The following is a 55,983-nucleotide window of genomic DNA, read 5'->3' as shown; positions in this document are numbered from 1 at the left end:
GGCCATCTGGCGTCCGGTGCGTGGCTTGCTGGCGGTGATCCGATCTATCCCGCTTATCCTTGTTGCCATGCTGATGGTTGGTGCGGTGGGGCTTGGGCCCCTGCCCGGCATTCTGGCCATCACCTTTCACGCCACAGGCATGTTGGCCAAGTTCTATTCCGAAGCCATCGATAACGTCGCCGCCGCGCCGGTGGCCGCGCTGGAAAGCGCGGGTGCCAGCCGAACGCAGCAACTACGTTGGGCGATCTGGCCGCAAATGGCACCGGTGATCCTGCGTGACACCGTGTTCCGGTTCGAGCTGAACCTGCGTGAAAGCCTGATCCTCGGCATCGTCGGTGCGGGTGGCATCGGCCTCTATGTCCAGACTTACGTGCGTTCGTTTCAATATGACAAAGCTGCAACCGTCACGTTGGCCATCGTTGGACTGGTGCTGCTATCCGAGGCCCTGAACACCGCCTTGCAAAAGCGGTTTAGCTAACGTTCCTGACCTAAGCGACGGTTCAGTTTTCTCTGATGTCCAGTTAACTTGCACAAATTCAACCTGACGGCACCAGTCACAAGGCAGTTCAAACACACTGAAAATACGCGAAAAACACGGAGAACGGTAACCCGGAAACAAGATTTGCAGCATGATTCCGCTCCCATTAAGCCGATCTAAAGAACAAGCCTGATTATTTTAGAGACTGGTGCTACTGATACTCAGAGAACTAGGGACCTTCTTCCAAACGAGCGGGGTATACGATGGTCAATTGTATCGCGAAGCGGGCTTTTTGTTGTGCCGGTCAGTTCGTATTAAGTATTGTGACCATTGCTGGAATTGCGATTGCCGTTCCGTCGTCGACTTTTGCAAATACCCTTCTACACGAAATCAAAGCGATCCCCGCCCCGACAGGGGCCAGGGAGCTTTGCCAAAGCTATCCGTGGGCCTGCGACCGATCCACCACTACCAGTGTCCTGGACACCGCCACCCAACTCAGGTTAGCGGCTGAAGTTAATCGCGAGATAAATCGGAAAGTACGCGCGGTTTCAGATCAAAACCAATACGGTCGCAAAGAAGTCTGGACGTTACCAACGGCTCGCGGCGGTGATTGCGAGGATTTCGCACTTCTGAAGAAAAAGGAACTAATTCGCATTGGTCTTGCCCCATCCAGACTGTCAATCGCAACCGCACTAGATAGGCGGCGGAACTCGCACGCCGTTTTGATCGTCCGAACAAAGAGTGGGGACTATGTGCTCGACAATCTGACAAATCAGATGAAACCATGGCAAGACACCGGATATTCGTTTCTTCGTATGCAAGATCCCAACACGCCGTCTGGTTGGACAAGGGTCATGAGGGGCGGCGTCTTTCCACCTTAGATCCTCTCACAGAAACATCTTTGCCTATTGCTGTTACGTCCACAATTTCGGAGTTGGCGCGACGGTCAAAAACCGTTGACCCACACTGCGACTGGAATCTGTTGGTCTCCGCTTTCAGGGGGGCAGGTAGGCATGGCTATGATCGTGGCGATCATGTGGCATCGTGTTTTTCTCCGTGCGAATGCGTTGCCGCAATTCGGGCTATCATTTTCCCGGACCGGAGGGCGCGAACGCGCGCATTCATCCAATGTCGGATAACAAAACGGTATAGCCAGCCTTGCACACGACCGAATTCCTGCGCGTGATCGGTATAAAAGGCGTCGGGCGTAGCAAAGACGCCGAAATCCTGCACGATGCCAGCTTTTTGAATGTAGGTGTCGTCACCTTTCCAATTGACCTGAGGCGCACTCAGGCACTCGGTGCCCACCCCATAGCCACACAAGCTTTCGGTCTTGGCAAAGGTCTGCTGCAGTACGCGCAGAAATATCTCGTCCAGAATGAACCCTTCGAGGTTCAACCATGACTCGTCGGCCTCAACTTCGACCCAGGAATGGACGATTTCTTGTGGAACCAATGGGTAGACAAGCTCAGGCACTACACCACGCTGCAATTGCTTGTGGATTGTAAAGCCGTGCAAGCGGCATCGAATACCCACCCCGCGTAAAAGCGCCATCAAAAGCGTACCCTTGGTGTTGCATTGCCCATACCCATCGGCCAGTACATCCGAAGCGGGGATATCATCGGCGCGGTTGTAGCCGAAGGCGATCTCATTTCGCACGAAGTCATAAATCGCGCCGATGCGATCTGTTTGCGGTAGGTCGCGCCAGCGACGATTGGCGATGAGCGCGGCAATGGGCCCAGCTTCAAAATCCAGTAGCGGCGTGGCCGTAAGAAGCGGATCGTTGGCAGCCATAATATCTCTCCACGAATCGTTTGAGAGATGTTTAATTGCTCCAGTCACTGTAGGTTCAAGAAGTCTTTCATACGGTCTCGAGTTCGTCTTTCGACGTCAGGCGCCGATTTCTTCGTGGTTGGTCAGGCATTCGGAATGATCGCGTAATACTTCGAGAACACGGCATTCAGATGTGTTGCCGCCGCTGCATTCGTGCACCATGCGTTGAAGTTCGGTACGCAGTGCTTCGAGGCGGGCCATTCTTTGCTCGACCTGTTTGAGTTGCCGACGCGCGATGGAGTCTGCCTCTGCGCAAGAGCAATCCGGATTGTCACTCAGATCAAGGAGCTCACGGATCGCTTCCAGTGGAAAGCCTAACTGACGCGCATGTCGAATAAAGGACAGACGATCGAGTTCGGCATCGCCATAGCGCCGCTGCCCCCCTTCTGTTCGGCCAGGCTCCGGCATCAACCCGATCTGCTCGTAGTAGCGAACCGTCTGAACCTTTGTTCCAGTCTTTTTCCCAAGGGCACCAATCGTAAGCACATGAGTCTCCATAAAAAGGTACAGTGACTGTAGATTTAAACGCGGCGGCCGACAAGTGAAACGGCATAAATTCGCCGACCCCGTGACACCCCGCCGCAGACACCAAAACCGTATTGAACCTCTAGCTGCTAGAGCATGTACATGCGCATTCAGATACAAGAATCAAAGCAGGCAGTTCACGTTGAAACTGACTAAGTTCCAGAAACTCCTATGGGCTGTAGCAGGAGTCGCCACGGCGGCGTTTGTCTATCTGATGCTGTGGTCTGACTACAGCGCCAGCCAAAACCAAACGAGCGCCGCGGCTTTTAGCGCCAAGTTCGAATTGACCGATCATTCGGGCGTCACACGATCTGAAAAAGACTATGCCGGACGTTGGATGCTGGTGTTTTTTGGCTTCACAAACTGCCCGGATGTCTGCCCAACGACCCTGTCCGAGGTCGCGGCCGTCATGGACAGTCTGGGAAATAGGGCGAAAGAGGTCCAACCTATCTTCATCTCCATCGACCCCGAGCGGGATACACCTTCGGTCCTGGCCGAATATGTGCCGCTCTTTGATGTAGGCATTGTCGGCCTGACCGGCACGCCTGAGCAAATCGCGCAAACCTCCGAGTCTTTCCCGATCTTTTACGAACGGATCGAGGAAGCCTCGGCACCCGATGGGTACACAATGGGGCACACGTCGCATTTGTTCCTGTTCGACACACAGGCAGATTTTGCCGAATCCTGGCCTTACGGCACACCCGCCGAAGACATTCTGGCGGATCTGAAACAGAGAATCTGACAACAATGACCCGATTGACCAAAGAAACCGCTCTCGGACTGGCCTGGATGCTGGCGCTGCTTTCATCGCTTGCCGTTTTGTTCATCGGCGAGGTGCTGGGACAAACGCCTTGCCTGCTCTGCTGGTTCCAGCGCGCCTTTATGTTCCCATTGGCCATCATTCTTGGGCTCGGCCTGTGGTGGCAAGACTGGCGCGTCGGTCGATACGGGGTCGCGCTGGCGATTGGCGGCGCGGGAGTGGCCTTGTGGCACATGGGCCTTTACGTCGGTCTGATCCCTGAAAAAATACAGCCCTGCACCGCAACGGGACCGTCCTGTACGGATGCGAACCAATTGGTCTTTGGCATCCCGATCCCGCTGATGGCACTAGGTGCGTTTGCGCTCATCGGCGTGCTGTCCGCCCTTTCACTCAAGGAGATACAAGAATGAACAGACGTGGTCTGATCCTGTCCGTTCTCGCGCTCGGCGCCGTCGGTTTCGGCGGCGGTGCGTGGTACGTGACCCAGTCTAAGTCCGCAGGCGCTGCCGATTCAGTCGCGCCTGAAATTGCTGAAACACTCATCCGGCCGTATTCCCCGATACTTGGCCCGGAAGACGCCCCCGTGACCATAGTCGAGTTTTTCGATCCGGCCTGCGAAGCCTGTCGCGCATTTCATCCGGTCGTGAAAGACATCGTGGCACAACACGGCGACGCAGTGCGCGTCGTTATCCGTTACACCCCTTTCCATGGCGAAGCGTCAGAAGAAGCGATCCGCGTGCTGGAAACCGCGCGGATGCAGGACGTTTTCGAGCCGGTGATGGAAGCAGTTCTGAGAGAACAACCCAGATGGGCCGCGCATGGCGCACCCGAACCGGGTTTGATCCTGCAGATTGCAGCATCGGCGGGTCTGGATGTCGAGGCGGCAAAGACGCAGATGCGCGCGCCTCAGACAACGGGGCTACTTAATCAGGAACGTGCGGACGTTGCGGCTGTTGGCATACAGCAAACCCCCACTTTCTTCGTCAATGGCAAGCCACTCGATCCATTTGGTGAAGCCGAGTTGAGACGTCTGGTCGCGGCAGAAGTCGCAGCGGCGCAAAGCTAATCACGCGTGTGAGCAAAATCATGAAACTCCAACGGAAGAAGACCGCACTGGCAAGCGCCTTTGCCCTGAGCCTCGGTCTTTCAGCGCCCGTTCTGGCTGGGGCCGACGAAATTGTTGTTGAAGACGCCTGGTCTCGCGCATCGATCGGAACCAACCGCCCGGGCGCGGCCTATATGACGATCCGCAACACCGGCAACGAGGCAGTCACAGTGACCGGCATCCGCACAGACCTAGCAGAGATGCCGGAAATTCATCAGACCTCGACCAATGAACAAGGGGTCAGCTCCATGGGGCCAGCCGGGAATATCGAGATTGCCCCAGGTGCCTCGGTGGCACTGGAGCCCGGCGGATTGCACGCCATGCTGATGCGGCTCCAACGACCGATGACCAAAGGCGAGAGCTTTGCATTGACTCTGATCTTTGCCGATGGCGAAGAGATGTCGGTCGAGGTGCCGATTTATGGGATAGCGGCGCGAGGGCCAGAAAACTGATGCAGCGCAGACGTCTGTTTCAGATGGGTGCGGCTGGTATCGGCGTGCTGGGTCTTACGCTTGTTGCGGGCTGGTGGCAGGTGGACGGCCCCGGTGCACCCGACCCTGATCCGCTGCGGCCGCTTTCCCTGTCGGCGATGGACTTCCGTATGACCGACCACGAAGGCAACGCGGTAAACCCGCGAACGCTTACCGGTCGCGCAAGCATGGTGTTTTTCGGCTTTACCTATTGCCCTGACGTCTGCCCGACCACGCTGTCTGATATCTCGGACTGGCTTGACGGGATGGGGGATGATGCTGAGCAACTGAACGTCGTGTTCATCACCGTCGATCCCGCACGCGACACCGTCGACGCCATGGCCGACTACGTCAGCTATTTCCACCCGGCCATCCGCGGATGGGTCGGTCAGCCCGAACAAATCGCCAGAGCCGCTAAAGACTTCCGAGCAGCATACGAGAAGGTCCTGACAAATGATGGTGATTACACGATGAACCACACCGCCAGCGTTTTCCTTTTCGGCACTGACGGCCAGTTCGTCAGCACCATCGACTACCACGAGAAAAGGGAATTCGCGGTCCCCAAAATTCGCCGCGCAATGAAAAGAGGAGCGAAAGAAACGTCATGAAAACAAAACATTTGGCAGCGGCTGCCGGTGGTGTTTCGATGGCAGTCGCTGCGGTCTTCGCTCTTACTCCAAAAGAACCTGCAACGCGGGCTCCTGTAGCAGCAAGTTTTCAGCCCCCGGAATACCCCGAGCTACCGCAAATTGACGCGACGCCTACAATGGACGTGGCGGCCAGCCGTCTCGAGTCCTGGCCAGATATGAAACCACCTGTTGTCCCCGCATTGGCAACGGTTGACGACCCCTTGCCAGCCATTGATCCACCTTTGAAAACCTGGTCACGCGAGATTGAGTCCGGTGAAACCCTTGATGCAGTTCTTGCCGAGGCCGGACTCGATGCGGCTGACCGCGCCGAGATCGCACTGGCGCTGGGAGCAGAATTCGACTTGCGTCGTCTGCGCCCGGGCCATTCGATCGCGCTTACCCGAACGCCCGATGGCCGCCCGCTGCGCATAACACTTGCGGTTGATGACGGTGTCCGCGTCGAGGCAGTCTTTGGCCAATCTCTGGCCACGCGGGTTGTGACCCCTGAGCCTGACACCGTAACGATCGCCGGAAAGACGATCATCGAAAGTTCGATTGCAGCAGCACTGGATGATGCAAACCTGCCTGCGCGATTTGCGGTGGATCTGGCCCAGATGCTGAGCGGTACGGTCGATTTCAGGCGCGAGCTCAGCGGCGGCGAAACGCTGCGCCTGCTCTGGCGCGAAAAACGTTTGGATGACCAAAGGATCGGCCAGCCGGACCTTGCCTTTGCGGCGCTGGAGATGGGTGAAACGCTCTACGAAGTGGTCTGGCCGGATGACAGCAGCGGACGCGCCACAATCTATGTTGATGGCGAGTTGCTTCGTGTGTTTGCACAACCTGTCGAAGGTGCACGTCTGAGCTCGGTGTTTGGCCGGCGCAAACATCCGATCTACGGCAACGTGCGGATGCATACCGGTGTCGATTTCGCCGCCGCGCGGGGCACTCCTGTGCATGCTACAGCGCCTGGTCGGATATCCTATGTCGGGTGGCGCGGGGGATATGGCCGCGTGGTGGAAATCACGCACGGGTCGGATACGGTCACACGCTACACTCATCTCAGCTCGGTCACCGATGACCTGTCAACAGGTCAACGCATAAAGGCTGGCGAAGTGATCGGACGCGTGGGGTCGTCTGGAACTGCGACCGGGCCCAACATGCATTATGAGGTGCTGGTCGACGGACGACCAACCGATCCGCTTGCAGATGACCGCCTCGCTGAAATCACAGGTGACAAATCTGCGGACACTGCCGCGCAGGAACGGCTGACAGTCGCACGAGCCCAGCTTGAGGAGCATCTTTCGGAACGGGTTACGGACAGGCTCTGATCCATTCGACGTCCCGCTCGGCAACACACCTCAAGTAACTTACCTTGCTATGTGTTGATGACGGCCCCGATCTTAATTCAGAACACGAAAACCGAGGAAACGAGGATAGATATGATGGCAATTGCGGGCGCCTTGGGTGGTGCAATTTGGGGCGGCTTACTGGCCAAACGGAGAAACGGAAACCTTGTTGACATACTTCAATACGCAACAGGATACGGTATCGCATTTGGCCTGCTTGCCTTTTTCGCTTCGCTTGCCATTTTGCGTCTGGTTTCCTAGCGCAGCTCTTGCTGCTGCGGCGGGATGGAACGCCCCTTCAAGAAACCGCTTCGAAGTGTAGTGGCCTTTGCGGTTCACATCGTTGCCAGTATCTGGTGAAGCTCTTTTTCGCTGAATTCTTTTGAGAGTTCACGCCTCTGTCAGGCAAGAATGTAGATGGGCGTTCCGTCGGGTACCATTGCGTAGACCTCTTCGATCTGGCGGTCTGTGATTGAGATGCACCCGGCGGTCCAGTCTCGCTTACCCATCGGATCAATACCTCGTCGCGGGCCACCATGAATGAAGATGTCACCTCCCGGCGACTTACCCAGCGCCTCAGCAAAAGCGCGGTCTGCTTCATTCGGGTATGAGATACCAATGGACAAATGGAACAGACTGTCCGGATTTCGCCGGTCGATGACATAAGCGCCTTCGGGTGTTCGCCCGTCGCCCTCGAACTGCTTGTGTCCACTTGGCGTGAAGCCAAGGTCGACCGGATAGGTGCGCAACACCCCTTCTGCTCCATCCAGAACCAGTAATCTCTCCGACTTGTACAGGCGAAGCCGTGTGACTTCTGGCCCTGTGTAGGAGCGGAACTTATTCGCGCATCCCGACAGGAAGGCGGTCACACCGCCCAAAAGGAAAAATCGTCTTGGAAGTTTGCCAACCATCACTGCTCTATGCCTCTTTTTAGAGGTCTCCTATGTGGATTTGATACCACGAGGTCAGAACCCGATCAATGTCCATGCGCCACAGCGCGCTCCACCAGAGGTTCGCTGACCCTTTGTCCTCCACGCGGCCCAGCCTTGTCTTCTTCTGCCCTCAGCAGGCGTAATGCATTGGCCACAACCAGCAGTGACACCCCGACATCTGCCGCGATTGCACCCCACATTGAAGCCATGCCTACACTCGTGAGGCCCACGAACACTGCCTTCGTCGCAAGCGAGAAACCGATGTTCTGACGGATGATCGACATGGTCCGGCGCGAATGTCCGATGAGCCACGGCACCTTGCCGATATCATCCGTCATCAGCGCAATATCCGCCGTTTCGATCGCAGCGTCCGAGCCGACGGCCCCCATGGCGATGGCATAATGCGACCGCGCCATGGCCGGCGCGTCGTTCACGCCGTCGCCGATCATGGCAACCATCTCGTGATGCTCGGCTAATTCCTCGATTGCCGTCACCTTGTCGTCGGGCAACAGTTCGGCGCGCACCTCGTCGATGCCAACCTCGGCGGCCACAGCCCGAGCTGTGCGCTCGTTGTCGCCTGTCAGCATGACAATCGTTTTCACGCCCTGCGCGTGCAGCTTTGCCACAACATGTTTGGCGTCAGGCCGAATACGGTCGCGCACTTCTAGAACACCCGTGACCCCGGTCTCGTCACCGACAACCACAAGCGTACTGCCCGCGCCTTCGATCTGGTTACGCAGACCGGTCGGGATGGCATCACCAAATCCCTTCTCGGTGGCAAAACGATCCGAGCCCAGCCAGACCGAGCGGCCCCCGGCACGGCCTTCCAGACCCCGGCCCGGTATTGTGCGAGTATCTTCTGCGGCAGAAGCCGTAATGTCCTCGGCCTCGGCCCGTGTCAGGATGGCACGCGCCAGCGGGTGCGAGGATCGCACTTCAAGGCTGGCGGCACTTGCCAGCAACTCGTGCTTGGACGCGCCACCTAAAGGGTGGACAAGCGCCACCTCTGGTTCGCCCATGGTAATGGTCCCGGTCTTGTCCATGGCCAGCGCCGTTGTCCTGCTGGGGGCCTCGATGTAGGCACCGCCTTTGATCAGCACCCCGGCCCGCGCCGATGCGGTCAGTGCCGCGACGATGGAAACCGGCGTCGAGATTACCAGCGCGCAGGGGCAGGCGATAACCAGCAGGACCAGCGCGTTATAGATCCAGAATCCCCACGATGCCCCAAAGGCAAGCGGCGGAATAAGAGCGATGGCAACCGCGACGATCATCACGATTGGCGTATAGATACGGGCGAATTTGGTCACCCATTGTTCAACCGGCGCACGCCGGGCATGGGCATCACCGACCATGCGGATGATCTTGGCCAGTACCGTGTCCCACGCGGCCTTTGAAGCGCGCACCGTAAGGGTGCCTTCGCCGTTGATAGTACCGGCATAGACCTCGTCGCCCTGTTCCTTGGGCATCAACGCACTTTCACCGGTGATCGGTGCCTGATCGACGGCGCCAGCACCGTCTATGACCTCTCCGTCCAGCGGAATGCGATCGCCCCCTCGCACAATGAAACTGTCGCCGACAACCACTTCGGCCGCCGGAACCACCTCTTCCCGACCGTCCGGTCGCAGCACCAGCGCCGTCGGTGGTGCAAGATCAAGCAGCGCCGAGACAGCATTACGCGCGCGCCCGACACTCCAGCTTTCCAGATAAAGAGAGAGCGAAAAGAAGAAGGCAACGGTTGCGGCCTCGAAAAACTCGCCCAAACCGATTGCGCCGCAGACGGCAACAACCATCAGCAGGTTCATGTCAGGCGAAAGCCGCCGCGCCGAGGACCAGGCCTTGGGTGCCACCAGCCAGACGCCAAACAGGATTGCAACGGCGAACAACGCCGCCTCAGGCAAGGGCATCTGCACGTCGCCATGTCCTGTAAACAACCCGAGCGCACCACCCATTCCGGTTTCGACCAGATGCCACAGGAAACCAGCCACCCAGAACCCACCACTGAGCATGGTGAAACGTCGCTGCCGCGCGATATGCGCCGCCTGATCTTCGGCGGCATTCTCATCGTCCCAGGGCTTGGCACTCATCCCGGTGCTGGCGACCAACTGCTCGATCTCGTCATCAGAGATTCTTGCTGCAGTTTCAAGTAACGTCATCCGTCCGTTGATCACATCGAACGCGATATGGTCTGTTCCACCGACCTTCGGTCCGACGACTCGGTTCAGGATCGCCACCTCTTCGGCGCAGTCAAGACCGGAGACCTGAAAGCTTCGGCCATTGACGGGAGCTGGCACGGACGGCGCCGCATCTGCGCTGGCTCCGCCACCACAGCAATGTTGGCCTTGTTTGGCATCATGATCACGATTGTGATCGTGGCTATGGCTGTCGGACGGCATGAAAATACCTCAAGATTCTCCGTGGTCAGAAACAGATAGTCCCTACAGCAACTAGAGCTTCAAGGCCAAAATCTCGGTAATTTCCAAAATGTCTGCTGTCTCGTAGAACATGCCGACGCCATTGCAGCTTGCGGGCCATCAACACCGGTGCGACCTTTCCGGCAACGAATCGAAATATTGGTCGGAAAAAGCTACATGCAGAACAAAAATATTCTAGCTGTCGTTGCAGCGCTGTCCGTCACCGCCGGGTGTTCCTCACAGTTTGATGCGGAAAACCAGATTGGAAACCTGCCGGATTCCATTGTGGCCCTTGCTGCTCCGGGGCAGAACTTGGCGACGGCACGCCTCGTTCCTCAAGACAATTGTTATTGGTATGCGCATAGCGGGCCGGTCGAGACTACCCTGGTACCGTTGCGCGCCACAAATGGCGGCCCGATTTGTGTCGCACGCAAAGCGTGACAATCGGGCGGTCGCCAATTCGCTTTCGGTGGCCATTACGTTTGTGCGGTAACGCTGTCCTCGGCTGAGTATAGATATGCGGTCGAGCCGACTTTGACGTTCGGATAAAGATCGTTGATATGCGCCATGATCATGCGGACGCAGCCAGAGCTTGCACGTCCGCCAATGCTTCTGGGTTGCGGCGTGCCATGGATCCTTAAATAAGTATCACGGTCGCCAACGAACAAGTAAAACGCCCGGGATCCCAATGCATTGGACGGCCCGGGTTCCATCCCATTCCTGAATTCCGCGTATTCCGGATTGCGCTCGATCATGGACGCTGTTGGTGTCCAGTGCGGCCATTCAACCTTGCGCCGGATCGTATACGTTCCCGGCTCGTACAGATTGCCACGCGCGATAGCGACGCCATAACGCATCGCCGTGCCGCCCTCTTCGATATGATAGAGGTAGCGCGCCACCGCATCGACATGAATATCACCAGGCACCAGGCCATCATTCGCAGTGACCCGCCGCGGCAGAAAACGTTCGTGTACACCCCAAGGATTTGTAGTGGCGGCATTATATCCAGGCGGTGTGACCCGGGCGTCCCAAGCGGACTTTTGCGAACCCGTTGGCCAAGTCTTAGCCAACAGCGGGCTAGATACCGACGCTGAAAACAGCGCAATGGTTGTTTGTATGAAATGGCGTCTCGTCAGCATGGCCTCGGTCCAAATCTTCAATCATGTTCTACTGGCTCAACAGTCCAGCAATCAAAGGATGACCATAATGCCTCTAGCAGCTAGAGCTTCAAGTGGTTTCTAAGTTTATCCGGGATAACCTTTGTACTCAGTGCCTGGTGTCTCACCGGCATTGGTCGTTTAGATTTGCTGCGCGAAGCATGAACGGCTGCTATTCTTATTGCTAGGCAGCATGAAGTTTTACGCCTTTGCAGAGAATTCTGTGCTACGAGCGCTCGCAGCGAAAATTCGACACTTCTGCAATGGGCTCCTTGCGGCCATTCTCCGCAGGTTGCTTGAACGTCAGCTCGGCCTTACGAGCGATCTGCGCGACCAGAAAACCTACTTCGACCACTTCCCCATCGGGCTTTCAAAAACCTATTCTGCTTTCTCCCTGAGCACCCTGACAGCAACCGGCCGCCTCTGGTCCCCGGTTTTCCGAAACTGGATAATGACGTCAATCATCGAGCGGCAGTATTCAAGGATCTCGGAATAGGTTAGGCCGGTATCCGCCTGCAGAACCATCAGAGCCAGGCGTGATAGGGCGGATTCCGGTGATGCTGCGTGCAGCGTGGAAATCCCGCCTGGATGGCCCGAGTTGATGGCGGACAGGAAATCATAGGCTTCCGCACCGCGCAGCTCCCCCATGATGATCCGTTCCGGCCGGAACCGCATACAGGCTTTCAGAAGATCGCTGCTCGATGCGTTCTTGTTGACCACCAAAGACACCGCGTTGGGCTGGCTGGGTCGGATCTCCAGCACGTCTTCAATGGTCATGATCCGCTCTGAAGGATCGACTTCGCCAAGACAGGCGCGCAACCAGGTCGTTTTGCCGGAGGATGTCCCGCCCGATAACAGGATGTTCCATTTGGCCTTGACGGCCGTTCGCAGAAAATCACCAAAACCCTTGTTCTCGTAGGCGTGGAAAACAGCCTCATCGGCGGGATCAACGCCGGATTTCAGATCGGCCATGTTGGCGTCCAGGTCAGGCAAGCCCTGCATCAGATCATCGAGCGAAAGTTGCTTTGCCACGGCCCGGCGCAAGGCAAATGCTACGCCAGCCTCAACGGCGGGTTTGACCGCGACCTGCGCCCGCCACAATGACCCGTCGATTTCAAACTGCGACCCGGCCAGCGGTGTTTTTTCTGAAATAGGATTACCGCCAGCCAGGTCATGTGCAAGCGCCTCTGCATCATCCTCACCCATGGGCTGGTCCAGCTGGCGCATGGCAGGCTCACCGCTGCGCTCGATCCAGATTCTGCCGTCTGGATTCAGGACGATTTCAGACAGGAGGGGATCGGAGAGCAATTGCCCTCCGAACACCCGATTCAACGTGCTTTTCAAATGACGGCTCATCGGCTTACGCTCCGGTCGCCCTTGGCGCGTTCTTCCCGCTCCCTGCGCCGCTGCTCCTGCACCGCAGGATCACGGTCAATCTGTCGATCGACGTGTCTAACATCCCAGGCCGTGCGGGTGACATTGACGCGTTCCGGCTCGTCGGTCTCCGGGTTCCGGCGTGAACGTGTGACTTCTTCTTTGCCCGCTTTGACGAACGTGGCTTTGTCACCGATAGAGATATTGTTCCGCGTCATCTGGTCCTGCAGAGCGGTGCCCCAGATCCGTTCCGGCTCGTCTTTGCCCTCGATCTTCATATCCACATAGAACGACTTGCTATTCGGATCGTCGGGGCGCGCCAGAGCTTCTTTGGCATCGACGATGACGCCGGTAACGCCGGTTTCAACAGAGACCTCCTGCCGAACAGTACGGTCCTGCTGGCCTTTTTCTGCAGGCCGGTCGGCGGAGGCATCCCTTTTGATACGCGCAGCCTCTTGCAGTGGTTCAAGCCCGCGTTGTGCCTCACGCGGTGCGCGCTCGATGTCGGTGGCTTTCCAGGCACGACGGTTTGCCTCGATGTTCTTCTCTTCGCCGGTCTTTGGATCGACCTTGCTGACCGTCACTCTCTTGTACCCGTCATGGGCAAGCGTAGCCGTGTCACCGATGTTGAGATTTTCACGCTGCATCAGGTCGGGCAGATCGATGCCCCAGACGCGGAAAGGCTTGTCGCGCCCATCCACCTTCAGATCGACATATGGCGAGAGGCTGTCTTTCTCGTCGTCTTTGTAGAGCGTAGACCCCGCCTTGACGATCTGCCCGCGCACGCCCGCGTCCAGGTCGGGACGTTGCGGTGCAGTGCCGGCGGCGCGGGCATCTGGGGCCTGCCCTTGCTGTTCACGGCCCGGGCGCGCATCGCCTTCAACACGATCCGGTGCGCGGCCTGCCACACGCTCCTGCACCCGGTCCTCAATCTCAAGCAAACGTCCACCAATCGCGGCCCGATCAAAACCCTGCCCCTTCATGGCCTGGATTTCATCCTGAACGCCGGTCTTGATCTTCTCCTGCAGGAAGTCTTCTCCCCTGCCCTCGGCAAAGGCGCGGTTGATTTCGCGGATCTCGCCACGGGCATCACGGTAGATCTCAGAAGCATCCTTATACGCGGTCTTCATGTCGACCCGCGCCTGGTTCTCGCTGAGAGAATGCGCGTTCGCCAAGGTCCGCACGTCCCGTTCGAACCAGTTCTCGCGAGTCTGGCGGTCCACATCGGCGCCATTTCGGATACGCGACAAGACTAGATCGCCATTGATGCCCATTGCTTCGAACCGCTCGGCCACTCGCCGGTCGGCATCCTTTAGCACCGCATTGGTGGCCGCGCTGCGTGGATCGTTTGCATCAGCGCGTGGGTCTCCCCGCTCTTGTCCGATAGGCTGGGTGCGTGTGGGATCGGCTGCGTCCCGTTCTGCTGCACGACGCTGGCGTGTCGGATCAACGTCATCGCGGCCCACCTCAACCTCATCGTCGCGTTCCAGGCGCTTGCCAAAGAATGTCCTGGTCTCTTCATCCATAAGCGGCTCATAGTCCCGCAGGACACGAGAAATCGCGGCCTCTGTCTGGCTGCGCTTATCCTCGTCCTCCATGGCTTCGGCCTTGTCCGTCATTCCTTTGATAAAGGTGCGGATGTCGCTGCCGATGGCTTTCATCTCACTGTCGATGGCCGGGGCTTGTGCCGGGTCCATCTGGTTGGCGACTTGCGTATTCATGTCGATGTCCTCTCTCTCAAGAACCCCGCCCCGCAACAGGATTTTGGCTGCGCCGAGTACAGCCGTTGAAAAAGTGCCCAAGGTCTCGGCTCGCCCTGGGTATTGGGTTGTGAAGATGCCCTGACCCATCCCGGCCTGATGCGACCGGAGGGTTTTGCCAAGGGCGGCGTAATCCGCGTTCCGCTGATCTTTCATCGTCTGCAGTTGGTCCGGCGTGATCGGCCGTTGTCGACCGACACCAAAGAAGGGAAACCCGCTGCGCTGCTCTGGGGCTGGACGCTCGCGCAGATCGCGACCTTCGCGGCGCGCATGAATGCGCGCGCTGCTGTCCCGCTCGGGGCGTAGATTGCGGCTGAACCTGCTGGTCGCAGTCAGGACAATGCCAACGTCCCGCGCTGTCTCGACCTGAAGGTTGCGCAGATCCTGCATGGTGATCCCATAGCGGCCAAGGTGCAGAGCTTTACGCGATGCCCCTGCCCGGCTTATGATCAGATGCGTATGCGGATGGCCCGTATCGTCATGATGGGCCATCACGTATTTGTAGCGATCGCCATACGCACCGTTGGTCAGCCGCTCCCCAAAACTGCGCGCGGCCTGCTTGGCCGCTTCCCGGTCCGTATCCTTCGGGTAAGACAGGATCATGTGATAGGTGTAGTTTGTTGTGCGCGTATCCATTCGGGCCCAATCCTTGGCCCATTCGCCCTGGACATCGCGCAGCGCTTCCATCCCATGCGTCAGCTCGCCGGTGTCGCCCCGCTCCATCTCAACTGTGCCTTTGCGGTTGATGTAAGATAGCTGGCCTCCCAGCCGGCCGGACGCGGTGACACCGCCACTGCGGACAATCTTGACCACCGCCTGATTGGTCAGAAGCGCATTGGCAATCATACCGACCGGCCCGTCCGATGTGCTCTGCCGCTGTGCCCGCTGGCGGCGCGACCGCGCGGGGTTCTGACCAGGCCGCGATTTCAGGCTCGGAATAAGCTGAAACTCACCAAACAGCGCATCCCAGGCCGGGTCATATGCCATAGTAAGGCTGGTCATGTTTTGATCTTCGCCTTCGGTGACACACGCGCCGCGCGTTGCTTCTCGGCCAACCGCTCGATCTCAAGGGCGCGGGTAAAAGATCGCTCGTGGGCCGTGTCGGAATAATCCTCAAACAGCCGGCGCAACTCGCGGATCTCGACCTTCATCGCCGCTATCTGATCTTCGGTGCGCTTGTTGAGCCGGAACTTGCCGGCATTGGCTGCGCGGGTCATCTGGTTGAGGTTGTTCGCCATACCGACCAGTTGCACCAGGTGCGCATTGAACGCTTTGGCTACGAACTCTTCTTTTGTTGGAATGCCAAAAGCCACACGCAGGCACATACGCACCAAACCGGTAACGCTGCGCAGCTGCAAAACCTTCCTACGCTGTTCGAGGAACGCCCATTCGTCCTCGTCAAAGCGCATGGATTTTACGACGGATTTTGAAATGCCAGACGGCATCGGGGCGGCTCTCCTCGATCAGAAATCGGGCGAGGCCCCCGCAGGCCGCGCATATGTAGGTTCAAGTGTAGGTAGAAAAGGTGGTCGACTGCAAGTCCAGAAGAATGTGGGTACTACATTCTTCATAATCCCGCAAAGTAAGCGTATAGTGTGGTCGATCTGGTGCGGGAGACTCGACTATTTGCCCCATGCCGCTCACCATCTTCCGCTTGGCAACGGGTCGGTGACAATAGTCTTTGTGTTGCCGCCTTTTGGCAGGTTGTGATTGCCAGACGGCAACTGGCACCATGCAGAATACAAGCGGCAATTGCCAGTCCATCGCAAACCACTGGGCACGTGGCAAATGCCTGCTGACAATAGCAAATTGGCGTTCTAGGTGGTTGGTGCTTGATGATTGCTTAGAAAAGCAATAGCGTTGAGATCAGCGCGGGTGCGGGATCGCGCGATAACTTGAAATCGCGAGCCCGGTTGTGGCACGCCGCTGCGCGGCGTGGCTTTCGGGCGCAGACCCGGAGACCAAATTGAAAATCTACGCAGCCGTAAACTCCAAGGGCGGAGCGGGTAAATCTTCCATGCTCGTCGCCTTTGCCTCTGCTTTGCATCATCAGGGCAAACGTGTCCGTATCCTCGATCTGGATTCACAGGGCACACTATCGGAATGGTTGAATCCGAAGAACGGGCTGAACCCGCTCCCGGCCGACGAACTTCTGATCGAGGCCGGGCAGTTTTCCAAGGATGATGCCGAGAATGCCCGACTGGCCTATGCCCACATCCTTGAAGCTGAAAAGGCCGCGGGCTTTGACTATCTGCTGATCGACACCAAGGGCGAACCCAGCATGACCGCCGCTATGGCGATGGCTGTCGCAGACATGGTGTTGTGCCCGTCTGATGGCTCGTCGGCGGAATACAATCCAATCATGGTCACATACAGATCGTGTGAAGCTGCATTGAAACAGATCGGCAGCACGGCTGATCCGCAGGACAAGTTCCGGATCGTCTTCACCCGGCAATCCATCGCGCAGTCAGCCGGTATTCAGAAAGGCAAGCAGGCGCTGGAAAAGCGGTTCCGCTGTGTCGGCGGTATTGCCGACACAGCCGCCTTGGATGACGCGCTTCGGAGCGGGACAACGATCGGGCGGTTGATGGGCTTTGCTGAAGAAGCCAAGGAACAGGCTGAGACGCAAACGGCCAGGTCGAATGCGCGCCGCATGGCGGATCGCTGCAACAAAGCGTTGAGCAATGCAGATTTTGTGCTGAATGCCCTCAAGGAAAGCGAGGTCCAGCATGTCGCGGCCTAAGAGCATAGACAGCCTGCTTGCAGGGTCCGCATCTGATATCGCGCCGACGGTGACGGATCTGAACAAGCGGGAACAAACCACACAGGCGGCTGAACCGAAGCCCGAACCTGCCGAAGAGCAGGCGACGAAACCCAAAAATCCTAAGCCAGTCGAAACAACGCCGCAGAAAAAGGCCCCTGCCCGTTCCAGTGAGCTTAGCGCCGAAGGTCAGCCGATCAGGGTTCAAATATCGACTTCTGACGGGAGTGAGATAGCGGCAGCACTGGAAGAGGTCCGCAGCAACATACCTGCAGCATTCCAGAAGAACTTTAACCTTGGCGCCTTTTTTAAAGAGGTCCTGCAGGACAATGATGCAGAAATCGCCGTGATGATCCGCAACAACTTGAATGGGGGCGCACAATGAGCAAACACAAAAGCACTACCAAGGAACAAAAAATTGAACGTAGCCCGATCCGGTTTCAGATTTCGGCACCGGAAGGCGGTCATGTCGAAAGGGAGTTGATGGACTTGCTGGCTGGCGTGCCGCAACCGCTAAGAGCGAGTGTGAACGTTGGACGTCTGTTCCGGCAAGTCATGTTGGAAAACGATAAGGAAATTGCCAAGATGATCCGAACAACGATGCAGCGCGAACAAGTACACTGATCCAGATTTGTTCGGTCTGTGCGACGCTCAAACGTCACGCTGGCGGTCAAGGCACCGCTGACCAAGGGTTACCCACAGGCTGACGCTGAGATATTTGGTGTCTCTGCTTACAGCCTGCTCCGGTCAGGCCAATTTCGCCCAAGGTTGAAATTGACCTCACTGGATAACCCTCGACTTTGCTGGCGAGTAGGCAGGAGCAAAAGATAGGGCGGCTTGCGCCGCCCTGCCCTCGTGTCATTCGGTGACGTCGTCATCGTTGTTCCGTTTTGGGAAGGCCACCATTTCGACGCCGGGGAACATGTCGTGCTTGACGGAGATCGAGGTGATGTTGCCTTGCTCATCGGTGTGTACAAAGGCGACCCCGCAGCGGTTCCAGAAGGTCTTGCCTTCTTTTTCGCCGGTTTTGACATTCAGTTTCAGAGTTTGAGTTGCCATGATTTGATCCTCGCTATGACGTGTTTCGATGAACATGGCTGAAGCGGTCATAAAGGGGACGTCAGCAGGTAATTTGTTCCGCGCGGAATGCGCTGCAGGCGCAGGGGAAATTACCAGTTGAAGCAAAGTGCCCGGCACGGGCGCTGCGCGGCCTCCCCGACTGCCCGCTTATGTTCATCAGAGAAGAAACACGGGCGGCGAGGATCTTCACTGGCAACGGGTTTGAGGCTGTCAGGCCGATCGACACGGCAAGACCTTCCGGGGCCGATGCGTGCGGGTCGATTGAACAACGGGATTCAGACAGGTGTGGCACCATCACTTCGATCTGACCCAAACTCATCGCTCAGATCCGCTAGCGGGTGGCCGTTCTGAGGTGGAATGAACTGCGGACCAGAGATCAGAAAACCTTGGCGGCACAAACCGTATTTTCGTGTCAGCGGAGGTGAAGGGACCGACGGTCCGGCCCTGTCCCGTGCTTGCGCGGACCAGGTTAATAGCCGGACACAATCTGCGCGGATACAGCTAGGCGCAACAAGTCGATGATGTGCCGGGCGCCTTTGCGACCGTCCGAGCGAAGCGTCAGTCGCGTAGCCTCTCGGGGACGCAGACCCCGAGAGGCAAGGGACACCAGAGTGTCTCAACAAGCAATCTGACCCAACGTCAATGCGTAATTTTTAGGAAAAACAACAACCTACATTTAACATCTTTACACTCGCGCGGATTTCGATCTCGGGACCACCGCGAGGAGGGCGAAGTCAGCGTAGTGAGTGGCGTTTTAAGGGGGTGGCTTCGCCCGAACCAAAAGCCCACAAAAAATGGCCCGTCGAAGCGCGCCAGTTGTTCTCACCACGAGAAAAATCAGAAATTATTGTCTGAGGCTATCGCTTGCGCGCGCGATCAACAACACCGTCAGCGGTGATCGTTGCAATGCGATCCTCGGTCCGGCGGGTCATTTCAACGCCATCGCCCGTCATGTGGGACTCGGCATGTGCGGTGAGTTTGAAAATGCTGCCATCAGCGTCAACGTGAGTTTCATCATCCGCAGACCGGCGTTTTACTGAGCCGTCATATCCAATGACGATAGTCGTGCCATCCGCCATGCGAACGTGGACAGTATCGTCATCCACGGCCACACCCTGCCACCACATGTCAGCATCGCGCCGCACCACAATCCGGTTCGGATGCATTTTGATCTCAACGTCCTGAGTGGTCTTTGGATCGGCGGCTTTCACAACCACGATGGCTTCCTGCGTGCCGGGATCGTCATGAATACCCGCACTACCGTTCTTGGGCGGCCAGAGCTTAGCCTGATCGCGCTGCTTTCCGTTCTGGTCCTTGTGAAACCCGACATACATCTGCGCAGATTTCCACACGCGGCGGGCGGCGTTCTCAACCTTCGTTATGGCGGTTGTATTTGTCATGGCTACCAGTCCTCGTAGTTCCGATTTGTAACCCGGCTTATTGACGATTCTCGCACCGTCTGGAACAGGGCGCAATGCGCCCTGCCCTGTTTGTTTCAGAGGCAATCAGGGACCCAAACTTCGATGCGAGCTTGCTGTTCGGCGGTGATACGCAAAGCCTTTTGATGCTCTGGATCGTTGAACAGCTTGTGCAGCGCCTCAACCTTCTCGCCCTTCTTGGATTTGCTGAAAGCGCGGTAGTCGTCGGTATCCAGATGCAAATTCAGAAGGTCTTTATAGAGGTCGTCAAGCTGCCAACCTTTCAACCGCTTGAAACAGTTGGTTGCCGATGGCGTCCAGATCGCGCGCATGTCAGCGCCGATTTCTTCCATGATGTCCGCCATAAACTCGGGCCGTTGGGTCATGAAACGCCGCGCGAGAAATGCTGTGATTTCACCATTGCGGACCTTCTTGCCCAGATTGCGGAACGCTTTGAAGGCTTCAACGCTGCCTTGACCTGCCATTTCCTGAAACTGGTTATAGGCTTCCTCTGCTGCTTCGTCGCGCTCACCGCCAAGGCGCGGATCAAGATTGTACAGGTGGTCAATCTCCGGTGCGTTCCGCTCTGCGCCGCCATAACCGAAGCCAAACAAGCTGTTGTAGTGACCGGATGCTGGTGTCGCATAGAAGGCAAACAGGCTCAGAACAAATTCCGGCTTATCGAGCATCGCCGTTTGAATGGCACCCAGCCGGATCGCAACCATGTCGTCAATGAACTTCTGAGAGAATGCGGGCTTGTCCGCATCAGACGTTGTTGATTTAGATGGTTTAGAAGGTTCCGCAATGAGGTCTTGTTCAATCGCGGCATTCTGATCCTCGGGCTTGATAAGGCCACGCAATGCCGAGATTTCACCATTGTGACGGACAAAGACCATGATCCCGCCCAACGCCTTCTGCTCGGGCTGATATTCACCATCCAGAATCTTTTGCATCGCATCCAGTTCGGCTTTTCCGGTCTCGTCCAGCGCGTTCCCATCTTCAAGCTCGGCCAGTTCGTCAAAGCGTTCAACCTGTTCCTCGGTCAAAATCCCTTCAACTTCGGGGGTCTGTGCAAAACCGTGGGCGTCCCGAACCTCATAGAAATATGGGTTGCTGTCGTCCGTTGTCATGGCCCATGCCCAGCCTTCCGCCTCGCGCAGCTTTTCGGCTTCCTCGGCCAGTTTCTCGGCAAACAGGTGTTCCAGCAGTTCAGGGTCATTGAACAGGGTTTCGTTCTGGAACAAATCACTGGTGACGGTTCCGCCTGCTTCTTCAAAGGCATCCTGTCCAACAAACTTGGCTGTGCGGTCTGTGTTGCGCACTGAATCCGGTGTCAGGGCTTGGCGCACATAGTATTCATTGTACAAGCGCCCGGTTTTTGCACCTTCCAGTGCTTCAAGGATTTTGGCCTCGTCGTCACAGATGGTCATGGCCTTAGCGATGCCTTGGCTGATTTCCCCGGCTTTAACGGCATCCAAGACGGGATCAGGCAGACCGGCCAGCGCGAGGCGGCGGCGCACGTGCGCCTCGGTTACGCCGAATGCGTTGCTGATCTTTCCAACAGACAGGGATTTCGCGGCCATTTTTCCATAGGCGCGAACCTCGTCAATCGGGTCCAGTTCTTCGCGGGCTGTGTTCTCGGCATTGGCCCATTGCTCGGCCACAAAGGGGTTATCGGTGATTTTGACCGGCACCTGTGCCAGATCGGCGCGTTCCGTGACAGCGATGTTGAGGGCGCGCAAACGGCGGCCACCTGCAACGATGGCAATCTTACCGTCTGCATCGCGCAAACCGTTGAGGTTCTGGATCAGGCCGCATGTGACGAGGCTGTCCGCCAGAAGGGCAATACCTTCCTCAGCTACGTCCTGACGCGGGTTGATGTCTGACAGGTACAGATCGGACAGGGAAACGGTTTCGATGGTTTCCGGTGCGGTGAATGTTTCGAGTTTGCTCATTGGGCAAGTCCTTGTCTCAAAGCTAAGTTTTTGTTATTGGTGCCCTACCCCTTGCGGGGTAGAGCGTGGCCGCTTAGGCGGCTGCTTGAGTTTTCAAAAAGGCGAGGCCGATCTTGGCGGAGAGACCTCCCTTTTTGATCAGCGCATAGGCTTCACGCTTACGCTGTTCGATCATTTCAATGCTCATGGTGTTCACCTCCTTTCGTGCGCAGGTCGCGCGTTGGCCGTTTTAGAACCGGACTATTCGTCCACGCTGAAAACGACCGTTTTATCCTCGACCGTGTAAGGCACGGCCTTGGACAAAAGCTGTTCGATGGCGGTGTTGGGAACTGTGGGGAAGCTCTGGCACATGCTGTTCAGCAGAACCGGACGATCATCTGCGAAGTGATAACCATTGATGGCCCAAGCAACTAGGCCGGGTGTGTGTACCAATTCGGACGATCCGAGACGATATTCAGTCATAACAACTCTTTCTTTCGTGGCGATGCGGTTGCCGGTGTTTCCCAGCTTTCCGCCAATGGGCGCGGCCTCTCTGTTCTGTTAGCTGATAGATGGACCACATCTATCGGCTGGCAGAACAGGGTGGGCAAAGCCCAGCCTGTGGCCTGGGGCGGGACTGTCATGGGGTCGGAGCGGCAAAAAAATGGGAGGGAACCGCGCGCTTGCGCGTGGGAGGAACCGGGTTTTTTGACGTGGAGACGACGCGCACMGCGCGGCGCTTGCCTCTTGACCGGCCCGACGCAGGATGCGGGCGGATTAGAGCGTATTCAGGACATATAAATGAAAAATGTTCGAACTCCGCGTTCGAGCCGAAGGCGAGAGACAGCGGAGTTCGATGCAATAAAACTGAATGTGATCGGGATGATGGGACCGGCCTGCCGGTCACAGCAGCCCCACTATTGGACAATGCCAGGGTCGGGGTGAGCGCGCTTTAGCGCGTCGATCCCCTGCCCTGTCCAATAATCAATGTGAGCCGCGCGCCGCGCGCGGATCTCCCAGACCAATTGCAAAAGCGGGCGTTACCCTATGGGCCGAAACAAGTATGTCCTGGCGACCATTTGGCCGCGGTTAAGCTGGCTCGGGACGAGACAGATTCATCGCTACCTGGGCCGAAGGGAGAAAGGATGTGATTGGTTCGGATCGGAGGCCGGTGTGCCGGCGTCCGACTAGCACGCGGTCTCGCGCCAAAAGGCGCGGGATTTGCCCGTCTCCACAAATTTATTCAGCCGCCTCTTGAAGTGTGTACACAAAATAGGTACATATACTTCATAAGCGGCACGTAGAAGGTCGTCCTGAGCAGAACGAAAATATGAAACCCGATCAAGGAAGTAGACAGTCAAAATGCCCAAACCTCGCCAGTACCAAACAACAGAAGGCTTTGACCATGCTCCTCGAATGGGACGAAGACAAACGTCAACAAAACATCACCAAACATGGCGTGGATTTTCTCTATGCCGCTTTGATCTTTGAGGGTCCGACCCTCACCAAAACAGATGACCGACACGACTATGGGGAAGAACGGTTTATCTCTCTGGGCTTGGTTGATGGTGATCCTTTCACCGTTGTCTACACCATGCGCGGCGAGAACATCCGTCTAATCTCTGCCTGGAAAGGAGGTCGGAAGGACTATGAAAAATACAAAGACAGCTTCCCTTGAGGAAATTAGGGCGATGCAACGTCGCGGCAAAGTTAAAGCGCCGAGCGATGACGCAGAAGCCTTGGATATGCCTGATGGTTTTTGGGATGACGCCGACATTGTTGAGCGCCAGCCAAAACAGTCTGTGCATCTGCGTGTTGACGCAGAAGTTCTTGAATACTTCAAGTCTGGCGGCAAAGGCCACCTAACTCGAATGAATGCAGTGCTGCGCACCTATGTTGAGGCGCAAAGAAGCCGGGGCTAAAGCTCCCGGCGTTTGGCTGTAGAATTGATTTTGATGACAACTAAATTGACCTCGATGCTGAGGCTCAAGTCGATTTTCTGAAGCTGTTTTCTCACGGCTCTTAGGCGGCGAGCTGCTAGTTTGCGAAGCTGTTTTGATTTTTTGCGAATGTATTTCATGTCTGTCTCCTGTTGAAAATTCGCGGCTCCCGAACACGCCGGGAAAGCAGACCAGTCAACACGCGCGGCACGCGCCCTGTAGGGCTTGGTGTTTACGGGTCTGCGCGGCGTGTATCTTGGCCGCTCATTTTCATCGGGACAGATCTAAGGCAGGCGCGCGAAAAACAGAGGTTCGCAACGGAACCGGCGACCTGGGGCGTTGTGTGCAGAATTCAGAGTTTGGAGAGAAAGGCAGTCGGCCCAGACTCGCGGCAACGATCGGGCCGACTGGCTCAAAAGAGCGTTTTTGCCGATTGCCATCGGCTTAGTGAGATTAGCACGGCATCAGCAGACGTTACGGCCGATCCGTTCCGGCCGCCACGCGGCCCCGTGCGCGGGAAGCGCACAGTCCTGGCTAATCGGGGCGGTGGCCCCGGTTCGCCGGGACGCCACAACCGATGGCGGCTGGTTAGCCCGGATAGGGGTTTGCCGGTCCGTAACGTATGCCAGCCTCGACAAAGCAGCCGTTGCGGCCACTCAGCCAAGCGCGATGAAATGACGACCGCGCAAGGATGCGGCGGAGTGGCCGGGGCATTGTCCACCCGCCATAGCCGGACAAATAAATGCGGTGAAGAATTTGATTCATGGGCGTCCTCTGGGCTGAAATTGTGAAAATGGTGGGCGTGCTGGCCGACCTGAAACAACCGCGCGCCACACATGGCGGCGCGCAAACGATGGTCAAACCTCCTTTCCGTTGCTGTCAAACCGGCGCACTAACTGAAAATCTATGAACCCAGACGAAACCAGATCGACAAAATGTGCGCGGGCTTCGTCTGAATCGGTGTAGGTTTCTGGGTCGGCTCCATCCGGCAAGTCGATTTCGAAAAACTGCATTGCATCGCAAGCGATCCTGACAATTGGCTTTGTAGACATTGGCTTTCCCTCAGCGGCGGATTCTGATGATTTTCGTGTGAACGCTGGCCGCCGCAAAGGTGTCTGGCGGCAAGGTTTCGAGTTCCTCGTCCTCGTCGTGTTGGAAGGTGACGGGGACCAGGGCAACAAGGGTTGCCGGTTCATCATGCCCACCCCGCCCCAGCAGGGACAAAGCCGCCTCGATGTGGGCGCGTACCTGCTTAAATGGCGGGTTCATGATGATGCGGGGAAACTGCGCGCGGCCTTTGACTTCCTCCGCGTACTCAAGAAAACAACGGTTGATCGTTGGGCCGATGGCGCGCAGTTTTGCCGCAAGAGTGTTGTGGCGCTCGATCATGGTCAATTCGCAAGTGCTGTGACCTGATGCAATCAGCGCTCTTGCGAGCTGGCCGGTTCCGGCGCTTGGCTCCAATGTCAGATAGTCTCCTTGCGCGCCGAGATAACCGACCATCCGCGCGGCTACAGGATCGGGCGTCACGTGGCATTCGGTGAACTTATCAACGGCGATAACCTCGGGGGCCTTCAGCTCGTCCAGCTGGGGCGGGTCCTGTCGCGGCCTAACCGGAATGGTTAGGGGCTTGTTCGGGCGGTAGTAGATGCTTGGTCGTTTCTGAGTCATCGTCCGAGCCTTTCAGCTTCAAGGGCGTTTGTGGCTTGATTGACGATCCGTTGCGCCGTGTTGGCCTCGATTCCGGTCTCCATCAAGCGGCGCATTGTGACCGCCTTGCCCAGAACGGACAGGCGCGAAAATCCCGCTTGAACGTATTCCATCGGGTCAGCTTCAACGATCTGGCATTCGCCCTCTGTGTGACCGTGTTTGATGGCCTTTTGCCGCATCCCCTGCAAATTCTCGGGCAGGATTGCCGCGCCCTGAGTGAGCGCGACAGCGTAGGTGTAAAGGTGGGTTTCCCAATGACGGGTCATTGCGCAATTTCCTCATCAAAATCGGCGGGGGCGTCATGCTGTTTTTGATCGGTGATCAGGATAGCAGCCCACCCAGCCGAGAAACGCGGCCCTTCGTGGATGGGGTTCGGTGCGATCCGCACCCGGAAAGCGCCACAAGCTGAAAGCCGCGTTCCCCTGTAGTCGGTGCCAATTTTGGCAAATTCCGCTTTGGTCATTTCCACCTGTGGAACAAACTCGACTGTTCTATCCCACGGGTTACGAACCAAAAATTTGCCGCTCTGCGCTTTGAAATTCAGAATAGGCGGTTTTGCCGGTTTCTTTTCGGGCGGGACGTATCCGCAAGACTGCATCAAGTCGCGCCACTCGTCGGCGGATAGCTCGACGGTGCTGCCATCGGCCACATGAGCGGGCAACGGGGCGTCACATTCCACAGAAAACAGATCGTCATCGACCTTATTCCCCTTCGGTTTGTCTGCGCCGTGTTCGCGGACAAACATTTGCAACAGGGTCGGCGTAATCTCACCTTCAAAGCGTGGTACATCGCCCAGCATTTCGCGTTCATATGAAAGGCGGTTCAAGGTGTGAGTGATCCAGCGGGACAGGTTGTCATTCTCGATAGTGCGTTTTGCAGCCTCGATGCACTGCGCGCGGGCCTCTGCCGGTGTGGTCTTGCCGTCTGCGACTGCCGAATAGAGACCATAAGGCACCGAAGGGCTGCGGCCCAGAATGAAGCTGATTTGCTTGTCAGTGGTCGCGCTCTCCCACATTGCCAAGGCTTTATGCGCAGCGTTCAACCGGCGCTGAAGGTCGCGCAGCTCGGCCAGTAGTTTCTTGATCCGGCGCGCGCGCACCTTGGGGTCATTCTTCCGGTTTGCATGACGCTCGACACCTGCCGCGCGATATTGCCAATAACCGATAGCGCCATGAGCTTTAACGGCTTTGTCCATTGCGTTGTGCATCCGCTCTTGAGTCTTGCGGGCTTTGCGCTCGGAGTGATGCCCGACAAGGATAGGCTGACCAAATTCGAATGCGCGGGACAGTTCGTCAGCGGCCCGGTGAAATGCGTTTGCCTGTTCTGCGCGCTTCTCTGCGATCCCGTCCAGGCGTTCCGCTTTAATCTGCGCCCGTTCGGCAAGTGTGGTTTCTTCGGGTTCAATCTCGCCTGCCAATTCAAGTGCAAGGTTTTCGCGGGCGACGGTCCACATAGGGGCAACAAACAATTCCTGTTTAGGTGCCCACTTGAAGCCTGCGGCTTTGACCTGCTGGAAGGTTTCGGCGTCCAATCGCTCCGCTGCATACAAACGGATTTTGTTGTCCTCGGGTGAATAGGTTGCAGTGATATCAATATCAAAATCAGCCATTCGTGGCGTCTCCTTATCGTGGCGATGCGGTTGCCGGTGTTTCCCAGCTTTCCGCCAATGGGCGCGGCCTCTCTGTTCTGTTAGCTGATAGATGGACCACATCTATCGGCTGGCAGAACAGGGTGGGCAAAGCCCAGCCTGTGGCCTGGGGCGGGACTGTCATGGGGTCGGAGCGGCAAAAAAATGGGAGGGAACCGCGCGCTTGCGCGTGGGAGGAACCGGGTTTTTTGACGTGGAGACGACGCGCACMGCGCGGCGCTTGCCTCTTGACCGGCCCGACGCAGGATGCGGGCGGATTAGAGCGTATTCAGGACATATAAATGAAAAATGTTCGAACTCCRCGTTCGAGCCGAAGGCGAGAGACAGCGGAGTTCGATGCAATAAAACTGAATGCGATCGGGATGATGGGACCGGCCTGCCGGTCACAGCAGCCCCACTATTGGACAATGCCAGGGCCGGGGTGAGCGCGCTTTAGCGCGTCAATCCCCTGCCCTGTCCAATAATCAATGCGTGCCGCGCGCCTCGCGCGGATCTCCCAGACCTATTGCAAAAGGCGAAGCGAACGGGCGTTACCCGAAGGGCCGAAACAACCATGGGCAGGCGACTTGTGGCCGCGGTTAAAGCTGGCTCGGATGAGACAGATTCACCGCTACCCGGGCCGAAGGGAGAAAGGACGTGATTGGTTCGGGTCGGAGGCCAGCGTGCCGGCGTCCGACTAGCACGCGGTCACGAGCTGAAGTCGCGGGATTTGCCCAGAACATCACAACGGAGTTTCAGATGGGTAAAGGCGCCAAACTGTAAGAACGCGAACGCCTATGCGGCAAGCTCGCTCCCGTCAGCGCCCCGCGCACCGCTATCGCAGGTTGCATGATCAGCGCGACAATGCTTCCATGAGGCCATGGAACAAACACAGAATTTTATCTCCATATTATTTGTAGTCTTACTAATTTTGTTGGCGCTTTCGTCACCAGTTTTTTACATTCGCTTACGTCGAGCCAAAAAGTCCGCGCTGGCAACATCCGAAAAGGCAGAGAAAGACTTAGATGAGCTAAATGAAAACTGCCTCGCTGAATTGAAAAAAGCTCAAGATGAAGCCAATCAAAGGGCAGAAACCACTCTAGCTGAGCACAACAAAACGCTGGAACGCTACGCCGCAATAGTTGATATGGAAGCCGAAGTAGAGCGGCTCAAAGCTCTTGGTCAAAACCAAGTTGATGAAGCTCAATCAAAGGTCTCCAAGCTAAACGGTGAGGCCCGCGCAACACAAGATAACATCCGCGAACTGCAAGAAAGCTATAAAGAAAAGCGGGTCATCTACGACAGGCTAAAAAGTGAACTTGCGATCTTCGACGAAAAACTGGCACTGGCAGAACTTGGGGTCTACGAACCTCATTTTGATTTTGGTGATAGTGAAACATTCAAAGCGGCGACTAAAGATACCCGCGATGATCAAAAGGACATGGTTAAACGTAAAACGGCTGTCTTTGGCACCAAGGAATGGACCGTTGATGGTAGTGTGAAGAAGGGCGAAATAATGATAAATCGCGCAGTTCGTATCACGTTGCGGGCCTTTAATAATGAATGCGAGGCGGCGATAGCAAATACCCGTTGGAACAACGTACAAGCGATGGAAAAGCGGATTGTTCGAGCGCGTGACGCTATTGACAAGCTGAATGCGTCTAACAATGTCATCATTTCCGAGGACTACTTACGAGCCAAGTTGCGAGAACTACGCCTTACGCACGAATATCGGGAGAAATTGAAGCTGGAACGTGATGAACGCGCAGAGGCATCACGCCTAGAGCGAGAAGAGAAGCGTCTCTTGCAAGAAGCCAATGCCGCACAAAAAGAAGAGGTTCGTTACCAGCAGCTTTTGGAAAAAGCGCGGGCGGAACTTGGCGTTGTGACCTCTGACGCACATCGCGCAAAAATCCAAGAGCTGGAGAATCTCTTGGCTGAGGCCCACGCAAAAACTGAACGAGCGCAAGCAATGGCTGAAAAAACCAAGAGTGGGTTCGTCTACGTCATTTCAAATATCGGTTCGTTCGGCGATGATGTTGTGAAGATTGGCCTAACAAGACGGCTTGATCCCACTGACCGTGTTCGCGAGTTGGGCGATGCTTCAGTGCCCTTTTTGTTCGATACACATGCTATGATATTTTCAGAAGAAGCCCCAGCACTTGAAGCAGCTTTGCACACTGAATTCGCCGCACAACGGATAAATGCGGCAAATATGCGCAAGGAGTTCTTCCGGGTGACGCTATCGGAGGTCGAAGAGGCTGTGCAGCGTTTGGCGCCTGACGCAGATTTTCATACCGACATTGAGGCGCAAGAATTTTACGAGACTTTGGCGAAGAGAAAGGAACTTGCGGACCGCCTCGCTGAAAACGATGCTAGAGAACTGCCCGTCGAGATTTAGTTCGCCGCTTCAGTCGCAGCAGGCATACGGCCCATAGCTGCATTCTACCTATATGCTGTACGCTGCGTTAGCAGCACGCATTCCGGACATTCGCCACGACCGCAAAACCTGACAAATGTTGAACTTTACGGAGCATAGGACCAAGCAGATTTTGCAAATCGCTCAAGGATTATTGGGGAGGTTGGGAAAAGCAGGCCTTATCGAGTTCAGCTTGCGGACCTTAGTATTAAATCCCCCAAGCCCAGTTTTGATAATCCTCATAGGTTTTCGCCAAGTCGTACATGGCCATGTGACTCTTGATTGAGTTTGCATAAGGATAAGAAGTTGTTGGAACCCCAGAAAAGCTACCTGTTGCACTGTAAGGATCTGCAACAGGCGTGCCACCGTAAATGGCATTGTAGTTGCTGTTGATGGTTTTTAGCCAAGCTAATCCAATCATTTTAGCACCTGCCGCTTGGAAATAGGCTCTTGCTCCCTCAAATGAATTCCCAGACGTACAAAAATCATCCACGACGAGGATGGTTTTCCCTCGTAGCGACACCGGGTTCTTATATGGCTCCTTGCCGATACCTTTTCGCGGTTTTCGGTTCAGTTTGATAGTATTCAATTGGTTAGCAACATCCACGGCAACATTTGCCGTGCGGGCAGTTTGAGATTTGGTCGCGGTTGTATGCCGTTGGATCAGATCGGGCAGAAACTTTTTTCGAACAGTGCCTGCGAGAATGCTCAATGCACTTTCAACTTGTGGCGGCCCTGAAGTTATTGAATGTCCGGGGTAACATGTAACGTAGTCAATTTCATCGACTAGACCTGACAAATATACTCGAGCCGCAAGCAAGCGTCCCCAAAACTCGTCATCATCGATGCCAAATTTTGCTGTATCTTTTGCTCCTTGGCTGTAGTCAAATGCCGCCTTGTAACGTGCTGACAACGTTGAATACGGACCTAAGGCATACGCGCGAAGATCATTGTCCTCGATGGCCCAAAACCAATCCGTGAGCCGCAAGCATAAACAGTCTAAAAAGCGCCCCACATCCTCCGGTGACGCAAATTGAAAGCCATATGGGTTTTCTTCTCCGTGCCAAAGTGCATTTAGGAACAGAACCCTTCCGTTGTTCGCAGTCTTCATGTCGTCGGTAGTGTTTCCAACGTAGACTACTTCGTTGTGCTGCCAACCTTCGGCAGCCAAGATGTCTTGGATCGCTTTAGCTCTCGGCTTGTAGTCCATGTTTTGGCCACCATAGTAGAACGTTTGTTCCCCAAGGCGTTCGTTAATCAACTCCTCAAATGGTTTCTCGCTCGGCTGTAAGACCCAATGACTATTCGAAGCAAATACGGTCTTGATTCCTCTGGAGTGCAAAAACGAAATTAATTGCACAGTCCGCTCAAACAATGGCGTGTTGAACTGCCTTTGAACAAGCACTCCTCTCAGCGAGAAGATTACACCCTTTAGTCCTGCCATTATTCCTCAAAAAGCTCCATCTGAGGTTTTTGAGATTCGGGCACGTAATATTCGGCTTCTAGGCATTGAGCGACAAAATCCTTGAAAGCTTCGCCTTCATCGGGAAGCGTGAAAATATGGCCTTCTTGATCGGGAAAACGAACTTTTGTTTTGTCCCAGCTTGGTAAAGTCAATCCTGCAATTGGGCGCCTTAGATCGCGTGCGAAACGAACTGTATGTGCGGTCCCACTACGCGGTGCCCATTCTACCGGCACCAGAACTTTACCCAAGGCTGCTTGCAATCTGTTTCTTTGCACAAAACTTGATTTACTATAGCTTTCGCTCGGCAAATATTCCGAGACGACGGCTCCTCCGGCTTCGATTATTTGTTTGCGGAGGAACTCTGAACCACGCGGATAGTCATTCAAAATACCCGTTCCAAGAAACGCGATTGTTGGTACGCCTTCTCGCAGCGATGCCTCGTGGATAGTCTGGTCAATGCCATCGGCTAAGCCACTCACAGTGGGCACACCCCAAGCCTTTAGACAGTACCCTACGTATTGGCACAACCACATGCCACCATCTGAAGGCTCTCTGGTCCCAACGACGGTCATAGATGGCCGGGAAAGGACGTCCACCGAACCTTGTACAAACAGCCAAGGAGGTGGACTAGATAAACAAAAAAGCGACCGAGGAAACTGATCATCATCCGAGAACAAAACGGTAATGTCATCCCGAGAAAACGTGTCTAACAAGGACCTGGCTCGGGTTAACGCCTTATCACGGACTTCCTGCCAGCTAGAACCAGATTGGCCAGAAAGTCGCGCGCCATGATGTCGAAGATAGCCCAAGGCTTCGTCGGTATTATCTGTCTCTAAGACCTCGTGAAAAGTACGTCCGTTGTTTTTTATCGAATTCAGGGTTTTAGAACCAACACCTTTTATCGCACCAAGCGCCAAGAACGCGTACAAACGATCTTTGGTCGAACGGGATGTTTTTTCCGCGTTATGCAAAGCGCTGTTTTGCGACTGATCGCTCCATTTGTGCATCGAATAAGTTATGTCTGCGCGGACGCTCATTATTGCCCTCGCGAGGCTCTCAAATGTTGCTATGAAGTTCGCACATTTCCACCCCATGTTGCAAGTGAGTCGCGGGCGCAAATAGGCATATATTGCGCGTAGCCATTTGGTTCCGCCGATATGTTGGATTTGACTGATTAGGCCTGAGCGAGCCACACAGCGTCTGAACGGACGCCGGGGTTGGGCCCCAACCGGCGCGGGCTAAAGCAAGCATTAGCGGGCGGTTGAACGGGCTGGACAATCCGTTGACACGCGCGGGTTAAAGCGGCCCGCGCGTTTATGTTGTGACTGATTAGCAGTAATCATCCATGCAATCGTTGTAATCGTCGCCAGTAAGTTCGCAGAAGTGTTTGAGCGCGCCCTGCAATGTGAAGAACTGGTATTCGCTGCGATGGTAGAAAAGCTCCCCGTGAATGGTTACGTGGGCCACCGCCCAGTGCTTAATTGCATCCGAACCGGGGTTATGGGTCAAGACAACCAAGGCATCGTCCGTGAGTGAACGTTGGACAACCAAGCTCTGGTAGATGTCATTTCTGGCGAACACCTTACCAAAATCTAGGTTGATAGCGTATTGCGTGAGAGCGTCCTCTAACACCGCTTCGGGGCATTCCGGAAACTCCGTCGGAACTCGCCATTTGACCTGCACAACCGATGGCGTCAGAGACTCGTATTCCTCCGGCTCTGGTTCGAAATCGGCTCGTTCGCGTGTGCCATACAGCCATTCGCCAACAGCACCGCCACTTGGGACCGATCCGCTCTGAGCCCATTCCTGGAAGCGCGACTTTGTTCGTTCGGCTTCTTCCTTCGTTACGGTTCGCATCCAAGACACATCCGGGAACACCTTATCGCTCTGAATCGCCCCCGGGTCGGTGAGAAAGGCTTCGATTGACCCATAGACCAGCTCTATTCTTCTGGCGGTTATCTCGTTTAGCAGGGCATTCTCCAACCGTGTGAGCCACCGCAAATTCTCAGGCCGGTTATTGGCACGGTTCGTGTCGATATGATCGACTACATGCTGATCTGTCGGCGGCCGACCATGAAAGGCCGAACAGACAATTCGATGGACCTGCACCCCAGCGATAAGGTGGTAACCGGTGGTTTGATTCTGTCGGCCAAATGTCCACTTTTTATCTAAAGGTCGAGCACGCTGACGATATTGGTTTAAGCGGTACACTGCACCGTTATCTCGGACTCTATATCGTTCGTCGCGATATTCGACTTCGACTTCCTTTTCGTAGACTTCTAACAAATGATCTTGATCGCCCGCAGGCGTGCTTTTCGGATTAAAGTCTGGCATTACACTCTCCGGCGTAAAGTTGCCTCGGCCTTCCCCGGGCTGCTCGACCCAGTGCCGGTTATATATGGCAGACGTGAAACAAGACGCCAGGCGCTGCCTTATGCTCTGAAACGCGGATACAAGATGTCGTACGAGCCGGGCTGGAGTCAACCACAATATGTCTCAATGAACTAAGCGAACAGTGTGCCTTGTTGCGAACGCGGCATGGTGCGCATCGTGTGGGCGATAGCTTGACAATCGCGGATCAATCATTTATCTCACTGACATCAGTGAGAAGGATGAGTCGTGAAGTTAGGAATGCAACAATATGCCGTAGACGGTGTGCTTGCAGGAGCGACCTTGGGTCAACAGGTGTTCATGAAACTCCTCGATGACTGCAAGGTGGCTCCGCCAACTCCGTCAGTCTTGCTGGTGGATTTCGTAGAAGTTGAATTGGCTACCGCAAGCTTTCTTCGCGAAAGCGTCTTCGCTTTGAAGGATCACATGCGTGCTCGGAGTTCCAATTGGTATCCGGTTTTTGCAAATGTCATGCCGGAAGTTGAAGAGGAGTTCGCCGTCTTAACTGAAGCAAGGCGCGACGCTGTCATTCTTTGCAACTGTAATGCCGCCGAAACCATTTCATGCCCTCGTTTGTTTGGCGACCTTGATCCGAAGCATGCTCGTACTTTCGAGTTTGTTGCAAAGGAAGGTGAGGCCGACGCGGGAAGCTTAGCCGTCACATATGGCGCGCAAGAAGAATTAGAAAAACCTACTGCCTGGAACAATCGACTTAAGTCGTTGGTAGAGCGCGGCGTACTTATGGAAATTACAAAGGGGAGGGCGAAAACATATCGTCCTGCATGGTGATAAATGGGCACGAACCTTCAAAAAAGAGCACAAAAGACCTTCACGAAACACGTCGACAACGCGATGAAAGAAGTTTCGACAGCCGACCTTTTTGATGAAACACCTGAGGCTTGCCCGAGGCAGTTCGTCGCCGAACCAAAGCAAAACGCGGATCTCTGTGCTGGCGACACGGTCAATATTGAAATGGATGGTACGACGTTACTCGGAACCCAAGGATCTGACACTGTTTTTCGCGTTGAAACCCCGCCGCCCGACGTGGTGTCGCACATAGTGAGTAACAGTGGCATCGCCGAGGCGAACATATCAAAGGTGAATCCGCTTTCGGGGACTGTCGAGGTGAATCTGTGTTGATGAACGGATTTGGTGCCAAAAAGCTAGAACTTCCTTCGATCAAAAAGCTAACACACGACCCGGACAGGTGGGAGATAAGTATCTTCTGTAACGATTGTGCGGACTTCGAAAGATGCGGTGGTATTGCGACGCAACTTGGCGGGCATTGTTACATGCATTGTTGCGGCGGAAAGGAGGGTTGCCAGACCGTCTGTCGAAACAATCCTGAGTTTGTTGCCCAGACGCGAGAGATCGCGGGTTTTGACCTGGCAAACGTACCAAGAACGAAACCCCTTAAACAGCAATCACTGGCTGGAACCGCACCACTTCTTGCCCACAGAAAAATTCGAAGATCGAATGTCTCGTCTGAAATCGTCGCTGTCAAACTTCGAGAAATAGTCCAGCTCAAATCAGGACAGCTGCGCTACCATAGCTATGCGGAACTCGCAGAGGCAATGAGGTTCTATCCAGGAACAAAGGTTATTGTGACCGGAATTGAACAGGACAAGTGGGTGGAACCGTGGTGGAGTTTGGGTCGCGAAAAGCGCCGAGAGCTACTCCGTGAGCTTGCTTGCCTCGGAATTTCTCTTGTCACGCCTCCCAATTTCAGCCTGTTCTGTGATCAACCAAGGCCAAGTGATTTTAGCGCCATGAAGCGCATTGCTCTCGTGCAGTCAGAATTCTTAGAGGCAGGGATCCCGTGTGCACTGCATCCCCATATAGTTACTGCCACTGATTCTGAACGCTGGGTTGAGTTCGTATCAAAGAGGCCTGAGATACAAACAATCGCTTACGAGTTCACAACCGGCGCAGGACGAAGTTCGGTTAGACGTCGACATATTGATCATCTAATCAGTCTAGCTAAATCGATTGACAGACCACTCGATCTAGTCTTGCGTGGCGATCAAAAGCTTTTACCAGAGCTTGCAGCTCATTACCGAAACACCGTCTATATCGATACTAATGCGTTCATGAAAACTATGCACCGGAAGTTCGCGATCCGCACGTCGAATCTCGGCCTGGGTTGGAAATCGGTCAAGACGCCGGACGAAATTAGTATCGATTCCCTTCTTCAGCACAACATACTAGAAGTGGCAGCGCGTTCACGAATACTCACCAACAGCACCTTTTGAGTTAGCAATAGATGCGTCCAAATGAGCTTTCACTGGATTTCGCGCTGCTAGACGACCTAGCCCTAGGCGTTGAGCGCTCTCGAATAAAGGTCTCTGACATAGGCCAAGTCAGGGTACACCGCATGGGTGCCTTTATTGAAACAGCCTTTACTGCGCTGAGCTGGAAAGATCCAATATGGGCAAGCTTAGATTGGTTGGTTGCCGACAAATTTGACGAGGTTCTGGCTGACCTGAAGTCTCAAAGAACACAGGAACAGAGAACGGGAATCACGACAGGTTGGATCTGCGGAGACCAACTTGACGACGAAACTCAATGGACTGGTTTTCTGATACGGGTTTCTTCTGTGTGCAAGTCTGGAGGTTTCGGCAAACGAACGAAGAATGCAATCATGGCTACCTTCAGCGAATTTCGTTCCAACATTCTTGAGCATGCTGGAGAGACCAAAGGTGCAATAGCTGCCTTTCACCTTGGTGAGAAAGGTCTGGAAATCGTAGTCGCAGATCAGGGTCGAGGTGCGCTAGCGAGCATGCGCAACTCTAAAAAGTTCAGGAATTTGGATGACGCGGGGCGAGCGCTGAAACTCATCGTCACAGATGGTGTTTCGCGGTACGACAATCCTGAACGTGGGCATGGATTCACTCATCTCTTTCAGGGTTTGGCAAACCGGTTCAATCACATTCGGCTGCGTTCAGGCGATCACGCATTAGAAGTATTCAGACCGCATGGTGAAACACCCCTGGAAAGGATTTCACAAAAGGCGGAAATCTCTGGTTTGCTGGTCTATGCGTTCTTTAACACAGACCTATGAGACTGCTGTTCCTAGTTGGGAAAACTGTTTGCGAGCCTGGTCCTTGGGGTCTTTGTTTGAAGATGACTCTGGGGCTCGTCCCTTTACTTTGCAAAGTCGGTTTTCTGCGCATCATAAACCTGGCTTTTGACTCGGCGCTGTAAACGGCGATTACATAATTTTAAACGTCGGCTTTTTCACTTCCACAAAGGAACCATCGCGGACGCAGCGAATGGCCGGTATCCGCCCTTCAGGCTGAGCGATGGGTCCAGGAAAGCCAGTTTTTTGGCGCCGCCCGATTGCGGAGATCTCGCCTGGGGCGGATCTAGCGACTGCCACTCATTTGCCCCCAACCTTGTCCCAGAATGCCGACTTTCTTAAGTGGTCGCGCCGCAAGTGGTTGACATAGGTTGCGTGATCTATGTGGGGCGCAAAAGACGCGATACGGTCGGCCAAGTTTTTACATTCCTGTAAATGACGAGCCGCATGGCGATAGCGTTTTGACCGCGCTGCCTGGAGCGTGAAATCTATCATGGCGCGTCTTAGCAGGGTCGCCGCCAACGGGTCACGAGCGTCCAGCGCATCAGCCGCTGGGCTCAGAAGTTCGTAGTAATCTCCATCGATTGCCCCGGCGCGCGCGCGGACCAACTTTGCCGCATGATCCAGCGAATTCCAGAGGATCAGGAATTGCAGCGCCATATGGACATCGGGAAATCCGATTACGTGTCGCATTGCACGCTCTTCCGCCTCGACATCCTCAAAATCCGGAAGCTGTTTCAGATAGGCACGTAAATGATCCAACGACAGGCTTTGAGTAAAACATTGCCAGCGAAAGCTCTGTGCCTCATCCTGTCGCCCCATGGCGTTCAGTATGCCAATGCGCGTTTCCTCCCAGTCGTATTCATCGCGGTCGCCACCACCCGGATCAGCAGCGTTGATCGCTGCCCAGGCCTCATCCACCCGGCCAGCCTTCAGCAGGCGGTGCGCGATCTGCGCGGCGATCTGGGGAACTTTGCGCGCCCGGGAGTTGTGTTGTGCAATGTACCCATCCACGTCACCTTCGGCATCTGCGATCTGCTCCAGGGCATGACGCAGAACATAAATGTCAGGTCCATCCACCCCAGGCGCACTGATCCGTGACTTCAGATGACGCAACCCGCTCGGCCCCAGAGTCGGAGCCAGACCCGAAATCAGAGCCGGGTAATGCCCATAGTCGTCATCGCTCAGCGCCTCCGCCAGCCTGTCTGCCAGTTCTACCGGATCTGGTGCGGCGGATTCTGCCAGATCAATCAGATCCTCACAGGCGGTGTGAAAGACACCCTGCACCCGACCGGTGCTGTCGTCACATCTCTCATAAATCCCATTGGCCAGGGCGACGAACTGCCAGATCAGATCCCAGGCGATCTTTGGATCCTTCCGTCCGACCTGTTCCACGATGGCGCGGCGCTGGCCGTCAAGATCAGCTGCAAATGCATTGCGGCCCTGCCAGTCTATGAAAGCCTGAGATCCGGCGAGGGTCGTCAGGCGCTTGCGAATCTCGACCGCGGCCTGGGCCGGCCCGTCTTCCCCCGCCAACTCGAGACGCAGCCGCCGTTTGGCGCTGGCATTGCCCTTGGTTATCTCAAGCAGGAGCGCGGCCAACCGATCCGCGCCAAGCGCCGCCAGGTTCTTCGCGTTCAGAGGCTTCTTTGCCATATGTCGTGATCCCAGTCTTCAGAACAGTCTCAGCCATCAAAATCAGGAGCCATCACGCAACGCCCCCCTGCCCTCTCCAGAAATCCTGTAGCAGCGACCAAAGGCTCTGTCATGGGCAATACCAGAGCTGCACTCTAAAAAAACCGGGGACATCCCAGTACATCTATGGGGCATACTGATCACTGGACAATCTTCCTGACCTAAACACCAACTTAGCAAAGTTGGAGTTTATCCCTTCGCCAAAGCATAAGCACCGGCAAGGAAGGCGTTCTTCAAATAGACGGGCAGCTTCTCAGGATATTTTTCGACGTCTTTCTTAGCAAAGTGAGAGAGTGCCACCGGATTGACGAACGTAGTGTGACATCCCTCGACGAGTTGAATCAGAGTTTCGATTTTGAAAGATACCGCTCCACCTGCCATACGACCTTTCTTGGCGCGGGTTTTGATCACAAAGGTATCTATTTCGTGTTCTCGGGAAAACTCTTGAAGATCCGACAAGAAGGAATGGAGATCGGCCTGTGATGTGTCATCTTCGAGCTCTATTCGTGTGGTCTTCAGTCGGAGCATCTTCAAGCTGTCTTCATCATTCAAGTAGACCACGGCTAGCCGAACCTCCTTCGCCGAAATCTCACATCCGCAAACTTTCATGTGTTACTCCCTCAGGTGACAATTCCACATTAACACTCCTTCTGACTTGAACATCCAAGTCCTTGTACCTGTGTCCTGCCGACAATAGTTGGTCATCTTTGACGACATTGAATGAAGAGCTTTGGGAGAAGCCGGTACCTGCAGCCTATCGCATTAAAAACATTCAAGATGTGTTTGGACGGGCTTATCATCACGACGCTTCACATCTCCTCTCGGACATTGCATTAAGCGTTGGTTGATTGCCGGGGAAAGAACAGCGCTCGCCGACCGCCACGCGGTCTGCGGTGCCTAATTGAAAGTGCCGGGCCAGGGTAAGCGGGCTTGCCCTGGCCATCCCATCTCCCTTCTACTTCTCGCTTCAACGGAGAGCCGATGCCTTTCTTCCATGGTAATGACCGCCGTGCTCCGACAAATGATATTGTGCGCAGCATTGTGGTCTGCCGACGTTTGTTTTCTGAAGCAGTAGTAGAAAAAGGGCGTTTTGCGGGTGTTGATTGCGGACTCTACTCTCTGCTTTCAACCGAAAGAGGCTCAAATCGGATTAGCTTCAGCATATTTCCGGAAATACGCGAGAAATGCACGGTCAGGGTCTTTGGGTGGCTCCATTCTCGCTGACCATTCACGCCATTGGCCTTCAATATAATAGATATCATACCCGGGATGGCGCAGACGCGCGGTCTCGTAGGTTTCGGTCTTTAAGGCATCACCACTTTTTTCTAGCCAGGCCGGGCGCGGCTTGACGGTAGGAGCAACAGGCACTTGAACATTTTCTTTTTGCCCTTGAGCTTTAACCTTACGTCCGACGGAGGAAAACTTTAGAGCGCGTTCAGCGGCCCCCTGCCCTTCTCCGTCCTTTTTCCACCAGCGCAATTCGACGTGGGTTACGCGGCGTCCGGTCTTAATCGGATCGATTGCCACCATGTAGTCCGATAGCGCGTTGACCTCAGCCATTGCTGGCTCGATCGCGCGCAGTTTAAGGTTGCTCCAATTAGTTAACTTACCCTTAGGCACACCCAGAATTCCACGTAGATCGTCGACAGAAAACTTCTCGGATGAACGCCAGCGTAAATTCCCGCGTTTCTGCACGATCTCATAAAGAGTTAGTGCATATTTCGAACTCAGCGCGAACATGATCTCGCGCTGTAAACGGGCAAAAACCGTCGAATTGGAAATAATTTTGCGCAGCCGCGCCGGGATTTCGTATTCAATTAGTCCGTCGCTTCGCACCATCTCCACGTTCCCACCCAACAACTGAACCCGCTCGACCGCGGGTTCGCCATCCCATTCAACTTCCACTTTCACGATGGCGGACATCAACCGCTCAATTGACTCCCCTACCCGGTCGTTAGAGTTATGCGACCCGCGCAGCATAGATTTCTGGATCACATGGCTGACGGGCTTGTCGATCGCATCCCACGCGTTCTCCAAAAGCTGATTATAAATCCGCCGATCATTCAGCGTCAGCGGCGTGACTTCAATCACATCCACCAGTTCACCAGGCTTAATCAGGCTCTCAGAATTTGGACGTGCGTCCAAAGTGCGATATGGTTTTTTTGACATGTTCTGCCCAACACCTAATTCTTACTTTTGTATGGCGTATGATGTAAGTATAGACAGCACCCTTGCCCCGGTCCAGCACCCAATCTGTAATTTTTCGAATCGGAACTGAGTTTCGAGTGATTCGAAAGGACTCTCACAAACCCCAATAAAACAAGGGTTTTTCGAATCACTCAAGCTATCCCCAAAAGTAGGATTTAGACCCGTCCCGATATGTAAGTTCTAAGCATCCAATACGTATGGCAAAGCACCCCGATCCGTATGAGTTTGCGCCCGATATGTAAGGGAATTAGTACTCAAGCTATTGATATTAATGATAATATACTAGTATGAACAATTGAATCCATGAATCTTGAACAAGATTGTTTATTTTATTTGGATATTGGGGGATTGGTACCTAGTGGCTATGTGGAACATCAATTTTATCCGCTTCGCCCATTCTGCGTTAAGATAGTGTTACCAAAGCCCCACGTTTGGTCCAAATTTCCGTTCCTGTAGCACTTTCCTCGGAATTTCCGTTTTTTTAGGCAATCGGCTTCAAATACCGCACTTGAGCCGATTCACCAAACCGGGCATGATTCAAAAAAGGCAGATTTCTACAGGACAAAAAAACCATGACCACTTCCCCTTTACCCCCAGTTGGGCTGGATGAGATTGAGCAACTATCTGATCGAGCCAGTACTGTGATGGAGCGATTGCGTGACCGGGTATTCTCCCCCGGCACTGAAAAAACGCTAAACTTGAATTTCAACGTTCGTTCTGCCGCCGAAATGGTAGGTCGGTCGGAAAAGCTGATCCGCGACGCGGAGGCGGACGGCCGCTTGCCAGAGCCAGAAAAAGACCCTGTCACGGGGAGAAGGACCGGGTACTCGCTGTCTGACATAAATCGGATGCGGGAAGTGTTCGGCACCTTACCCTATCGCACGGCAGATGATCCGACACTGGTTTTATCAGTTCAGTCATTCAAAGGTGGCGTTGGAAAATCGACAGTTACAACCCATCTTGCCCAATTCCTGGCACTCAAGGGATATCGAGTTTGCGTCATCGATTGCGACAGCCAAGCCTCAACGACTTCAATCTTTGGCCTTAACCCTGACATTGACGTCGATGAGACCGAAGATACGCTCTACCCATTCTTTCAGCATGGCGGTCCGCAGACACTTCATTATGCACTGCGCGCTACCTATTGGCCAGGCATTGCGTTAATCCCTGCAAACCTTGGCCTATACGACGCCGAGTATGAGTTCGCAGCACGGATGGCCAGGGATCAAGTTTTCGTGCTGGATCGTTTGCGCGATGGGATCAACACCATTGCGGATCAGTTCGACGTCATTCTTCTGGACCCGCCACCTGCGTTGGGGATGATTTCTCTTTCAGTGTTACGTGCAGCGAACGCGATGGTGATCCCTGCCCCGCCGAACAATATCGACTTCGGATCCACTGCACATTTTCTCAAAATGATGGGCGCTACGTTGAGCGAGTTGGCGCAACATGGCGGTGCTCGTGACTATGCATTTGTCAAGATTCTCGCAACCAAGATGAATGATAACAAATCTGCCCACGCAGCAATCAAGCGAATGATGGACGCGGTGTTTCCACAAGACATGTTGGCAACTGTTCTGAAGGACAGTGCCGAGATTGATAATGCTACAGCGAACTTAAGCACCGTGTACGAGATCACGGGACCTGCGGCCAGGACAGAGACCCATAAACGCTGCCGAGCCTATCTGGATGCGGTGGGACGTGAGGTTGAGGTTTTAATGCGCAAAACTTGGCCCAGCCACCATGGAGCATTGCGCAAGGAGGGCGTGCTATGAGCAAGAAACATGACGCAATTTTCGATGACGTGCTAAGCGGTCTCGATAGCGGTCCTGCTCCCAAAGCAGAACGCGCCGGTGCTCGATTTCTAAATCGCTCAAACAGGGTGGCTGAACGGGCATCGGGAGATGTCGAGGAGAAGTCTCTGAGATGGGTCGATCCCGAGGAATGCCGTATGTGGAAACGACATAACCGCGCCTATGAGCTACTGACTGAAGACAATTGCCGGGATCTGATCGACGGTATCCGTAGCCAGGGTCGACAGGAGTTTCCGGCTATCGTACGCAAGACAAGCGATCCGGACCAACCGTATGAGGTAATCTGCGGTGCTCGGCGGCATTTCGCGATCAAATGGCTACGTGCCAATAACTATCCTCAGTTTCGCTATCTGGTAGATTTACGGGAACTGACGGATGAGGAAGCGTTCCGGCTTGGTGATATCGAAAATCGGGATCGGGAGGATATCTCTGACTATGAACGTGCCAGAGACTATTCGGACGCTGTGACTCGCTACTATGGCGGCAAGCAAAAGGCGATGGCAGCAAGGCTGGAGGTCAGTGAGGCCTGGCTTTCACGTTATCTGCAATTGTCCAAACTGCCGGATGAAATCGTTGCAGCGTTCCCGTCCATCCGAGAGATCAAGGAATTGCACGCCCGTACCCTAAAACCATTTCTGGGCCGACCCGAAGATCGCGAGAAGCTGTTGGAAACAGCAAAGCAGATGGCAGCGGATGGCGTCGGCCGCGATGGCGTACAAGTTATGAATGTGTTCAAGGCAGCATTGAAGCCCCCAGTTTCGAAGAAAACTAGTCCGATGGTTTTCCAATCTTCACCTGAAAAGCCTGCGGTGACCTGTATGCACAAAGGTAAAAAGATCGTGCTAGAGTTCCCAGCGGACGCCAGCCAGGATGATCTGCATGAGGCTCTGACTGCCTTCATGCTTAGTCACTTTGCTGTAAAAGACGATTGATTTCCCCCGTTGATTCTGGAAATTGCCAATTGGCAATTTCCGACCAAAGTTGACCAAGTTGAAAAATTGCCAATTGGCAATTTTTGGCAACTAATCGCCAAGGTGCCGTTTCAAATGCTTGCATTGGTCCTATCTCGTCGATTTATTCGACACGAACTTCTGCTACCAATGCAGGTCTAAGAGCTTCGGTTGTTAGAAAGTCTTCCACCCGCAATTGATCCAAAAGTTGTTGAATCGACAACAATCTGAACCTTGCCGTGCGCAGACAGGCAGATTGATTGATTGCGCTTCATTCCACTACTTTACTCAAGCTCACACGGAACCAATAACTTCCAAATGAAATTCGCTATGTAGCACAGTGTCGGCTTGTATGTCGGTAGATCAGTTACTCTAGAAAACCTGTCGTGGGACTATCGGAGATCTCGAAATCGTCGTAATAGCGCCACACCTGTGCCAGCGAGCGGTACAGCGACATGCTCATGGTGGCCTGGATCGGGGCTTCATCGAGCGCGGCTTAGGATAGGAACCGGATTGCAACCCGTGCGGCGAGGCGAAACCTGTGGGATCTGGCCCAACCGTGTGGTCTTTGTTTCCAGCAGCGACAGCCAGATTAGGCCAATGTCGTGGTATTCCTTCAGCGACACATCTTCTCGAAACAGCTCGGCGATCAACGAACGCCGCCGGTTACCCGAGGCCCAGCCCAGTACAGGATTGCCCGGTCACAGGGTTTCTTGCACGTTCCGCGGCAGGTGGCCGTCTGTTGTTCGAGAAAATCGCGGGTGATCGGACGGGCGGATTTCGGGGCAGGGAGGTCGGTCCTGCGTTAGGACTCAACGAATGTGGAAGGGCGATGGTTAACCCAGCCACGGCCGTGGGCACGTTTTTGCTCTGTCAGGCCGGCCTGCAGGCTATTCCGGTCATTGACGTCATGGAGCCTCAACGTTGCCGTATTCCCGAGGGCAACATCTCTGGTATTGCCCACAATCTCGACATTTATGATATCCAGATACGACAACTTCAACTCGATGGTTTTGGCCTGACCGCAGGGTAAAATTGTATGATTCACATAGAGCGCGGCGTTTAGCACAATTGTCTCCCGTCATAAGATTGATTGGGGTCCACAGACTCGATCCGAGTTATTCACGTTCATCTGGCGTCAGCTCAGAGTTAATAGAGAGATCACACTTCCCTGCAGTGATTGGGGTGCTGAGCGAGGGCGAGCCGAGATACATGAGGCCTCTTTCCTGATACTGAATGTCAAGTTTCTTTCTGCATTGCTCCGACTAGGAGAGACCAATTTGTGAGGTCCCGGTGAGCCAAAAGACCAGCTTAATCAAGCTAACGGTTGTGGAAGCTTCAACTGTTGAACCGGAGTCTCCGTTGGCATATATTGCCAATCAGGAGGCTTAAGCCATGGTAACCCGCAATGTCGTACTTACAGAAACGCAGGATCAACTGGTGCAGGACCTGGTTGCGTCCGGTCGCTATCAGAACGCCAGTGAAGCGTTGCGCGCCGGTCTTCGTCTTCTGGAGCGGGAAGAGGCGGGACTGGTGTCTCTCAGACAAGGCCTGCAGGAGGGCGTAGCCCAGGCTCAGGCAGGAGATCTGGCAGAAGGCGGCGGTACGGATGCGATCCGTCGTGCCTTTGTAAGGGCACGAACCAAAGCGTGACCAAACCCTTTCGACTGACACGCCGTGCTGAAGCCAGCCTGGTGGAAATTGCCCGATGGACCATCGACAAGTTTGGACGGCATCAAGCCGATCTTTATGAACAAGAACTGATAGCGCGCTGTCAGGCCATCACGGAGGGCAGGGCGGCCAGCCGCAGCTGTTCTATATTGGTAGAGGAGGCAGCTGATCTCAGATATGTACGGGCGGGAGAGCACTTCCTAGTCTACCTGGATCAGCCGGACGCGGTGATCATTGTTGATATCCTGCATTCCCGCTGCGACCTGCCGCGACATGTTTCCGCGCTGGCCACGTTAACGGATGCGACAGGAAACAAGACATAGGCACAGCAGCCGGAGTTTCCCTCAAGCTGGGAATTCTTTAAGTAGGCAGTATGTGCTCACCCCAATAGATCAGTCGCCGGGTTTTCGGCGACATCGACGTCATCGTAGTATTTCTGCGCCTGTGCCATCGAGCGGTGCAGGGACAGGCGCATGGCGGCCTGGATTGGGGCACCGTCGAGCGCAGCCTGGGTCAGGAAGCCTGAGCGCAACCCGTGCGGCGAGGCGAACCCGTCCGGCAGGCCCGCCAGTGTCAGCCGGTGCCGGACGATCTGATAGATCGCATCCGGCGACAGGCGACGTTTCAGCACCCGGTCGGCTTTGGAGATCGGGCGGAACAGGGGGCCGTCCGCGATCTTTCCAACCTCGATCCAATGTTTCAGCGCCTGCGCCGCACGGCCCTTGAGCACCAAACGTGGCGTCTCACCCTTGGCCGTGGTTTTGGTCTCCAGCAACGACAGCCAGATGAGGCCTTTGTCGCCGAATTCCTTGAGCGACACATCCTCGCGCCTCAGCCCGGTCAGTTCCGACCGGCGCCGCCCACCCGACGCCCAGCCCAGCATCAGGATGGCCCGGTCTCGGCAATCGCGGCGCGTGCCGCGGCAGGTGGCGAGCAATTGCTCGAGCACATCGCGGGTGATCGGATGGGCGGATTTCGGGGCCGGGGGCCGGGCGGCAGCGCGGCGGGCTTTGGACCGAGCCTGTTTGACTTGCGGTGTGCCAAAAGGGCTGGAGAGGTTCTTCATCCGATGAAAGGCGAGCCACGAGGCGATGCGCCGGTCCAGCGTCGACGGGGCAGGGCAGGCCAGCGATTTGCGCAATCCCTGCGCGATCTGCGCCTCGGCCGCCTGACGCGCGATGTCTTCCTCGGGCGCATCGCCAAGATCGCGGGCGTGATCGAGCAGGAACGCCAGGGCGGTGGCCTCGGATTCCGGCCAGTCCAGCGCCGCCCCGAACCGCGCCGCCTTCCACGCCGTGATGTAGAGCAAGTCCCGCTCATAGGCCCGCAGCGTATTGGCCGGCGTGCCCCGGATATAGAGATCGGTCAGGGCCTCCTGATCCGCAGTGGAGAGGGCGGGGGAGGGGCCGGGCAGATAGGGTTGGGGCGTCGTCATGGGCGCTATTCTGGGCCGGTTTCGCAGGGAAATCAATTATACATGATAAGGGGTACTTATCGGATGTGATAGTGAGTTTGGAAAGCGACAAATGTAACGAGCAAAACAACCTGATTATGAGCGCAATTCAGTCAGATGGGCAGTTTTTTAGTATAATGACCTGCACCCCGATACCCGCTCACTCATAGGGAGAGTTTACTGAGAAACTGGCTCCGATGATCGGCATCGATGCGCCGTATTCCAAGACGCCCGCCAAAACATGGGGGCAAAAGCGGCGGGGCTTCGGTTTTGCTCATCCTCGAAAGGCTGGAAGATATCTGCAATCCCGGTGCCCATCTCAGACGGCTTGCACGGAAGGCGCGGGCAGGGCGATTTTCTTGTGAACCGATGCTCAGGGCTCTGGTCAGTAGGGCAAATACTCATGGTTGTCAGATCACAAATTAAAAAAGTTATATAAAAAATAGTGTTGGCAAGAATCCTGCTGACAATCAGGGACCAAATAGTCAAGTAACAGCCAAGGATTCACTCTGAATGATCGACGGGAAACGGAATGGCTGGCAAGGTGGAGGCAATGGAGAGATACTTTGCAATCGACATGCCGTTTTGGCAGTTTGCACGGAACACGCTGATCGTCAGCTGTCTTGCCCTGGCACCATTGTTGCTGGCCTTCGTTCTGCGTACGCCGGGCTTTGCGACGCACCTTCTGAACGGCGGTCCCGCGTTGGGCCGGTTTCTGCGCCAGGTGGTGACGAACGGGCTGCCTGTCGTGTTCGCTGTGAACTATCTCAGCTTTTTTCTTTTTGCCGTCGGGGTAAGGGCGCGGGGCAAGGGGGCCATCCCGGTCCGGTATCTGTTGATCGATTTGCAACTTCGGGCTGCCCTGTTCATCGTGCTGCATGCGCTGATTTACGCGTTATCGGCTGATTGGTTCGGATCTTTTGGTGGTGACCGCGCAGTGGCGTTGCGGGTGGTTGGGCCAACGCTGGTGCGCTCCGCGTATTTCGAGAACATCTCGGGCGTTTATCTGTACGCTACGCTGGTCGGTGCGCTGCCGCTGTACCTATCAATCGTGCAAAGCCAAATCACCCATGGTACGGGATTTCCGGCCCAACTGGCACGCCGCGTACCCGGGCGGGGCGGACCTGTGATTTTTGCTCTGCTACTGATTGCGGTGTCAGTGGTTGTTCTGACCGCCGCGGCGGCGCTGATTATCCGGTTACAGTCGGTTTAGGGCTGAACGGTCAGAACGCCTTGCGGATCTCGAATGAGACCGCGTATTCGCGTTCAAGCTGAGGTCCATCCAAATCTTGATACACTGGGATCACGCCCTCGATGCCCAGGCGTGTGCCCGCCAAAGCCCCCGATCTCGGCACAAGGTAATTCACTCCGATCCCGATGCTGAGAAACTGGCCGCCGCGCAGAGTCGGGTCGGCGGTGGGCACCATGTCTGGATTCAGGCGCCCGTCAACGCCGTCAATATTTTCGACGATGTCGCCGACCAATCGCAACGAGGAGCTGAACCGGTCATTCCAGCGCCGTGCACCCCAGACCGTTGCCGAATAGACATTGCCCAAGGTATAACCCGCATCGTTCTCACCCATCCGGATCATGGCACCCAGCTGACCACCCCACGACCAATCCGCGTTCTGGCTCGTGTAGGTGACGCCCGGCAGCAGGTCGTAGGTGCCAGACCCCAGTTGCATGGGGTAGGGCAGCAGCTGGTCCGGCCCGGCCGGCGTGGTGTCGGTCTCATCTATCGAGCCCGTCGGAAGACTTAGGCCAAGAGACAGTTCCAGCACCTGCCCGTCGGATTTGTAGATATCATATCCACCGATGATCTTAAGATCACCGAACCCCTGTGCCCTGGTCTTGAATGTCTGGCCCAAGCGGGTCTGGTGCTTCATCGTCTTGTGGGCATAGGGCAGCATCGCCATCACTGAGATGTCCTCGGTAACACCGTACATCAGACCGACCATCGCCATGTTCATGCTCATGCTGAGCGGCGCGATCGGATACTGCGCCAGCACGCCCGAAGTAGGCAGCGACCGCGTTCCGGTGCGGTTACCGTCCATCTCCATGTTCATGTACGAGAACACCGGCATCAAAACACCCTCGGGCGGGTGCATGCCGCCGACGACACCCGTGGGCGGCATCGCATCGGGGCGCATCATTGCGGACATGTTGCCGGAGGCTTGCGGGTTCATTGCCACGTTGTCAGCCGGTGGCGTATCCGTGTGGGCCATTGCGGTGGAGGCCAGGCTCAGCCCCCCGGCCAGTATTACGGCCTGGATGTGCTGCCACCCGCACAAAATCTCGGTGTTGTTCCGTGTCATGATGCCCTCATTTTCGTTCGTTTTCTAATCCCGCACATTGAAAGCAGCTTGTTCGGTACGTCCATCTGTGTGGTCGGAATGCTGGCGGTCTCCAGCGCTGGAAGGTCAAGACCGCCGAACAAAATCGCGATCGTCCGGGTGGGTGCGGCAATACTGCGCTTGACCCTCCAGCGCTGGATTGTCGGACAAGGCCGCAAAACCGGAAACCCGGAGGCTTTGGAATGATACCGGAAATTGGGCAGTTTGCCCTGGCACTCGCATTGGCCGTGTCTTTGGTGCAAAGCGTATTGCCCTTGATTGGAGCAGCACGGAATAATGTCATATGGATGCGATCGGCAACTGCGACCTCAATCCTGCTTACCGCGCTGGTCGCCATCGCCTTCGCCGCCTTGATGTGGTCGTTCGTGGTCAGCGATTTCACCGTGCTAAATGTGGCCAGCAATTCTCATTCGCTGAAACCGATGCTTTTCAAGGTGGCGGCAACCTGGGGCAGCCACGAAGGGTCGCTGCTGTTGTGGATTCTGATACTGGTGGTTTTCGGGCTGGGCGTATCTCTGTTGGCTCGGAACATCCCACTGAAACTCAAAGCGCGCACCTTGGCGGTGCAAGCGTGGATCAGCGCGGGTTTTTTGTCTTTTATGCTGTTCACGTCAAACCCGTTCGACCGGGTGTTTCCAGCGCCGCTGGACGGTCAGGATCTGAACCCACTGTTGCAGGATGTGGGTCTGGCTATGCATCCGCCGTTTTTATACCTGGGTTACGTCGGCTTCTCGATCGTCTTTTCCTTCGCCGTGGCAGCCCTGATTGAGGGGCGGGTCGATCCGGCATGGGCGCGGTGGGTGCGGCCTTGGACACTGGCGGCCTGGGTGTTCCTGACACTGGGTATCGTGCTGGGCAGCTGGTGGGCCTATTACGAGCTGGGTTGGGGCGGCTGGTGGTTTTGGGATCCGGTCGAAAATGTCTCGTTCATGCCCTGGCTGGCTGGCACAGCACTGTTCCATTCGGCCGTCGTGACCGAAAAGCGCGGCAGTTTCAAAAGCTGGACGATCCTGCTGGCCGTGCTGACCTTCTCGTTGTCCTTATTGGGGACATTTATTGTCCGTTCAGGCTTGCTTACATCGGTCCACGCGTTTTCGGTCGATCCCGAACGCGGCATTTACATCTTGGGGCTGCTGGCCGTCGCGATCGGTGGTTCTCTGACACTTTTCGCCATTCGCGCGCCTGAAATGGAGGGTGGCGGTCTTTTCGCCCCGATCAGCCGCGAGGCAGGTTTGCTTATTAACAATCTGCTGCTGGCAACCGCAACGGCGACTGTTTTATTCGGCACGCTTTACCCGTTGTTGCTTGAAGCCGTTACAGGCGAAAAGATTTCGGTTGGACCACCCTATTTCAATGCCAGTTTCGTTCCGATCATGCTGGTTTTGGTCGTTGTGATGGGGATTGGGCCGCTATTGTCGTGGAAGCGGGCGGATTTGCGCGGTGTGCTGCACCGTCTGAAGTGGGTAGCTGGACTTAGCCTGCTTGCGGCGTTGGTTGTGTGGTATTTGGATACCGGCGGACCTGCCCTTGCGGTTCTGTCCATCGGCCTTGCGGTTTGGCTGCTGGGTGCTGTGCTGACAGAATGGGCAAGCCGAATTAAGCTGGGTGAGGCACCGCTGGTCGAGTCCCTGCGTCGTGCTCGCAACTTACCGCGTTCGCATTACGGCATGGTCGTAGCCCATGCGGGGCTGGCGGTCTGCATGATCGGATTCATCGGGTCCAGCGCGTGGAAGTCTGAGGTTGTGACCTTTGCCGAACCCGGAACACATATCGAGATTGCCGGGTTCGACGTGCGTTTTGACGGTGTAGAGCAGCTTCGCGGACCAAACTACGTGTCTCGCATGGCCACCCTGACGGTGTTTCGCAATGGCGCTTATGTCACCACGCTTAAGCCCGAGCGCAGGGCCTACTTCGTCGCGGGCACCAGCACGACGGAGTCGGCAATTCGCACCACGTTGGCAGGGGACCTTTATGCCTCGATATCGGAACCGGCGGCGGAATCGGAACAGAGCAAATGGACCCTACGTATCTTATATGAGCCATTGGTGGTCTGGATCTGGATCGGTTCAGGTTTGTTGGCATTGGGTGGGGTCTTGTCTCTCACTGATCGGCGTCTACGCGTCGGTGCACCACGGAAACGGACCGGGCCGGGCTCCATTCCGGTAGCGGCGGAGTAGGGCAATGAAACGTCTATTTGCACTGTTTCCAATTACGATTGCCGGCATCCTGGGCGCCTTCCTGCTATGGGGACTGAACCCCGATCGCGACCCGAACGAAATCCCGTCAGTTTTGATCTCGCAGCCAGTGCCTGGGTTCGACCTGCCGCCGGTTGATGGGCTGGATACCGATGGGCTGTCCAGCACCGATCTGGTGAAAAATGACGGATCGGCTCCGATCGTGGTCAACGTGTTTGCGTCCTGGTGCGTGCCCTGCCGGGCCGAACATGCAGTGCTGACGCGCATGGTGCGCGATGAGGGCATTCGCCTGATGGGTATCAACTACAAGGACAAGCCGAAGGACGCACGGAAATGGCTTGACGATCTGGGCAACCCTTATGAGCGCATCGGTTCCGACCTAGACGGTCGTGCCGGGATTGAATGGGGGATTTCCGGCGTGCCTGAGACCTTTGTGATTGATGGTGCGGGTAAGGTCGTATTCCGTTTTGTTGGCCCGGTGCTGGGCGACGAGGCAATTTCAAGGATGCGCACCGCGCTGGATCAGGCGCGAGCGAGCGGAGGAGAGGCGTCATGATAGGTCGCTTTGTGATCACTTTAGTCATTCTGGCGGCGCTGGTATCGCAGCCAGCATTCGCGGTTGAGCCTGACGAGTTACTTGCAGACCCGGTTCTGGAGCAGCGAGCACGAGTGATTTCGAAACAGGTGCGCTGTGTAGTGTGCCAGAACCAAGACATCGACAGTTCCAACGCTGGTGTTGCGCGTGACCTTCGCCTGCTTGTGCGCGAACGGCTGGTGGCAGGAGACACGGACCAGCAGGTTATGGATTTTCTGGTTGCGCGTTATGGCGACTATGTTCTGTTCAACCCGCCATGGAAGCCTTCAACGTACATTCTGTGGGTTGCGCCTATCGTCATCCTGGGGCTGGGCGGCATCGCAACTGCAGCGGTCTTGATACAGAATGCCCGACGATATCGAAAGTCGCGAAAACAAGAGGCGGAACACGGCGCGAGCGAAGAACAGAAACCCGAAAGCCATTCACTCACGGAGCCGCAAGCATGATCTGGATTATCTTTTCAATCATAGCCTCGGTGGTGTTTCTGACGCTCGCCCATTCCGGTATGTGTCGCAAGACCTCTAACTTGTCGCGACGCGACAGCGCCTCTGCCATCTATGCCGATCAGATCGGCGAAGTGGAGAAGGACCTGGAACGGGGGATCATCTCGGCCGAGGAGGCCAAAGCTGCCAGAGCTGAGATAGAAAGCCGCCTGAAGGCGATCGACCGGCAATCGGACGGTGGGGAGCCGATGGTGGGCCATTCCGGGCGCGTACTGGTGCTGCTTGCCGCGCTGACAGTTCCAGCGCTTGGAGCCGGTCTCTATTGGCAACTGGGTAGTCCCGACATCCCCAGCCAGCCGTTTGCCCAACGCACGGGGGAGCAGGCTGAAGCCCGCAAAATAGCCGACCTTGCCGTGCGCCTGAGGTCGCGGCTCGAGGCGGATGAAACCGGCGGGCCTACCGAGGGATGGGTGTTGTTAGCTCAGACCTATATGCGTATGGGACGATTTGGTGAGGCCGCGGACGCGTTCGAGGTTTTGCTGGACCGGCCCGACGCAAGCTCAGCGCTGGTGTCGCAATATGGCGAGGCGCTGGTCTATTCTGAGGACGGTATCGTTACCCCAAAGGCCGAGCGGGCCTTTGACCGAGCATTGGAGCTGGACCCGTCGAACCCAGCTGCGACATTCTACAAAGCCGTTGGTTTAGAGCAGGCGGGATCGCCTGATAAGGCCTATGACCTACTGAAGACGCGGATGGAAGCCGAAGAGGGATTCCGGCCGTGGATGGAGAGTTTTGCGGCCCAGCTTAACCGCATCGCCCCATCGATCGGACGGGCGCCCGTGGATCTGGCGGCCTTAGCCCCTTCCATTCCCGGCCCGACCGCCGATCAGGTGGCGGCGACCGAGGAGATGTCAGACGAAGACCGGCAGGTCTTCATCCGCTCGATGGTCGAAAGGTTGGCGAATCGGATGAAGGAAAACCCAAGCGATCTGGACGGCTGGATGCGGCTGGGCAACGCCTATGCTGTCCTGGGCGAGAATGAGAACGCACGTAATGCGTATGGCAAGGCGCAGAAGCTTGCCGAAAACCTGTCGCAGACCGACCCACGCAAGGCGGAGATCGCCCGGTCGCTTGCAGAGTTGGGGGCCTGATCGCTTGCAGCTTATTGGTTGGCCGCCCGTCTGATCGGCGCGGCCTTGTCCAGCGCGTCCAGCACCGCAGCGGTTGACAGTATCTCGGGCAGGGCGATGCCCTCAGGGGCTGACGGTCCGTAAACAATGTTGAAAGGGATGCCAAAGCGGCCATTGTCCTCTAGGAAACGGGCAATCGCATCGTTGGGGCGGGTCCAGTCAGCCTGCATCGGAATTGCCTTGTCCGATTGCAGCATCGCCAGAACATCGCCACGTTCCAGCACCAGTGCCTTGTTGGCCTTGCAGGTCAGACACCAGTCGGCTGTGACATCGATGAAAACCACTTCGCCGCGTGACACAAGGCGGGCGATTTCGGGGCGGCTGAAGGTAATCCACGGGATCTCTCCGGTCGGCTCAAGTAGGTCGGCCTGGTCTTTGCTGGCAGTCGCAACTGGGATCGCCAGTGCTGCGGCAAGAGGCAGCAACAGGGCTGTCCAGCGCAAAATCGGCGGCAGCGTAGCGCCTGTCCAGATCACCAGGACCAGAACAGTTGTAGCCAGTGCCGTAGCGGTAGCAGCGGTGTCTCCGGCGACGCCGGCCATCACCCAGACCAGCCAGCCGATCGTAGATAGCAGCGTCGCCGACAGGACCCATTTCAACCCTACCATCCAGCGCCCCGGTTTGGGCAGTGCTGCAGTAAGTTTCGGGTGCACCGCAACCAGCAGGTAGGGAATGGCCAGCCCGACCCCCAGCGCGGTGAAAATTGCCACGATGTCCATCGGCTGTCCGGTCAAGGCAAAGGCCACCGCTGTGCCCAGGAAGGGGGCCGAGCAGGGCGTCGCCAGAATCGCAGAGAAGGCTCCGGTCAGGAAATCGCCGATCAGCGGCACGCGGCCCTCGTCGATATGGGCCAACCGGGTGTTCAGTGACTGCGGCAGCGTAATCTCGAACAGGCCCGCGAGGCTGGTCGCGAAAACCGCCAGCACCACAATCATCACCGCAAGAAACAGAGGGTTTTGGAACTGGATGCCCCAGCCGACGGAATAACCCAGCGACCGTGCCGCGATAGTGACCGCTGCAAGCAGCCACATGAAAGCCAGGATTCCCGCTGCCGAAGCCAGGAACCCGGCGCGTATCTGCGCGGAGGAGCGGTCATGCGCCTTTACAGCCGAGGACAGCTTGATCGACAGCACTGGCAGCACGCAGGGCATGACGTTCAGGATCAGTCCACCGCCCACCGCCAGCAGAATGATCCAGACCAGCGTGCTGCTCGAGATTTCGGCGGCGGCGATTTCATATGGCGGCGGGGCAGGGGGGGCGTCGGTACGGGGCGAAAACTCTGCCACGCGGTTAGTGTCAGTCACCGTGACGGACAAGGCAGGGGGTTCCTCCGCCAGAGCGAGGACCGGGAACTGTACCCACAGCCGACGCCGGTCGCCAGCGAGCCGGATGTCGGGAGCACCAAACGCGGTGTCGCGCCCCATGTCGGGAAAGATGTCGGGTTCATCAAAAGGCAGGTCGCTGGTGAAACTCAGCGTCAGCGTCTTGGACTCGGCGTCCAGTGTTGCGGCGTCGGACGCCATTCCGCTGGTGTTCCCAGCGGTTGGCACCCGCGACATGAAGGCATTGAGAATCCGTGTCGAGTTCTGATCTCGACTCGCCCCTTGGGTTAGCGACAAGTTCAGCGCAAACTCGACCGGCACACAGATGTTGGAACAGACCAGCGTTGTCACGGCGGCCTTCAGGTCAACTGGCGCTCCGGGGTTCTCGAGTGTAACGGTCAGCGGAAAGACCACTTCGTCCTTGTATCCGAAGTTCTCAATCCCGAAGGCGCGAAATCGGATAGGTGCAGGCCAGTGGAACTGCACGTCGCTGACGTTTCGCGACCCATCCCAGGTGATCTTGGGCGGAATTCCCACTTCGCCCGGTGATCTCCAGTAGGTTTTCCAGTCTTCACCCAACTTCAGGTGCAACCCCGCAGTGATCGTCTCGACGCCGGGCGCGATCCCGTCCTGTGCGGTAATTAAATGGGCAACCAAGGGTTCTGATTCATACGCTTGGGATATGGCTGAAAAGCTTGGCCCGGCGGAAATGAGTCCAAAGACCAAACCACAGATCAAAAGCCGGAAATTCAGGAGTATTCTCGACATAACGCGTCGCCATCGGTTGTTTTGCACCCGTCCCTGCCAGATTCCAGCGCTGGAGGGTCAACGGGCCGGAATGTCACATCCCTGCAGTCAGCTCACAAACCCCTCGCGGCCGTCGGCGCAGATGAAATAAGCCCCGCCATCCGCGCCCTCCCATTGAACCTGGCAGCCTTGGGGCAGAGTATATTCGAGCGGCGGTTGTAGAGGGCACAGCTTGGGACGTGGTGCACAGGCCACTAGCGAAAGAGCGGTCAACGACACGGCGGCCAACCTTGAGCACCGAGACTTCATGATGGTAGATTATTGTCGGGATACAGCGTTTAGTCCTACAGAGGCGTCGGTAGCCTTCGGCCGTTCAGCTTCCGATTTGGTCGAATGGCAGGATTTTCCCATCGCCTTGTGCAATAAGAAATGTGCCCCGACGCACAGGATCAGCGGTGCGAACAGGCCCAAAGAGTCAGAGAGTCCGCCAACCGTCCCGCCAGCCATGAAGTAGAAAACGATCGGCAGGACCATGACAATGCAACAGGCCATCATGCCCCATTTCATGATATTGCCACCGGTACCCGGTGTTGCCGCTTGCGGCGCGTCGGCGGTCTGATTGTCTTTCACGTTCAGCTCCAAAATTGAGATTGGAGACCTCTGGTAGCGCCTTCCCGCGATGGAGGGTCAAGCTGTTTTAATGCGCAGGAGCGCTATTTGCCCAAACCCGATTTTTTTGGAA

General features: G+C 55.8%; 58 protein-coding genes (1 of these 58 cut by a window edge). 30 read left to right on the top strand and 28 right to left on the bottom strand.

All coding sequences use genetic code 11. From position 1 onward, the window contains the following. Together phnE and DHN12_RS23540 are read left to right on the top strand one after the other, a co-directional pair. Positions 1–478: the 3' portion of a phosphonate ABC transporter, permease protein PhnE gene (gene phnE / locus DHN12_RS23545; protein ID WP_108862373.1), read on the top strand. Its footprint begins 266 nt before the window's first position; the window shows 478 of its 744 coding nt (coding positions 267–744); the start codon falls outside the window, past its left edge; its stop codon occupies positions 476–478. Positions 479–741: 263 nt separating this feature from the next. Continuing rightward, positions 742–1,359, top strand: coding sequence for a transglutaminase-like cysteine peptidase (locus tag DHN12_RS23540; RefSeq protein WP_108862372.1), 618 nt, complete (start codon positions 742–744; stop codon positions 1,357–1,359). Between the two features lie 151 nt (positions 1,360–1,510). Here DHN12_RS23540 and DHN12_RS23535 read toward each other — a convergent pair whose 3' ends face one another. Further along, the gene (locus tag DHN12_RS23535; RefSeq protein ID WP_108862371.1) at positions 1,511–2,272 is read right to left on the bottom strand and encodes a transglutaminase family protein; all 762 of its coding nucleotides are present in this window, start codon (positions 2,270–2,272) and stop codon (positions 1,511–1,513) included. A gap of 96 nt (positions 2,273–2,368) precedes the next feature. Continuing rightward, positions 2,369–2,797: a helix-turn-helix domain-containing protein gene (locus tag DHN12_RS23530; RefSeq protein ID WP_108862370.1), complete on the bottom strand. Its 429-nt coding sequence runs from the start codon at positions 2,795–2,797 to the stop codon at positions 2,369–2,371. 181 nt (positions 2,798–2,978) lie between these two features. Between DHN12_RS23530 and DHN12_RS23525 the strand changes: the two genes are divergently transcribed. The 6 genes from DHN12_RS23525 to DHN12_RS23500 are packed head-to-tail and all read left to right on the top strand — an operon-like array spanning position 2,979 to position 7,128. After that, positions 2,979–3,578: an SCO family protein gene (locus tag DHN12_RS23525; protein ID WP_108862369.1), complete on the top strand. Its 600-nt coding sequence runs from the start codon at positions 2,979–2,981 to the stop codon at positions 3,576–3,578. 5 nt (positions 3,579–3,583) lie between these two features. After that, entirely contained in the window at positions 3,584–4,006 is a 423-nt protein-coding gene (locus DHN12_RS23520; RefSeq protein WP_108862368.1) for a disulfide bond formation protein B, read from the top strand. Further along, positions 4,003–4,662, top strand: coding sequence for a thioredoxin domain-containing protein (locus tag DHN12_RS23515; RefSeq protein ID WP_108862367.1), 660 nt, complete (start codon positions 4,003–4,005; stop codon positions 4,660–4,662). Before DHN12_RS23520 ends, DHN12_RS23515 begins: the two co-directional genes overlap by 4 nt. 20 nt (positions 4,663–4,682) lie before the next feature. Further along, on the top strand, positions 4,683–5,153 hold the full coding sequence (locus tag DHN12_RS23510) for a copper chaperone PCu(A)C (RefSeq protein WP_108862366.1): 471 nt from the start codon (positions 4,683–4,685) through the stop codon (positions 5,151–5,153). Next, positions 5,153–5,779: an SCO family protein gene (locus tag DHN12_RS23505; RefSeq protein WP_108862365.1), complete on the top strand. Its 627-nt coding sequence runs from the start codon at positions 5,153–5,155 to the stop codon at positions 5,777–5,779. The genes DHN12_RS23510 and DHN12_RS23505 overlap by 1 nt, the downstream gene beginning before the upstream one ends. Next, positions 5,776–7,128: a M23 family metallopeptidase gene (locus DHN12_RS23500; protein ID WP_199913577.1), complete on the top strand. Its 1,353-nt coding sequence runs from the start codon at positions 5,776–5,778 to the stop codon at positions 7,126–7,128. Before DHN12_RS23505 ends, DHN12_RS23500 begins: the two co-directional genes overlap by 4 nt. Positions 7,129–7,547: 419 nt before the next feature. Here the strand turns inward: DHN12_RS23500 and DHN12_RS23490 are convergent, their stop codons facing one another. Together DHN12_RS23490 and DHN12_RS23485 are read right to left on the bottom strand one after the other, a co-directional pair. Then, the gene (locus tag DHN12_RS23490; protein ID WP_199913576.1) at positions 7,548–8,057 is read right to left on the bottom strand and encodes a L,D-transpeptidase family protein; all 510 of its coding nucleotides are present in this window, start codon (positions 8,055–8,057) and stop codon (positions 7,548–7,550) included. Between the two features lie 65 nt (positions 8,058–8,122). Beyond that, positions 8,123–10,471, bottom strand: a complete 2,349-nt coding sequence (locus tag DHN12_RS23485; protein ID WP_108862362.1) for a cation-translocating P-type ATPase — start codon at positions 10,469–10,471, stop codon at positions 8,123–8,125. A gap of 195 nt (positions 10,472–10,666) precedes the next feature. Here DHN12_RS23485 and DHN12_RS23480 point away from each other — a divergent pair, with 195 nt between their 5' ends. Beyond that, a complete protein-coding gene (locus tag DHN12_RS23480; RefSeq protein ID WP_108862361.1) occupies positions 10,667–10,930 on the top strand; it encodes a hypothetical protein in 264 nt (87 codons plus the stop codon). Between the two features lie 35 nt (positions 10,931–10,965). Here DHN12_RS23480 and DHN12_RS23475 read toward each other — a convergent pair whose 3' ends face one another. The 4 genes from DHN12_RS23475 to DHN12_RS23460 form a co-directional block, all read right to left on the bottom strand. Continuing rightward, positions 10,966–11,628, bottom strand: a complete 663-nt coding sequence (locus DHN12_RS23475; RefSeq protein ID WP_108862360.1) for a L,D-transpeptidase — start codon at positions 11,626–11,628, stop codon at positions 10,966–10,968. Positions 11,629–12,024: 396 nt separating this feature from the next. Further along, positions 12,025–13,002: an ATPase, T2SS/T4P/T4SS family gene (locus tag DHN12_RS23470; protein ID WP_108862359.1), complete on the bottom strand. Its 978-nt coding sequence runs from the start codon at positions 13,000–13,002 to the stop codon at positions 12,025–12,027. Further along, positions 12,999–15,782 (bottom strand): relaxase/mobilization nuclease domain-containing protein, encoded by a 2,784-nt coding sequence (locus DHN12_RS23465; protein ID WP_108862358.1) that lies wholly within the window; start codon positions 15,780–15,782, stop codon positions 12,999–13,001. Before DHN12_RS23465 ends, DHN12_RS23470 begins: the two co-directional genes overlap by 4 nt. Then, positions 15,779–16,225 carry a MobC family plasmid mobilization relaxosome protein gene (locus tag DHN12_RS23460; RefSeq protein WP_108862357.1) on the bottom strand — a complete coding sequence of 149 codons (447 nt, stop codon included), beginning with the start codon at positions 16,223–16,225 and terminating at the stop codon, positions 15,779–15,781. Before DHN12_RS23460 ends, DHN12_RS23465 begins: the two co-directional genes overlap by 4 nt. Before the next feature lie 521 nt (positions 16,226–16,746). Between DHN12_RS23460 and DHN12_RS23455 the strand changes: the two genes are divergently transcribed. From DHN12_RS23455 to DHN12_RS23445, 3 genes are read left to right on the top strand one after another with little or no spacing between them, the layout of a single operon-like run. Further along, on the top strand, positions 16,747–17,523 hold the full coding sequence (locus DHN12_RS23455) for a ParA family protein (protein WP_159090211.1): 777 nt from the start codon (positions 16,747–16,749) through the stop codon (positions 17,521–17,523). Then, positions 17,510–17,926: a hypothetical protein gene (locus tag DHN12_RS23450; protein ID WP_108862355.1), complete on the top strand. Its 417-nt coding sequence runs from the start codon at positions 17,510–17,512 to the stop codon at positions 17,924–17,926. Before DHN12_RS23455 ends, DHN12_RS23450 begins: the two co-directional genes overlap by 14 nt. Beyond that, complete coding sequence (locus DHN12_RS23445; protein WP_108862354.1) at positions 17,923–18,165, top strand: hypothetical protein; 243 nt, start codon at positions 17,923–17,925, stop codon at positions 18,163–18,165. The genes DHN12_RS23450 and DHN12_RS23445 overlap by 4 nt, the downstream gene beginning before the upstream one ends. A 234-nt stretch (positions 18,166–18,399) precedes the next feature. On the opposite strand, the gene DHN12_RS23440 is transcribed toward DHN12_RS23445, so the two are convergent. From DHN12_RS23440 to DHN12_RS23420, 5 genes are all read right to left on the bottom strand, one after another. Next, positions 18,400–18,651, bottom strand: a complete 252-nt coding sequence (locus DHN12_RS23440; RefSeq protein ID WP_108862353.1) for a hypothetical protein — start codon at positions 18,649–18,651, stop codon at positions 18,400–18,402. Positions 18,652–18,661: 10 nt separating this feature from the next. Next, entirely contained in the window at positions 18,662–18,940 is a 279-nt protein-coding gene (locus DHN12_RS23435; protein ID WP_108862352.1) for a hypothetical protein, read from the bottom strand. Positions 18,941–19,478: 538 nt separating this feature from the next. Then, entirely contained in the window at positions 19,479–20,021 is a 543-nt protein-coding gene (locus DHN12_RS23430) for a hypothetical protein (RefSeq protein WP_108862351.1), read from the bottom strand. 95 nt (positions 20,022–20,116) lie between these two features. After that, on the bottom strand, positions 20,117–21,994 hold the full coding sequence (locus DHN12_RS23425; protein ID WP_108862350.1) for a ParB/RepB/Spo0J family partition protein: 1,878 nt from the start codon (positions 21,992–21,994) through the stop codon (positions 20,117–20,119). 240 nt (positions 21,995–22,234) lie between these two features. Beyond that, a complete protein-coding gene (locus DHN12_RS23420; protein ID WP_108862349.1) occupies positions 22,235–22,456 on the bottom strand; it encodes a hypothetical protein in 222 nt (73 codons plus the stop codon). 847 nt (positions 22,457–23,303) lie between these two features. Here DHN12_RS23420 and DHN12_RS23415 point away from each other — a divergent pair. Then, positions 23,304–23,651 carry a BrnT family toxin gene (locus DHN12_RS23415; protein WP_234416771.1) on the top strand — a complete coding sequence of 116 codons (348 nt, stop codon included), beginning with the start codon at positions 23,304–23,306 and terminating at the stop codon, positions 23,649–23,651. Next, complete coding sequence (locus DHN12_RS23410; protein ID WP_234416770.1) at positions 23,623–23,895, top strand: BrnA antitoxin family protein; 273 nt, start codon at positions 23,623–23,625, stop codon at positions 23,893–23,895. The genes DHN12_RS23415 and DHN12_RS23410 overlap by 29 nt, the downstream gene beginning before the upstream one ends. Here the strand turns inward: DHN12_RS23410 and DHN12_RS24550 are convergent. From DHN12_RS24550 to DHN12_RS23390, 5 genes are all read right to left on the bottom strand, one after another. Next, positions 23,892–24,053, bottom strand: coding sequence for a hypothetical protein (locus DHN12_RS24550; RefSeq protein ID WP_159090209.1), 162 nt, complete (start codon positions 24,051–24,053; stop codon positions 23,892–23,894). The genes DHN12_RS23410 and DHN12_RS24550 overlap by 4 nt on opposite strands. Before the next feature lie 717 nt (positions 24,054–24,770). Continuing rightward, complete coding sequence (locus tag DHN12_RS23405; RefSeq protein WP_159090207.1) at positions 24,771–24,926, bottom strand: hypothetical protein; 156 nt, start codon at positions 24,924–24,926, stop codon at positions 24,771–24,773. A gap of 49 nt (positions 24,927–24,975) precedes the next feature. Further along, positions 24,976–25,584, bottom strand: coding sequence for a methyltransferase type 11 (locus tag DHN12_RS23400; RefSeq protein WP_108862346.1), 609 nt, complete (start codon positions 25,582–25,584; stop codon positions 24,976–24,978). After that, positions 25,581–25,889, bottom strand: coding sequence for a hypothetical protein (locus DHN12_RS23395; RefSeq protein ID WP_108862345.1), 309 nt, complete (start codon positions 25,887–25,889; stop codon positions 25,581–25,583). Before DHN12_RS23395 ends, DHN12_RS23400 begins: the two co-directional genes overlap by 4 nt. Next, complete coding sequence (locus DHN12_RS23390; protein ID WP_108862344.1) at positions 25,886–27,232, bottom strand: DUF3560 domain-containing protein; 1,347 nt, start codon at positions 27,230–27,232, stop codon at positions 25,886–25,888. Before DHN12_RS23390 ends, DHN12_RS23395 begins: the two co-directional genes overlap by 4 nt. An 898-nt stretch (positions 27,233–28,130) precedes the next feature. Between DHN12_RS23390 and DHN12_RS23380 the strand changes: the two genes are divergently transcribed. Continuing rightward, positions 28,131–29,651, top strand: coding sequence for a DUF4041 domain-containing protein (locus DHN12_RS23380; RefSeq protein ID WP_234416769.1), 1,521 nt, complete (start codon positions 28,131–28,133; stop codon positions 29,649–29,651). Between the two features lie 226 nt (positions 29,652–29,877). Here DHN12_RS23380 and DHN12_RS23375 read toward each other — a convergent pair whose 3' ends face one another. From DHN12_RS23375 to DHN12_RS23365, 3 genes are all read right to left on the bottom strand, one after another. Then, positions 29,878–31,113 carry a hypothetical protein gene (locus DHN12_RS23375; RefSeq protein ID WP_108862342.1) on the bottom strand — a complete coding sequence of 412 codons (1,236 nt, stop codon included), beginning with the start codon at positions 31,111–31,113 and terminating at the stop codon, positions 29,878–29,880. Further along, the gene (locus tag DHN12_RS23370) at positions 31,113–32,171 is read right to left on the bottom strand and encodes a DNA-processing protein DprA (RefSeq protein ID WP_199913575.1); all 1,059 of its coding nucleotides are present in this window, start codon (positions 32,169–32,171) and stop codon (positions 31,113–31,115) included. The genes DHN12_RS23375 and DHN12_RS23370 overlap by 1 nt, the downstream gene beginning before the upstream one ends. Positions 32,172–32,463: 292 nt before the next feature. Next, positions 32,464–33,468: an HNH endonuclease signature motif containing protein gene (locus DHN12_RS23365; protein WP_108862341.1), complete on the bottom strand. Its 1,005-nt coding sequence runs from the start codon at positions 33,466–33,468 to the stop codon at positions 32,464–32,466. Positions 33,469–33,765: 297 nt separating this feature from the next. On the opposite strand from DHN12_RS23365, the gene DHN12_RS23360 reads away from it, so the two are divergent. The 4 genes from DHN12_RS23360 to DHN12_RS23345 all read left to right on the top strand — a co-directional run bounded on the left by DHN12_RS23360 (position 33,766) and on the right by DHN12_RS23345 (position 36,586). Further along, positions 33,766–34,314 carry a hypothetical protein gene (locus DHN12_RS23360; protein WP_108862340.1) on the top strand — a complete coding sequence of 183 codons (549 nt, stop codon included), beginning with the start codon at positions 33,766–33,768 and terminating at the stop codon, positions 34,312–34,314. Positions 34,315–34,317: 3 nt separating this feature from the next. Then, positions 34,318–34,665 (top strand): hypothetical protein, encoded by a 348-nt coding sequence (locus DHN12_RS23355; protein WP_108862339.1) that lies wholly within the window; start codon positions 34,318–34,320, stop codon positions 34,663–34,665. Continuing rightward, complete coding sequence (locus tag DHN12_RS23350) at positions 34,665–35,777, top strand: hypothetical protein (protein ID WP_108862338.1); 1,113 nt, start codon at positions 34,665–34,667, stop codon at positions 35,775–35,777. The genes DHN12_RS23355 and DHN12_RS23350 overlap by 1 nt, the downstream gene beginning before the upstream one ends. 122 nt (positions 35,778–35,899) lie before the next feature. Next, a complete protein-coding gene (locus tag DHN12_RS23345; RefSeq protein ID WP_108862337.1) occupies positions 35,900–36,586 on the top strand; it encodes a hypothetical protein in 687 nt (228 codons plus the stop codon). A 318-nt stretch (positions 36,587–36,904) separates the two neighbouring features. Here DHN12_RS23345 and DHN12_RS23340 read toward each other — a convergent pair whose 3' ends face one another. The 3 genes from DHN12_RS23340 to DHN12_RS23330 form a co-directional block, all read right to left on the bottom strand. Beyond that, complete coding sequence (locus DHN12_RS23340; protein ID WP_108862336.1) at positions 36,905–38,260, bottom strand: DUF6880 family protein; 1,356 nt, start codon at positions 38,258–38,260, stop codon at positions 36,905–36,907. A gap of 228 nt (positions 38,261–38,488) precedes the next feature. Further along, on the bottom strand, positions 38,489–38,908 hold the full coding sequence (locus tag DHN12_RS23335; protein WP_108862335.1) for a DUF3010 family protein: 420 nt from the start codon (positions 38,906–38,908) through the stop codon (positions 38,489–38,491). A gap of 531 nt (positions 38,909–39,439) precedes the next feature. Beyond that, a complete protein-coding gene (locus DHN12_RS23330) occupies positions 39,440–40,468 on the bottom strand; it encodes a replication initiation protein (protein WP_108862334.1) in 1,029 nt (342 codons plus the stop codon). Between the two features lie 611 nt (positions 40,469–41,079). On the opposite strand from DHN12_RS23330, the gene DHN12_RS23325 reads away from it, so the two are divergent. The 5 genes from DHN12_RS23325 (at position 41,080) to DHN12_RS23305 (ending at position 45,265) form a co-directional block, all read left to right on the top strand. Next, positions 41,080–42,282, top strand: a complete 1,203-nt coding sequence (locus DHN12_RS23325) for an AAA family ATPase (protein WP_108862333.1) — start codon at positions 41,080–41,082, stop codon at positions 42,280–42,282. Beyond that, entirely contained in the window at positions 42,279–43,253 is a 975-nt protein-coding gene (locus DHN12_RS23320; RefSeq protein WP_108862332.1) for a ParB/RepB/Spo0J family partition protein, read from the top strand. Before DHN12_RS23325 ends, DHN12_RS23320 begins: the two co-directional genes overlap by 4 nt. A gap of 760 nt (positions 43,254–44,013) precedes the next feature. Continuing rightward, complete coding sequence (locus DHN12_RS23315; RefSeq protein WP_159090205.1) at positions 44,014–44,304, top strand: hypothetical protein; 291 nt, start codon at positions 44,014–44,016, stop codon at positions 44,302–44,304. Positions 44,305–44,666: 362 nt separating this feature from the next. Continuing rightward, positions 44,667–44,924 carry a type II toxin-antitoxin system ParD family antitoxin gene (locus tag DHN12_RS23310; protein ID WP_108862330.1) on the top strand — a complete coding sequence of 86 codons (258 nt, stop codon included), beginning with the start codon at positions 44,667–44,669 and terminating at the stop codon, positions 44,922–44,924. Further along, positions 44,921–45,265: a type II toxin-antitoxin system RelE/ParE family toxin gene (locus DHN12_RS23305; RefSeq protein ID WP_108862329.1), complete on the top strand. Its 345-nt coding sequence runs from the start codon at positions 44,921–44,923 to the stop codon at positions 45,263–45,265. Before DHN12_RS23310 ends, DHN12_RS23305 begins: the two co-directional genes overlap by 4 nt. 56 nt (positions 45,266–45,321) lie before the next feature. On the opposite strand, the gene DHN12_RS23300 is transcribed toward DHN12_RS23305, so the two are convergent. After that, positions 45,322–46,377 carry a tyrosine-type recombinase/integrase gene (locus DHN12_RS23300; RefSeq protein ID WP_108862328.1) on the bottom strand — a complete coding sequence of 352 codons (1,056 nt, stop codon included), beginning with the start codon at positions 46,375–46,377 and terminating at the stop codon, positions 45,322–45,324. A gap of 228 nt (positions 46,378–46,605) precedes the next feature. Here DHN12_RS23300 and repC point away from each other — a divergent pair, with 228 nt between their 5' ends. Together repC and DHN12_RS23290 are read left to right on the top strand one after the other, a co-directional pair. Further along, the gene (repC, locus tag DHN12_RS25290; protein WP_108862327.1) at positions 46,606–46,821 is read left to right on the top strand and encodes a replication initiation protein RepC; all 216 of its coding nucleotides are present in this window, start codon (positions 46,606–46,608) and stop codon (positions 46,819–46,821) included. 106 nt (positions 46,822–46,927) lie between these two features. After that, positions 46,928–47,608, top strand: a complete 681-nt coding sequence (locus tag DHN12_RS23290; RefSeq protein ID WP_234416768.1) for a hypothetical protein — start codon at positions 46,928–46,930, stop codon at positions 47,606–47,608. A 10-nt stretch (positions 47,609–47,618) separates the two neighbouring features. On the opposite strand, the gene DHN12_RS23285 is transcribed toward DHN12_RS23290, so the two are convergent. Next, positions 47,619–48,710 carry a transporter gene (locus DHN12_RS23285; protein WP_108862326.1) on the bottom strand — a complete coding sequence of 364 codons (1,092 nt, stop codon included), beginning with the start codon at positions 48,708–48,710 and terminating at the stop codon, positions 47,619–47,621. 221 nt (positions 48,711–48,931) lie between these two features. Here DHN12_RS23285 and DHN12_RS23280 point away from each other — a divergent pair, with 221 nt between their 5' ends. The 4 genes from DHN12_RS23280 to ccmI are packed head-to-tail and all read left to right on the top strand — an operon-like array spanning position 48,932 to position 53,133. Further along, entirely contained in the window at positions 48,932–50,926 is a 1,995-nt protein-coding gene (locus DHN12_RS23280; RefSeq protein ID WP_108862325.1) for a heme lyase CcmF/NrfE family subunit, read from the top strand. Between the two features lie 4 nt (positions 50,927–50,930). Beyond that, entirely contained in the window at positions 50,931–51,500 is a 570-nt protein-coding gene (locus tag DHN12_RS23275; RefSeq protein ID WP_108862324.1) for a DsbE family thiol:disulfide interchange protein, read from the top strand. Beyond that, entirely contained in the window at positions 51,497–51,985 is a 489-nt protein-coding gene (locus DHN12_RS23270; RefSeq protein ID WP_108862323.1) for a cytochrome c-type biogenesis protein, read from the top strand. Before DHN12_RS23275 ends, DHN12_RS23270 begins: the two co-directional genes overlap by 4 nt. Further along, positions 51,982–53,133 carry a c-type cytochrome biogenesis protein CcmI gene (ccmI, locus tag DHN12_RS23265; protein WP_108862322.1) on the top strand — a complete coding sequence of 384 codons (1,152 nt, stop codon included), beginning with the start codon at positions 51,982–51,984 and terminating at the stop codon, positions 53,131–53,133. Before DHN12_RS23270 ends, ccmI begins: the two co-directional genes overlap by 4 nt. Before the next feature lie 11 nt (positions 53,134–53,144). Here ccmI and DHN12_RS23260 read toward each other — a convergent pair whose 3' ends face one another. Continuing rightward, positions 53,145–55,151 carry a protein-disulfide reductase DsbD gene (locus DHN12_RS23260; protein WP_234416767.1) on the bottom strand — a complete coding sequence of 669 codons (2,007 nt, stop codon included), beginning with the start codon at positions 55,149–55,151 and terminating at the stop codon, positions 53,145–53,147. 408 nt (positions 55,152–55,559) lie between these two features. Beyond that, positions 55,560–55,871, bottom strand: coding sequence for a DUF2933 domain-containing protein (locus DHN12_RS23255; RefSeq protein WP_234416766.1), 312 nt, complete (start codon positions 55,869–55,871; stop codon positions 55,560–55,562). Positions 55,872–55,983 lie beyond the last annotated feature (112 nt).

It is taken from the genome of Ruegeria sp. Alg231-54 (genome assembly GCF_900143525.1).
GTDB lineage: Bacteria > Pseudomonadota > Alphaproteobacteria > Rhodobacterales > Rhodobacteraceae > Ruegeria.
The sequence above is the reverse complement of the archived record's forward strand: the minus strand, read 5'-3'. Positions and strand labels throughout refer to the sequence as shown.

Coding starts and splice junctions, on each gene's coding strand:
- DHN12_RS23540 (WP_108862372.1), top strand. CDS start 742: ATGGTCAATTGTATCGCGAAGCGGGCTTTTTGTTGTGCCGGTCAGTTC.
- DHN12_RS23535 (WP_108862371.1), bottom strand. CDS start 2,272: ATGGCTGCCAACGATCCGCTTCTTACGGCCACGCCGCTACTGGATTTT.
- DHN12_RS23520 (WP_108862368.1), top strand. CDS start 3,584: ATGACCCGATTGACCAAAGAAACCGCTCTCGGACTGGCCTGGATGCTG.
- DHN12_RS23515 (WP_108862367.1), top strand. CDS start 4,003: ATGAACAGACGTGGTCTGATCCTGTCCGTTCTCGCGCTCGGCGCCGTC.
- DHN12_RS23510 (WP_108862366.1), top strand. CDS start 4,683: ATGAAACTCCAACGGAAGAAGACCGCACTGGCAAGCGCCTTTGCCCTG.
- DHN12_RS23505 (WP_108862365.1), top strand. CDS start 5,153: ATGCAGCGCAGACGTCTGTTTCAGATGGGTGCGGCTGGTATCGGCGTG.
- DHN12_RS23500 (WP_199913577.1), top strand. CDS start 5,776: ATGAAAACAAAACATTTGGCAGCGGCTGCCGGTGGTGTTTCGATGGCA.
- DHN12_RS23490 (WP_199913576.1), bottom strand. CDS start 8,057: ATGGTTGGCAAACTTCCAAGACGATTTTTCCTTTTGGGCGGTGTGACC.
- DHN12_RS23485 (WP_108862362.1), bottom strand. CDS start 10,471: ATGCCGTCCGACAGCCATAGCCACGATCACAATCGTGATCATGATGCC.
- DHN12_RS23480 (WP_108862361.1), top strand. CDS start 10,667: ATGCAGAACAAAAATATTCTAGCTGTCGTTGCAGCGCTGTCCGTCACC.
- DHN12_RS23475 (WP_108862360.1), bottom strand. CDS start 11,628: ATGCTGACGAGACGCCATTTCATACAAACAACCATTGCGCTGTTTTCA.
- DHN12_RS23470 (WP_108862359.1), bottom strand. CDS start 13,002: ATGAGCCGTCATTTGAAAAGCACGTTGAATCGGGTGTTCGGAGGGCAA.
- DHN12_RS23465 (WP_108862358.1), bottom strand. CDS start 15,782: ATGACCAGCCTTACTATGGCATATGACCCGGCCTGGGATGCGCTGTTT.
- DHN12_RS23460 (WP_108862357.1), bottom strand. CDS start 16,225: ATGCCGTCTGGCATTTCAAAATCCGTCGTAAAATCCATGCGCTTTGAC.
- DHN12_RS23450 (WP_108862355.1), top strand. CDS start 17,510: ATGTCGCGGCCTAAGAGCATAGACAGCCTGCTTGCAGGGTCCGCATCT.
- DHN12_RS23445 (WP_108862354.1), top strand. CDS start 17,923: ATGAGCAAACACAAAAGCACTACCAAGGAACAAAAAATTGAACGTAGC.
- DHN12_RS23440 (WP_108862353.1), bottom strand. CDS start 18,651: ATGACCGCTTCAGCCATGTTCATCGAAACACGTCATAGCGAGGATCAA.
- DHN12_RS23435 (WP_108862352.1), bottom strand. CDS start 18,940: ATGAGTTTGGGTCAGATCGAAGTGATGGTGCCACACCTGTCTGAATCC.
- DHN12_RS23430 (WP_108862351.1), bottom strand. CDS start 20,021: ATGACAAATACAACCGCCATAACGAAGGTTGAGAACGCCGCCCGCCGC.
- DHN12_RS23425 (WP_108862350.1), bottom strand. CDS start 21,994: ATGAGCAAACTCGAAACATTCACCGCACCGGAAACCATCGAAACCGTT.
- DHN12_RS23420 (WP_108862349.1), bottom strand. CDS start 22,456: ATGACTGAATATCGTCTCGGATCGTCCGAATTGGTACACACACCCGGC.
- DHN12_RS23415 (WP_234416771.1), top strand. CDS start 23,304: ATGAAACCCGATCAAGGAAGTAGACAGTCAAAATGCCCAAACCTCGCC.
- DHN12_RS23410 (WP_234416770.1), top strand. CDS start 23,623: ATGAAAAATACAAAGACAGCTTCCCTTGAGGAAATTAGGGCGATGCAA.
- DHN12_RS24550 (WP_159090209.1), bottom strand. CDS start 24,053: ATGAAATACATTCGCAAAAAATCAAAACAGCTTCGCAAACTAGCAGCT.
- DHN12_RS23405 (WP_159090207.1), bottom strand. CDS start 24,926: ATGCAGTTTTTCGAAATCGACTTGCCGGATGGAGCCGACCCAGAAACC.
- DHN12_RS23400 (WP_108862346.1), bottom strand. CDS start 25,584: ATGACTCAGAAACGACCAAGCATCTACTACCGCCCGAACAAGCCCCTA.
- DHN12_RS23395 (WP_108862345.1), bottom strand. CDS start 25,889: ATGACCCGTCATTGGGAAACCCACCTTTACACCTACGCTGTCGCGCTC.
- DHN12_RS23390 (WP_108862344.1), bottom strand. CDS start 27,232: ATGGCTGATTTTGATATTGATATCACTGCAACCTATTCACCCGAGGAC.
- DHN12_RS23380 (WP_234416769.1), top strand. CDS start 28,131: ATGGAACAAACACAGAATTTTATCTCCATATTATTTGTAGTCTTACTA.
- DHN12_RS23375 (WP_108862342.1), bottom strand. CDS start 31,113: ATGGCAGGACTAAAGGGTGTAATCTTCTCGCTGAGAGGAGTGCTTGTT.
- DHN12_RS23370 (WP_199913575.1), bottom strand. CDS start 32,171: ATGAGCGTCCGCGCAGACATAACTTATTCGATGCACAAATGGAGCGAT.
- DHN12_RS23365 (WP_108862341.1), bottom strand. CDS start 33,468: ATGCCAGACTTTAATCCGAAAAGCACGCCTGCGGGCGATCAAGATCAT.
- DHN12_RS23360 (WP_108862340.1), top strand. CDS start 33,766: ATGCAACAATATGCCGTAGACGGTGTGCTTGCAGGAGCGACCTTGGGT.
- DHN12_RS23355 (WP_108862339.1), top strand. CDS start 34,318: ATGGGCACGAACCTTCAAAAAAGAGCACAAAAGACCTTCACGAAACAC.
- DHN12_RS23350 (WP_108862338.1), top strand. CDS start 34,665: ATGAACGGATTTGGTGCCAAAAAGCTAGAACTTCCTTCGATCAAAAAG.
- DHN12_RS23345 (WP_108862337.1), top strand. CDS start 35,900: ATGGGTGCCTTTATTGAAACAGCCTTTACTGCGCTGAGCTGGAAAGAT.
- DHN12_RS23340 (WP_108862336.1), bottom strand. CDS start 38,260: ATGGCAAAGAAGCCTCTGAACGCGAAGAACCTGGCGGCGCTTGGCGCG.
- DHN12_RS23335 (WP_108862335.1), bottom strand. CDS start 38,908: ATGAAAGTTTGCGGATGTGAGATTTCGGCGAAGGAGGTTCGGCTAGCC.
- DHN12_RS23330 (WP_108862334.1), bottom strand. CDS start 40,468: ATGTCAAAAAAACCATATCGCACTTTGGACGCACGTCCAAATTCTGAG.
- DHN12_RS23325 (WP_108862333.1), top strand. CDS start 41,080: ATGACCACTTCCCCTTTACCCCCAGTTGGGCTGGATGAGATTGAGCAA.
- DHN12_RS23320 (WP_108862332.1), top strand. CDS start 42,279: ATGAGCAAGAAACATGACGCAATTTTCGATGACGTGCTAAGCGGTCTC.
- DHN12_RS23310 (WP_108862330.1), top strand. CDS start 44,667: ATGGTAACCCGCAATGTCGTACTTACAGAAACGCAGGATCAACTGGTG.
- DHN12_RS23300 (WP_108862328.1), bottom strand. CDS start 46,377: ATGACGACGCCCCAACCCTATCTGCCCGGCCCCTCCCCCGCCCTCTCC.
- repC (WP_108862327.1), top strand. CDS start 46,606: ATGCGCCGTATTCCAAGACGCCCGCCAAAACATGGGGGCAAAAGCGGC.
- DHN12_RS23290 (WP_234416768.1), top strand. CDS start 46,928: ATGGCTGGCAAGGTGGAGGCAATGGAGAGATACTTTGCAATCGACATG.
- DHN12_RS23285 (WP_108862326.1), bottom strand. CDS start 48,710: ATGACACGGAACAACACCGAGATTTTGTGCGGGTGGCAGCACATCCAG.
- DHN12_RS23280 (WP_108862325.1), top strand. CDS start 48,932: ATGATACCGGAAATTGGGCAGTTTGCCCTGGCACTCGCATTGGCCGTG.
- DHN12_RS23275 (WP_108862324.1), top strand. CDS start 50,931: ATGAAACGTCTATTTGCACTGTTTCCAATTACGATTGCCGGCATCCTG.
- DHN12_RS23270 (WP_108862323.1), top strand. CDS start 51,497: ATGATAGGTCGCTTTGTGATCACTTTAGTCATTCTGGCGGCGCTGGTA.
- ccmI (WP_108862322.1), top strand. CDS start 51,982: ATGATCTGGATTATCTTTTCAATCATAGCCTCGGTGGTGTTTCTGACG.